Below are 57,671 nucleotides of genomic sequence, written 5' to 3' on the forward strand. Positions count from 1 at the left end.
CCGGGTTGGTGGCGGCCCCCCGCGGGCCCGGGGGGGGCGGGCCGGGCGGGCGGCGCCGCGCGGCGCGCGGGCGGGGGGCCCCCCCGGGCTATCCCGCGGGGGCCCCCCCACGGTGTCTGTACGGACCCGCGTGTGCCGGGGGACCCGTGTGCGCGTTCCTACGCGTCGTAGACGTCCGCCTTCTTCGGCGACGGGTCCTGCACCATGCCGCTCAGCACCATCGAGCGGTTGTCGAAGCGCTCGGTGTCGACGCCGTGCTCCGCGAGGACCCGCATCGCCGCCGAGTGCACGACGCGCAGCACGGGGGTCGCGGCGCGCATCGCGTCGTCCGCCATGAAGCGGTGGTTCCACGGCTTGGCGGCCCAGGCGTGGCGCAGGCCGAAGGGTTCCGGGAGGACTATCTTGCCGCCGAGGTAGTCCAGGAGCGGCGGGTACCAGGTCAGCGGGGCGCGCAGCGCGAGCCGGACCACCTCGGTCGCGTCGACCAGCGGCAGCTGGATCTTGCGGGTCTCCCAGAACCTGACGGTCTTGTTGACCGTCCTGGACTTCTCCTCCGGCTTGGACAGGAAGAGTCCGTGGACCGGGCCCAGCGCGTGCCCGGTCACCTCGATGCGCAGGGTCTCGTGGAGCACGGTGACAGTGATCATCATCGTGATCACGAGCTGTCCGTCCCAGAGCGTGAACTGGACGCCGAGGTAGTGACGGTCACCGCTGCCGAACTGCTGGTGGTTGCAGATCCGCTGTATCTCGTGCGGCTTGACCTGGAAGGTGGCGACGTCCTCGCCGTCGGGGCGGGAGACCGACCCCGCGTTCTCGCCCACGGGCGAGACGATCCAGTGCTTGACGGACGGGGTGGGGAAGCCGCCGGTGTTCAGCGGTCCGCGCTCCAGCATCTTCAGCTGGTCGTGGATGATCCTGATCAGGTCCCAGCTGCGGAACTGGTGGATCTCCTTGGCCGGGTCCTTGGCGACCAGTTCCTCCGCGAGCTGCCAGCTGCCCCAGCGGGTGCCCATCCCGAGGACACCCTTGGGGCCGGCGTAGAAGACCGAATTGGACTGCTGCTCGGCGGAGAGCTTCTCCAGGCCCTGGCGCAGCGCCTCACGGGCCGTCTCGTTGGGGTTCTTCGGCACGGCCTCGGGGATCTTGGCCACGACGCCGCCCCCGGACAGAAGCCCCTCCCAGCGGGCCCGCATGTCCTTGGCGGACGCCTCCGCGATCCGCTTCGCGAGGAGCCAGCCGATCACCGGGGCGATGATCGTGCCGCGCAGGTAGAACGCCAGGATTCCGTCCAGGGGCAGCTTGATCAGGAGGATCAGGGCGCCGATGCCGAAGGCGAACAGAAGGCCGGTGCCCACCGACCGGAAGACCTTGTCCTTGGACTTGTTGAGGGCGTCGCGCCCCCGGAAGACCAGGACCCACGCCAGCAGTCCGGGCAGGAACAGGATGCCGAACACCCCGGTGATCAGGGTCAGCCGGGTGTCCCGGGCCTTGCGCAGCCTGCTCGCCGAGAGACAGTGCTCGACCACGGTCTGAGGGTCGGTGCCGAACGACTGGATGAGGGCGCCGCGGGCGCCGCCCAGCATCCTCTCCTGGACGGCGCGGGCGAACGCCTCGCCAAGATTCGGCTTGAAATAGTCGGACTTGAAAAGCTTGGAGGAGCCCGGCTTCACTTCGGACTTGTGCCACTCGCTGTTGGCTTCGAGGATCTTCTCCACCGGGCTGTCGCGGTACGCGGCGGAGGCCAGGGCGTTGGTCGCCACCGCCTGCCCGCCGGATCCCTGCAGCGGAATCTGCGCTCCGGGTGAAAAGTCGAATCCGTCGTTGGCCACTGTCGCCCCCACTCGCCGCATGGTCTGCTCCTGCGGGTGTGCCCAACTACCGTACGCGGCATACCTTCTGAGCTGCGACCACAGCGTAGCGTCCGGATAGCGACACCGCCCGGTCCCCGGTCGGGGGCCGGCAGTGATTGCGACACTCCGTCAGGCATGCGCCGCACACGGCGGCGCGTGCGCCCCGTGTGCGCCGCGCGCCGTCGTGCGAGTGCTGAGCCTTCCCCGCTCCCCGCTCGCCCGTCCACCGCTCCCGCTTGCGGTTCCCCGTTCCCTATTTCCCCGCTCGCCCGTCCGTACCGCTCACCCGCCGTCCTTCGTCTCCTCGCGGACACGGTCGGCGAGCTGATGCGGCATCGCTTCGTGCCGGGCGTACGAGCGGTCGAAGCGGCCGGTGCCGTGCGACAGGGACCGCAGGTCGACGGCGTACCGGCCGATCTCGATCTCCGGCACCTCGGCCCGTACGAGGGTGCGTCCGCCGCTGGCCTGCTCGGTGCCGACGACCCGGCCGCGGCGTCCCGAGAGGTCGCTCATCACGGGGCCCACGTAGTCGTCGGGAACCAGGACCCGGACCTCGGCCACCGGCTCCAGGAGCTGGATACGGGTTTCCGCGGCGGCCTCGCGCAGGGCCAGGGCCCCGGCGGTCTGGAAGGCGGCGTCGGAGGAGTCCACCGAGTGCGCCTTGCCGTTCAGCAGGGTGACGCGCAGATCGACCAGTGGGTGCCCGGCGACGAGTCCGCGGGAGGCCTGGGCCCGGACGCCCTTCTCGACGGAGGAGACGAACTGGCGGGGTACCGCCCCGCCGACCACCTTGTCGACGAACTCGATACCGGTGCCGGAGGGCAGCGGCTCGACCTCGATCTCGCAGACGGCGAACTGGCCGTGGCCGCCTGACTGCTTGACGTGCCGGCCGCGGCCGGACGCGGGACCGGCGAACGTCTCCCGCAGCGGGACCAGGTGCGGAACGGCGTCGACGTTGACGCCGTACCGGCTGCGCAGGCGTTCCAGCGCGACGTCCTGATGCGCCTCGCCCAGGCACCACAGGACGACCTGGTGGGTGTCGGGGTTCTGCTCCAGGCGCATCGTGGGATCCTCGGCGACCAGCCGGGCCAGGCCCTGGGAGAGCTTGTCCTCGTCGGCCTTGCTGTGCGCCCGGACGGCCAGCGGGAGCAGCGGATCGGGCATGCTCCAGGGCTCCATCAGGACCGGATCGTCCACGGGGGACAGGGTGTCGCCGGTCTCGGCGCCGCCCAGCCCGGTGACACAGGCGAGGTCACCGGCGACGCACCGCTCCAGGGTGCGTTGCTGCTTGCCGAACGGGGCGGAGAGCGCGCCGATCCGCACCTCCGCGTCGTGGCAGGGGCGTGGCTCAAGGCCGCCGCCGGTGAGTCCTCGGCCGCGGACATGCACGGTGTCGTAGGGGCGCAGCGTGCCCGAGAAGACGCGGACGAGCGAGATCCGGCCCACGTACGGGTCGGAGGACGTCTTGACGACCTCGGCCAGCAGGGGACCCTCCGGATCGCACACCGGGGCCGGGCGGGGTTCGCCCCCGGGGGTGGTCACGGTGGGCAGCACGCGTTCGGGCGGGGCGGGGAAGCCGCGGGTGATCAGTTCCAGGAGTTCGACGGTGCCGATGCCCTGGCGGGCGCCCTCCGGTGCGGGGGCGGCGGTGAGGACGGGGTGGAAGGTGCCGCGTGCGACGGCGCGTTCGAGGTCGTCGATGAGTGTCCGGGTGCTGATGTCGCCGCCGTCGAGATAGCGGTCCATCAGGGTCTCGTCCTCGCTCTCGGCGATGATCCCCTCGATCAGCCGGTCGCGGGCCTCCCGCAGCTGTTCGCGCCGGCCGTCGGCGGGCGCGCGCTCCTTCCGTTCGCCGCCGGAGTAGTCGAGGACCCGCTCGGTGAGCAGTCCGGTGAGTCCGGTGAGCGGGGCGTGCCCGTCCGGGCCCTCGGGGCCCTGGACGGGCAGATACAGCGGGAGCACGGCGTCGGGGTCGCCGCCGCCGAAGATCTCCGCGCAGATCCGGGTCATGTCGTCGAAGGAGGTGCGCGCGGTGTCGAGGTGGGTGACGACAATCGCCCGGGGCATCCCGACCAGCGCGCACTCCTCCCACACGGCGCGGGTGGTACCGGCCACGGCGTCCGCCTCCTGGGCGGCCGAGACGATGAAGAGGGCCGCGTCCGCCGCGCGCAGACCGGCCCTGAGTTCCCCGACGAAGTCCGCGTAGCCGGGGGTGTCCAGCAGATTGATCCTGTGGCCGCCCCATTCGACGGGGACCAGGGAGAGCTGTACGGACCGGTGCCTGCGGTGCTCCATCTCGTCGTAGTCGGAGACCGTCGCGCCGTCCTCGACCCGGCCGGCCCGGTTGACGGCTCCCGCCGCCAGGGCCAGGGCCTCGACCAGGGTGGTCTTTCCCGATCCACTGTGGCCGACCAGCACCACGTTGCGCAGGGAGGAGGGGTGGTCGGCCGCCGGTGCCCTTCCGGCGGCTCCGGGGTGTGCGTGCGATGTGGCGCCCATGAGGTGTGCCTCCCGGCTGAGTGCGCGGTGCGGGAGAGAGATCCGCCCGCGAGGTGGGGGAGATCGGTCACGGGCACGGGGGAGCCGCCGCGGCGGCTCCGGCGACGCCCGCGGTGTCTGCGGCCCGCCCCGCGACGGAGAGCGGGCTCCCCGCCGTGGGGTGGGCCGTATTCCGAGCTTTCCACTCCGGCCGTGCCGCGTCCATACGTCGCGCCCCGGCGCGGGCCGCACGCGAGGCGCCGGCGCGGCCGCAGACCGTGCGCCGTCGCGCCGGGAGGCCGTGCGTGAGTGCGCCGGTGCCCCGGGCGCGAGCCACGGTGAGGGCGAAGACACCGCCGGGGGGACGGGTGCCCGTCCGGTGGAGCGCACGGGTCGTGACTACGATGGGCCAGCCGGTGGCCGAAAGGGCCGCTCGGCCAACCGAACCCTCGGGAAGGCCATGCTGAACAAGTACGCGCGTGCATTTTTTACGCGTGTCCTCACACCGTTCGCCGCTCTGCTGCTCCGTCTCGGGGTCAGCCCCGACGCGGTCACTCTCATCGGCACGGCCGGAGTGATGGCAGGCGCGCTGGTCTTCTTCCCGATGGGGGAGTTCTTCTGGGGCACGATCGTCATCACGGTCTTCGTGTTCTCCGACCTCGTCGACGGCAATATGGCGCGGCAGGCCGGGATCTCCAGCCGGTGGGGCGCGTTCCTCGACTCGACGCTCGACCGGGTCGCCGACGGGGCGATCTTCGGCGGGTTCGCCCTGTGGTACGCGGGCGGCGGCGACGACAACGTGCTGTGCGCCGTCTCGATCTTCTGCCTGGCCAGCGGCCAGGTGGTCTCGTACACGAAGGCGCGAGGCGAGTCGATCGGTCTGCCGGTCGCGGTGAACGGTCTGGTGGAGCGCGCCGAGCGGCTGGTGATCTCGCTGGTCGCCGCGGGCCTGGCCGGTCTGCACACGTTCGGTGTGCCGGGGATCGACATCCTGCTGCCGATCGCGCTGTGGATCGTCGCCGCGGGCAGCCTCGTGACGCTGATCCAGCGCGTGGTGACCGTACGCCGTGAGTCCGCCGAGGCGGACGCCGCCGCGGCCGCCGGTGGTACGGCGGAGCAGGGGAGCGAGGCCGCGCAGTGAGCGGCACCGTGTCCCGGCTGAGGGGACGGCTGACCGACGGGCTGTACGGGCTCGGCTGGGGCGCGGTGAAGAAACTGCCCGAGCCCGCTGCCCAGGCCCTCTTCCGTACGATCGCCGACCGGGTGTGGAAGCGGCGGGGCAAGAGCGTCCTGCGGCTGGAGTCGAACCTGGCGCGCGTGGTGCCGGACGCGAGTCCGGCCCGGCTCGCCGCCCTGTCCAAGGCCGGGATGCGCTCGTACATGCGCTACTGGATGGAGTCGTTCCGGCTGCCGACCTGGAGTCCGCAGCGGATCAAGGACAGCATCGACGTCACGGACGCCCACCGGCTGACCGAGGGCCTGGACGCGGGGCGCGGCGTGATTCTGGCGCTGCCGCACCTGGGTAACTGGGACCTCGCGGGTGCCTGGGTCACCACCGATCTGAAGGTGCCGTTCACGACGGTCGCCGAGCGGCTCAAGCCGGAAACGCTGTACGACCGCTTCGTGGCCTACCGCGAGGGCCTGGGCATGGAGGTCCTGCCGCACAACGGCGGGGCGGCCTTCGGCACCCTGGCCCGGCGGCTGCGCGCGGGCGGTCTGGTCTGCCTGGTCGCCGACCGTGACCTGTCGGCCTCCGGGGTCGAGGTGACCTTCTTCGGCGCGGCGGCCCGGATGCCCGCGGGACCGGCGCTGCTGGCCCAGCAGACCGGCGCGCTGCTGCTGCCGGTCACGCTCTCGTACGACGGGACGCCCGTGATGAAGGCCACGATCCACCCGCCGGTCGAGGTGCCGGACGCCGGCAGCCGCGGCGAGAGGACATCCCGGATGACACAGGCGCTGGCCGACGCCTTCGCCATCGGCATCGCCGAGCACCCGCAGGACTGGCACATGCTGCAGCGGCTCTGGCTCGACGACCTGGACCCCCGGGGGGAACAGCCGTGAAGATCGGCATCGTCTGTCCGTACTCCTGGGACGTACCCGGTGGGGTGCAGTTCCACATCCGGGACCTGGCCGAGCATCTGATCCGCCTCGGCCACCAGGTCTCCGTGCTGGCGCCCGCGGACGACGAGACCCCGCTGCCGCCGTACGTGGTGTCGGCGGGGCGGGCCGTTCCCGTGCCGTACAACGGCTCGGTCGCCCGGCTGAACTTCGGCTTCCTGTCGGCGGCACGGGTGCGCCGCTGGCTGCACGACGGCACCTTCGACGTGATCCACATCCATGAGCCGACCTCGCCGTCGCTGGGCCTGCTGGCCTGCTGGGCCGCGCAGGGGCCCATCGTCGCCACGTTCCACACGTCCAACCCGCGCTCCCGGGCGATGATCGCCGCGTATCCGATCCTCCAGCCCGCGCTGGAGAAGATCAGCGCGCGGATCGCGGTGAGCGAGTACGCGCGGCGGACCCTGGTGGAGCACCTCGGCGGCGACGCCGTCGTCATCCCCAACGGTGTCGATGTCGGATTCTTCGCGAAGGCCGGACCCAGGGCCGAGTGGCAGGGCGGGACGATCGGCTTCATCGGCCGGATCGACGAGCCCCGCAAGGGCCTGCCGGTCCTGATGAAGGCGCTGCCCGCGATCCTGGCCGCACGTCCGGGGACCAGGCTGCTGGTCGCGGGGCGCGGCGACGAGGAGGAGGCGGTGGCCTCGCTGCCCGCGGAGATGCGCGCGCGTGTCGAGTTCCTCGGCATGGTGAGCGACGAGGACAAGGCGCGGCTGCTGCGCAGCGTCGATGTGTACGTCGCGCCGAACACCGGCGGCGAGAGCTTCGGGATCATCCTGGTGGAGGCCCTGTCGGCGGGCGCACCTGTCCTGGCGAGCGATCTGGACGCCTTCGCCCAGGTGCTGGACCAGGGCGCGGCGGGCGAGCTGTTCGCCAACGAGGACGCCGACGCGCTGGCCGGTGCGGCGATCCGGCTGCTGGGCGACCCCGAGCGGCGTGCGGAGCTTGGTGAGCGGGGCAGCGAGCATGTGCGGCGCTTCGACTGGGCGACGGTGGGGGCGGACATCCTCGCGGTGTACGAGACGGTGACGGACGGTGCGGCGTCGGTGGCGGCCGACGAGCGGACGGGCCTGCGGGCGCGGTTCGGGTCGGCCCGGGACTGACGGCCGGGCGCGGAACCCGGCCGGGGCGGCACGCCTCCCGGCCGGGCCCGGGAGGCATGGACTCCTTGGGCGTGGGCATGACAAGTCTCACATCCGAGAAGTCCCTCCCGAAGGAGAACCCCCATGACCGGGCCACTGGGCGGCCATGACCGCCGCCCCACCAGGAGGACGCTGCTGCGCGGGACGGCGGCGGCCATCGGCATCACGGCGGGCGCGGGCCTGTTCGGCACCCGTGCCGCGTACGCCGTCTCCTTCCACAATCCGTTCGGCGGCTACCCGGTCACCGGCACCTGGCAGGACCACCTCAACGACGGTTCGCTGGGCGGCATCGACTTCGGCATGGGCGTCGGCACGCCACTGCCCGCCTCGGGCGGCGGCACCGTCCGCAACATCCCGGACAACGGCACCGGCGGCCACACCGTCACCATCCACCACGACAACGGGTACCGCACGCAGTACATGCACCTGTCGCGGTTCCTGCTGGCCGACGGCGCCACCGTGGGGACCGGGGGCATCGTCGGACTCTCCGGCGGGCAGCCCGGCGCACCCGGCTCGGGCTCGTCCACCGGACCCCACCTGCACTGGCACATGATCGATCCCCACGGGGTCCGGATCGACCCGCTGCTCTTCCTCGGCGGCGGCTCCGGCGGCGGCCTGCCCAAGACGAGCACCGAACAGGACGGCGAACCCGGCACCGTCTTCTGGCAGCGGGCCCAGCGCTGGCTCTCCATCGAGTCCGGTTACACCGGTCCCGTCGACGGCGACCCCGGCGCGAACACGTACGCGGCCCTCCAGCGCAACCTCCGTGACCACTACGGCTACGCGGGCCCCATCGACGGCGAACCCGGCCCCCGCACCTGGGCCGCCCTCCAGCGCCTCGCCGCCGCACACGGCTACACCGGGCCCGTCGACGGCGAGATGGGCCCCGACTCCTGGCGCGGAGTGGCCCGTTTCCTCAACCAGGACCGCTGGGACTGACGGGCCGGAGGGCAGGGCGGGGCCCGCCCGGCGGTAGCCTTTGCGCCCGTGACCGAAACCCTCATCTGGATCGCCGTCGCGCTCTTCGCGATCGGCCTGTACCTCAGCTGGACGGCCGGCAGGCTCGACCGGCTGCACACGCGCATCGACGCGGCGCGGGCCGCGCTCGACGCCCAACTGCTGCGCCGCGCCTCGGTCACCCAGGAACTGGCCACCTCGGGCGTCCTCGACCCCGCCGCGTCGATCGTCCTCTACGAGGCCGCACACGCCGCCCGGCAGGCCGAGGAGGACCAGCGGGAGGTCGCCGAGAGCGAGCTGAGCACGGCGCTGCGGGCCGTCTTCGGCGAACCGGCCCAGGTCGAGACGGTGAAGGAGATCCCCGGCGGCGAGGAGGCCGCCACCGAACTGGCCGCCGCCGTGCGCCGGGTGCCGATGGCAAGGCGCTTCCACAACGACGCCGTGCGGGCGGCCCGCGCCCTGCGCAGGCACCGTACGGTACGGCTCTTCCGGCTGGCCGGGCACGCGCCGTTCCCGCTCGCCTTCGAGATGGACGACGCGCCGCCGGTGGCCCTCGCGGACCGCCCGGGGACCTGAACGGCGACGCCACCGGCACCGCGCCGTCAGGACCGCCGTCAAGGCCGGGCCCCGCGCGGAAGGGTGACTGTACGCGGCGGGAAAACGGGCCACGGGCTGTTCATTGGCCCTTGCTGTGGACTGGTCCCGGAGCGTTTGCTCGGTGCTGTAGAAACCAGCGTCTTTTCACCGAGTGAGGTTCCGTGTCCACGCTTCCCAGTACCCCGCAGTCCGCCGAGTCCCCCGCCACCGGCACCGCCCGCGTCAAGCGCGGCATGGCCGAGCAGCTCAAGGGCGGCGTGATCATGGACGTCGTCGACGCCGAGCAGGCGAAGATCGCCGAGGACGCGGGCGCCGTGGCCGTCATGGCCCTGGAGCGGGTGCCCGCCGACATCCGCAAGGACGGCGGAGTGGCCCGGATGTCCGACCCCAACATGATCGAGGAGATCATCGCGGCCGTCTCCATCCCCGTCATGGCCAAGTCCCGCATCGGCCACTTCGTCGAGGCCCAGGTCCTCCAGTCCCTGGGTGTCGACTACATCGACGAGTCCGAGGTCCTCACCCCGGCCGACGAGGTCAACCACAGCGACAAGTTCGCCTTCACCACCCCCTTCGTCTGCGGCGCCACCAACCTCGGCGAGGCTCTGCGCCGGATCGCCGAGGGCGCGGCGATGATCCGCTCCAAGGGCGAGGCCGGCACCGGCAACGTCGTCGAGGCCGTCCGCCACCTGCGCCAGATCAAGAACGAGATCGCCCGGCTGCGCGGCTACGACAACAACGAGCTGTACGCCGCCGCGAAGGAGCTGCGCGCCCCGTACGAGCTGGTCAAGGAGGTCGCCGAGCTCGGCAAGCTGCCCGTCGTCCTGTTCTCCGCCGGTGGCGTGGCCACCCCCGCCGACGCCGCTCTGATGCGTCAGCTCGGTGCCGAGGGCGTCTTCGTCGGCTCCGGCATCTTCAAGTCCGGCGACCCCGCCAAGCGCGCGGCCGCCATCGTCAAGGCCACCACCTTCTACGACGACCCGAAGGTCATCGCGGACGCCTCCCGCAACCTGGGCGAGGCCATGGTCGGCATCAACTGCGACACGCTGCCCGAGGCCGAGCGCTACGCGAACCGTGGCTGGTAACCACCGATGAGCGACACCCCTGTGATCGGAGTCCTGGCTCTCCAGGGCGACGTACGGGAGCACCTGATCGCCCTGGCCTCGGCCGATGCCCTGGCCAGGCCGGTCCGGCGCCCCGAAGAGCTCGCCGAGGTCGACGGCCTCGTCATACCCGGCGGCGAATCCACCACCATGTCCAAGCTCGCCGTCCTGTTCGGCATGCTGGAACCCCTGCGTGAGCGGGTACGGGCCGGGATGCCGGTCTACGGCACCTGCGCCGGAATGATCCTGCTCGCCGACAAGATCCTCGACCCCCGGTCGGGCCAGGAGACCGTCGGCGGCATCGACATGATCGTGCGCCGCAACGCCTTCGGGCGGCAGAACGAGTCCTTCGAGGCCGCCGTCGAGGTCGACGGAATAGCGGGCGGCCCGGTCGAGGGTGTTTTCATCCGGGCACCCTGGGTCGAATCCATCGGGCCCGCGGCCGATGTCCTCGCCGTGCACGGTGGCCATATTGTCGCCGTACGGCAGGGAAACGCCCTTGCCACGTCGTTCCACCCGGAACTGACCGGAGATCACCGCGTTCACGCGCTCTTCGTCGACATGGTGCGCGCAGTCGGCTGACCGGATCCCGGTAGGATCTCTCGGGTTCGGATCGATTTTGGTGACGCGAAGGAGAAGGCAGATGTCCGGCCACTCTAAATGGGCTACGACGAAGCACAAGAAGGCCGTGATTGACGCCAAGCGCGGCAAGCTCTTCGCGAAGCTGATCAAGAACATCGAGGTCGCGGCGCGTTCCGGCGGCGTGGATCCCGAGGGCAACCCGACGCTCGTCGACGCCATCCAGAAGGCGAAGAAGAGCTCCGTCCCGAACAAGAACATCGACTCCGCGGTCAAGCGCGGAGGCGGTCTCGAAGCGGGCGGCGCCGACTACGAGACGATCATGTACGAAGGCTACGGCCCCAACGGTGTCGCGGTGCTCATCGAGTGCCTCACCGACAACCGCAACCGTGCCGCCTCCGACGTACGTGTCGCGATGACCCGCAACGGCGGCTCGATGGCCGACCCGGGCTCCGTCTCGTACCTCTTCAACCGCAAGGGCGTCGTCATCGTCCCCAAGGGCGAGCTGTCCGAGGACGACGTCCTCGGAGCGGTGCTCGACGCGGGCGCCGAGGAGGTCAACGACCTCGGTGAGACCTTCGAGGTCGTCAGCGAGGCCACCGACATGGTCGCGGTCCGTACCGCGCTCCAGGAGGCCGGCATCGACTACGACTCCGCCGAGGCCAACTTCCTGCCCACCATGCAGGTCGACCTCGACGAAGAGGGCGCGCGCAAGATCTTCAAGCTCATCGACGCGCTGGAGGACAGCGACGACGTGCAGAACGTCTTCGCGAACTTCGACGTGTCCGACGAGGTCATGGAGAAGGTCGACGCCTGAGGCGCGATCGGCGAACGGCTTCCGCGCACGGGCCGACGGGGACACACCCCGTCGGCCCGTCGCATTGTCGGTGCGAGCCGATAGCCTGCCAGAACAGTTGACCGAGTGGTGAGGACAGGGGGGCTCCATGCGGGTACTCGGCGTGGACCCGGGGCTGACCCGGTGCGGTGTCGGTGTCGTCGAAGGCGTCGCGGGCCGCCCGCTGACCATGATCGGCGTCGGCGTCGTCCGCACCGCCTCCGACGCCGAACTGGGGCACCGGCTGGTCGACATCGAGCGGGGCATCGAGCAGTGGCTCGACGAACACCGCCCCCAGTTCGTCGCCGTGGAGCGGGTGTTCTCCCAGCACAACGTCCGTACGGTGATGGGCACCGCCCAGGCCAGCGCGGTCGCCATGCTCTGCGCCTCCCGGCGCGGCATCCCCGTCGCCCTGCACACCCCCAGCGAGGTCAAGGCAGCCGTCACCGGTTCGGGCCGCGCGGACAAGGCACAGGTCGGCGCCATGGTGACCCGGCTGCTCCGGCTGGACGCGCCGCCCAAGCCCGCCGACGCCGCCGACGCCCTCGCGCTCGCCATCTGCCACATCTGGCGCGCACCCGCCCAGAACCGACTCCAGCAGGCAGTCGCCGCCCATCGCACGCTGAAAGGCCGTACCGCATGATCGCCTTCGTCTCCGGCCCGGTGGCCGCCGTCACCCCGACCACGGCCGTGATCGAGGTCGGCGGGATCGGCATGGCCGTCCAGTGCGCCCCGGGCACCCTCACGGATCTGCGCATCGGCAAGGAGGCCAGGCTCGCCACCTCCCTCGTCGTACGGGAGGACTCGCTCACGCTCTACGGCTTCGCCGACGACGACGAGCGCCGGGTCTTCGAGCTGCTCCAGACCGCCAGCGGCGTCGGCCCCCGGCTGGCCCAGGCCATGCTCGCCACCCACAGCCCGGACGCGCTGCGCCTGGCGGTCTCCACCGGCGACGAGAAGGCGCTCACCGCCGTCTCGGGCATCGGCAAGAAGGGGGCCCAGAAGCTCCTGCTGGAGCTGAAGGACCGGCTCGGCGAGCCCGTCGGCGCCCACATCGGCCAGCAGGGCATCGGCACCCCCGTCACCCCGGCCTGGCGCGACCAGCTGCAGGCCGCGCTGATCGGGCTCGGCTACGCGACCCGCGAGGCGGACGAGGCGGTCTCCGCCGTGGCCCCGCAGGCCGAGGCCGCCGTCGCCGAAGGCGTTCAGCCCCCCGTGCCGCAGCTGCTGCGCGCCGCCCTGCAGACTCTCAACCGCGCACGCTGACCGGCACCGAAACACCCGAGGCGGGACTGACCGAATGAACTGGGACGAGACCGGACCCGACACCGACGAGCGGCCGGTGCCGCAGTTCGACGACCGGCTGGTCGACGCCGGCGCGGACGGCGAGGACACCGCGGTCGAAGCGGCCCTGCGCCCGAAGGACCTGGAGGAGTTCGTCGGCCAGGAGAAGGTCCGCGAACAGCTCGACCTGGTCCTCAAGGCGGCCCGCGCCCGCGGCGCCACCGCCGACCACGTCCTGCTCTCCGGTGCCCCCGGGCTCGGCAAGACCACTCTGTCCATGATCATCGCGGCCGAGATGAACGCCCCGATCAGGATCACCTCGGGACCCGCCATCCAGCACGCGGGCGACCTCGCGGCGATCCTCTCCTCCCTCCAGGAGGGCGAGGTCCTCTTCCTCGACGAGATCCACCGGATGTCGCGGCCCGCCGAGGAGATGCTCTACATGGCGATGGAGGACTTCCGGGTCGACGTCATCGTCGGCAAGGGCCCCGGCGCCACCGCGATCCCGCTCGAACTTCCGCCGTTCACTCTCGTCGGCGCCACCACCCGGGCCGGTCTGCTGCCGCCCCCGCTGCGCGACCGCTTCGGCTTCACCGGGCACATGGAGTTCTACGCCCCCGCCGAACTGGAACGAGTGATCCACCGCTCGGCCCGGCTGCTGGATGTCGGTATCGACGCGGACGGCGCCGCCGAGATCGCCGGACGCTCCCGGGGCACCCCCCGTATCGCCAACCGGCTGCTGCGCCGTGTCCGGGACTACGCCCAGGTCAAGGCCGACGGCACGGTCGACCGGGAGATCGCCGCCGCGGCGCTCAAGGTGTACGAGGTTGACGCCCGCGGCCTCGACCGGCTGGACCGGGCGGTCCTCGGCGCCCTGCTGAAACTCTTCGGCGGCGGACCGGTCGGCCTGTCCACCCTCGCGGTCGCCGTGGGGGAGGAGCGCGAGACGGTCGAGGAGGTCGCCGAGCCCTTCCTCGTACGGGAAGGACTGCTGGCCAGGACGCCGCGCGGGCGGGTCGCCACCCCCGCGGCCTGGGCCCACCTCGGCCTCGTACCTCCGCAGCACGGCGGAAAGGGACAACAGGGTCTGTTCGGGGCGTGATGCGTCACAGGTTGACCCGTAGCGGAACCACGGTGCGATGCTGGGCGTTGTTCCATCGATGCGGACTCGCTTAGACTCCGCCGATGCCGCCCTTAAAGGTCGGTGTACCCACCCCCGTATATACAGGCCGCATTCCAGCGCGGTCGTGCGAAGGAATTTCCGTCCCGTGAATATCGTGACTCTCCTCCCCTTCATCGTGCTCATCGGGGCCATGTTCCTGATGACCCGGTCCGCCAAGAAGAAGCAGGCGGCGGCTGCGCAGATGCGCAACGACATGCAGCCCGGCACCGGCGTCCGGACGATCGGAGGCATGTACGCCACCGTCAAGGAGGTGCACGACGACACGGTTCTCCTTGAGGTCGCCCCCGGCGTCCACGCCGTCTACGCCAAGAACTCGATCGGTGCCGTCCTCGACGACGAGGAGTACAACCGCATCGTCCACGGCGACGACGACCTCAAGGTCGACGGCGCGGTCGTGCCCGACGACGCCTCCTCGCTCACCGGCGACGACGACGCGAAGATCGACCTGGTCAAGAAGGACGAGGACGAGGACGCCGAGCCGGCGGACACCGAGGACGTCGCGGCCAAGGACGCCAAGGACTCCAAGGGCGGCAAGGCCGACGGCGAGGCCGACGCGAAGTAGTTCACGATTCGGGGACGCCACGCCCATCGGTGCGCGGCGTCCCCCGGGCCGTGCGGTTTTCTGCGGGGGCGGGTCCCCACAACACTTCGTGGCCGCTCGGGCGTGTACCCGGCGCGGGGCGGTTGGACAGGGAGAAACGAGAAGGTGGCAGCACCGAAGAAGGGCCGCGGGCCGGCCGGTGGTCAGAGCAGGCCGGGGCGTGCCCTGGTTCTGATCCTGATCGCCATGGTCGCGCTCACCGGCGGGATGTTCCTGTCCGGTCACACCACGCCCCGGCTGGGTATCGACCTGGCGGGCGGGACCTCGATCACGCTTGAGGCGAAGAGCCAGCCCGGCAAACCCGACGCGATCAATCCGACCAATATGAACACCGCGGTCGGCATCATCGAGCGACGGGTCAACGGTCTGGGTGTCTCCGAGGCCGAGGTTCAGACCCAGGGCGAGAAGAACATCATCGTCAACATCCCCAAGGGGACGGACTCCGAGCAGGCCCGGGAGCAGGTCGGTACCACCGCCCAGCTCTACTTCCGGCCCGTTCTGACCGTCCAGGCCGGCGGCCCCGGGCAGCCGGAGCCCACGGGCAGCCCGAAGCCCACGGGCAGTGCCACGCCGAGCGCGGAGGAGTCCGCCAAGGCCGGGGACAAGGCCAAGGGTGACGAGGCCACCTCCTCCGGCTCGCCGTCGGCGAGCGCCACCACCCAGGGACGCGCGGTCACCGGAGCCCTGAAGAAGGACCCCACCCCGAGCGCCACCGACTCCTCGAAGCCGAAGTCCTCGAAGAAGTCGCCCGACGCGTCCGCGACGCCGTCCGTCGACCCCGCGGCGGCCAAGCTCCAGGAAGAGTTCGTCAAGCTCGACTGCAGCGACCCGAAGCAGCGCTCGGAAGCCGGCAAGGACGCCAAGCCCACCGACTCCATCGTCGCCTGCGGCTCGAACACCCCCGGTCAGTACGAGAAGTACGTGCTCGGCCCGGCCGAGGTCTCCGGCAGCGACGTCGACGACGCCCAGGGCGCCATCGACCAGACCACCGGCGAGTGGATCGTGTCGATGGAGTTCACCTCCGGCGGCGCCAAGAAGTTCCAGAAGATCACCTCGCGGCTCTCGCAGCAGCAGCCGCCGATGAACCAGTTCGCGATCGTCCTCGACGGAGAGGTCGTCTCCGCGCCCTCCGTGCGGACGGCGCTCAGCGCGAACGCCCAGATCTCCGGCAGCTTCGACCAGCAGTCCGCCGAGGACCTCGGCAACATCCTGTCGTACGGCGCGCTCCCCCTCACCTTCGACGAGGCGAGCGTCACCACGGTGACCGCCGCGCTCGGTGGCGAGCAGCTCCAGGCCGGTCTGATCGCCGGTGCCATCGGTCTGGCGCTCGTCGTCATCTACCTGGTGGCCTACTACCGCGGGCTCGCGTTCATCGCGCTCCTCAGCCTCCTGGTCTCCGGCATCCTGACGTACACGATCATGGCTCTGCTCGGCCCGGCCATCGGCTTCGCGCTGAACCTGCCGGCCGTCTGTGGTGCGATCGTCGCGATCGGTATCACGGCGGACTCGTTCATCGTGTACTTCGAACGTGTACGTGACGAGATCCGCGAGGGCCGGACGCTCCGCCCGGCCATCGAGCGGGCCTGGCCGCGCGCCCGGCGCACCATCCTGGTCTCCGACTTCGTGTCGTTCCTGGCCGCGGCGGTGCTCTTCCTCGTCACCGTCGGCAAGGTCCAGGGCTTCGCGTTCACGCTCGGCCTGACCACCCTGCTCGACGTCGTCGTGGTGTTCCTGTTCACCAAGCCCGTCATGACGCTGATGGGCCGGACGAAGTTCTTCTCCAGCGGCCACTCCTGGTCCGGGCTGGACCCGAAGCGGCTCGGCGCGAAGCCGCCGCTCCGCCGCTCGCGCCGTGCCAACGCTTCCACCGACCCGAAGGAGGCGTGAGATGTCGCGACTCGGCAATCTGGGCGCCCGGCTCTACCGCGGCGAGGTCGGTTACGACTTCATCGGCAACCGCAAGATCTGGTACGGCGTCTCGATACTGATCACCATCACGGCCATCCTCGGCCTGGCGGTCAGCGGCCTCAACATGGGCATCGAGTTCAAGGGCGGCGCGGTCTTCACGACCGACGTCAAGGCCAAGATCTCGTCCTCCCAGGCCCACGAGGCCGCGGTGGAGGCCTCCGGCCACGAGGCGATCGTCCAGGAGCTGGGCAACGGCGGTCTGCGCATCCAGATCACCGAGGTCGACACGGCCAGGGCCGACGCGATCAAGACGCAGCTCTCCCAGGACCTCGGGGTCCCGGCGGAGAAGATCAACGCGGACCTGGTCGGCCCCAGCTGGGGTGAGCAGATCGCCAACAAGGCCTGGATGGGCCTCGGGATCTTCATGGTCCTCGTGGTGGTCTACCTGGCCATCGCCTTCGAGTGGCGGATGGCCATCGCGGCCCTCGTCGCCCTGATCCACGACATCACCATCACGGTCGGTGTCTACGCGCTGGTCGGCTTCGAGGTCACCCCGGGCACCGTGATCGGTCTGCTGACCATCCTCGGTTACTCCCTCTACGACACGGTCGTCGTCTTCGACAGCCTCAAGGAGGGCCAGAAGGGGATCACCAAGCAGACCCGCTTCACCTACAGCGAGATCGCCAACCGGTCGATCAACAGCACGCTGGTCCGTTCCATCAACACCACCGTGGTGGCGCTGCTGCCGGTCGCCGGTCTGCTGTTCATCGGCGGCGGTGTCCTCGGTGCGGGCATGCTGAACGACATCTCGCTGTCGCTGTTCGTCGGTCTCGCCGCCGGTGCGTACTCCTCGATCTTCATCGCCACTCCGCTCGTCGCCGACCTCAAGGAACGCGATCCGCAGATGAAGGCGCTCAAGAAGCGGATCCTCGCCAAGCGCGCGGCGGCCGCCGCCAGGGGCGAGTCCGCCTACGACGACGAGCGCGACGACGAGCCGCAGGACTCCTTCCCCGAGGACGCCGAGACCGCCGGTGCCACCGTGGGCCGGCCCCGGCAGCCCAGGGGCCACGGCCGGACTCCGGGGAAGCGATGATGACCAGCACCACCGCATCGACCCGGGAACTGCTGCTCAGCCGCATCCGTGACGTGGCGGACTATCCGAAGCCCGGTGTGGTCTTCAAGGACATCACCCCGCTGCTCGCGGACCCGGTCGCCTTCACGGCGCTGACCGACGCCCTCGCGGAGCTGTGCGTCCGGCACGGCGCCACGAAGATCGTCGGGCTGGAGGCGCGCGGCTTCATCCTGGCCGCCCCCGTCGCGGTCCGGGCCGGGCTCGGCTTCGTACCCGTCCGCAAGGCCGGGAAGCTGCCCGGAGCCACGCTCCGGCAGTCCTACGAGCTGGAGTACGGCAGCGCGGAGATCGAGATCCACGCCGAGGACCTCACCGCGGACGACCGGATCATGGTCATCGACGATGTCCTCGCCACCGGCGGCACCGCCGAGGCCTCCCTGGAGCTGATCCGGCGGGCCGGCGCCCAGGTCGTGGGTGTCTCGGTCCTCATGGAGCTCGGTTTCCTCTCCGGCCGGACCCGCCTGGAGCCCGCGCTGCGGGGCGCGCCGATAGAGGCACTGATCACCGTCTGAACCCCGCGCAGCGGCGCTCGCACGCCCCACGCGCGAAGGGAACGGGCACCCGGGAACACCGGGTGCCCGTTCCGCGTTGACAGGGGCTCCCGCGGTCCCCGGGCGAGGTCCGGCCGGGGGGTCGATACCATGGGTTTCCGGGTACCCCGGATCCGCACGAGGAGCACTCTTGCCAGACGAGGCCCAGCCAGCCGCCGCCCCGCAGCCCGAAAAGCCCGCGGCGGCCCCCGCAACGCCCGAGAAGGCCAAGCCCTCGGGTGCGCCGGAGCCCGCGCCGCGCGAGCCGTCCGGCAGCTCCCCGCAGGCCCCCGCTCCCGCCTCCGCCGCTCCCGCGAAGCCCGCCGGGCCCGCACGCCCGGCGAGCCCGGCCCAGGCGTCCGCGAGGCCCGCTGCCGCCCCCGCCGCCCCGGCACCCGCCGAGCCCGCGTCCAAGGCCCCGGCCAGGTCCGCCGCGAAGCCCCCGGCCCCGGCCGGTTCGGCGTCCCGCTCGGGCGGGTCCTCCAACCGCGTCCGGGCCCGCCTCGCCCGACTGGGCGTGCAGCGCTCCAGCCCGTACAACCCGGTCCTCGAACCGCTGCTGCGCACCGTCCGCGGCAATGACCCCAAGATCGAGACCGCCACGCTGCGCCAGATCGAGCGGGCCTACCAGGTCGCCGAACGCTGGCACCGCGGCCAGAAGCGCAAGAGCGGCGACCCGTACATCACGCATCCGCTGGCCGTGACGACGATCCTGGCCGAGCTGGGCATGGATCCGGCCACCCTGATGGCGGGCCTGCTGCACGACACCGTCGAGGACACCGAGTACGGCCTGGACACCCTGCGCCTCGACTTCGGCGACCAGGTCGCTCTGCTCGTCGACGGCGTCACCAAGCTGGACAAGGTCAAGTTCGGCGAGGCCGCGCAGGCCGAGACCGTACGCAAGATGGTCGTGGCCATGGCGAAGGACCCCAGGGTCCTCGTCATCAAGCTGGCCGACCGGCTGCACAACATGCGCACCATGCGCTATCTCAAGCGGGAGAAGCAGGAGAAGAAGGCCCGCGAGACGCTGGAGATCTACGCGCCGCTCGCCCACCGCCTGGGCATGAACACCATCAAGTGGGAGCTGGAGGACCTCGCCTTCGCGATCCTCTACCCCAAGATGTACGACGAGATCGTCCGCCTCGTCGCCGAGCGGGCGCCCAAGCGCGACGAATACCTCGCCATAGTGACCGACGAGGTCCAGTCCGACCTGCGCGCCGCCCGGATCAAGGCCACCGTCACCGGGCGGCCGAAGCATTACTACAGCGTCTACCAGAAGATGATCGTGCGGGGCCGGGACTTCGCCGAGATCTACGACCTGGTGGGCATCAGGGTCCTCGTCGACACGGTCCGCGACTGCTACGCGGCGCTCGGCACCGTCCACGCCCGGTGGAATCCGGTACCGGGACGGTTCAAGGACTACATCGCGATGCCCAAGTTCAACATGTACCAGTCACTGCACACCACGGTGATCGGTCCCAGCGGCAAGCCCGTCGAGCTCCAGATCCGTACGTTCGACATGCACCGCCGCGCCGAGTACGGCATCGCCGCGCACTGGAAGTACAAGCAGGAGGCCGTCGCCGGCGCCTCCAAGGTGCGCACCGACGTCCCCAAGAACACCGGACGCGGCCAGGACACCGTCAACGACATGGCGTGGCTGCGCCAGCTCCTGGACTGGCAGAAGGAGACCGAGGACCCCAGCGAGTTCCTGGAGTCGCTGCGCTTCGACCTCTCCCGCAACGAGGTCTTCGTCTTCACACCCAAGGGCGATGTCATAGCGCTTCCCGCGGGTGCGACACCGGTCGACTTCGCGTACGCCGTCCATACGGAGGTCGGCCACCGGACCATAGGGGCACGGGTCAACGGGCGGCTCGTACCGCTCGAATCCACCCTGGACAACGGTGACCTGGTGGAGGTCTTCACCTCCAAGGCGGCCGGTGCCGGGCCCTCGCGGGACTGGCTGGGCTTCGTCAAGTCGCCCCGCGCCCGCAACAAGATCCGCGCCTGGTTCTCCAAGGAGCGCCGCGACGAGGCGATCGAGCAGGGCAAGGACTCCATCGCCCGTGCGATGCGCAAGCAGAACCTGCCGATCCAGCGCATCCTCACCGGCGACTCCCTGGTCACCCTCGCGCACGAGATGCGCTACCCCGACATCTCGTCGCTGTACGCGGCGATCGGCGAGGGCCATGTCGCCGCCGCGGGCGTCGTGCAGAAGCTCGTGCAGGCACTCGGCGGGGAGGACGCCGCCAACGAGGACCTCGTCGAGAGCGCACCGCCCTCCCGCGGCCGCAGCAAGCGCCGCGCCAACGCCGACCCCGGTGTCGTGGTCAAGGGCGTCGAGGACGTCTGGGTCAAACTGGCCCGCTGCTGCACACCCGTCCCCGGCGACCCGATCATCGGCTTCGTCACCCGCGGCAGCGGCGTCTCCGTGCACCGCGCCGACTGCGTCAACGTCGACTCGCTGTCGCAGCAGCCGGAGCGCATCCTCGAAGTCGAGTGGGCCCCCACCCAGTCCTCGGTCTTCCTGGTCGCCATCCAGGTCGAGGCCCTGGACCGGTCCCGGCTGCTCTCCGACGTCACCCGGGTCCTGTCCGACCAGCACGTCAACATCCTGTCGGCGGCCGTGCAGACCTCCCGCGACCGGGTGGCCACCTCCCGGTTCACCTTCGAGATGGGCGACCCCAAGCACCTGGGACACGTCTTGAAGGCCGTGCGCGGCGTGGAGGGCGTCTACGACGTGTACCGGGTCACCTCCGCCCGCAGGCCGTAGCCCCCCGTCCGGGCCCGGTCCGGTACATCCGGGCCGGCCCGGCACACGGAGAGGGGCTGCTGTACGTGATACGTACAGCAGCCCCTCTCCGTGTGCCGGAGCAACGGTCGGGTCCGGCCTAGCCGCCGAACTCCTCCAGCCCCTTCAGCGCCTGGTCCAGCAGCGCCTGGCGGCCTTCGAGCTCCTTGGACAGCTTGTCCGCACGGGCGTTGTTGCCCGCCGCACGCGCGGTGTCGATCTGCGTGCGGAGCTTGTCCACGGCGTCCTGGAGCTGGCCGGTGAGACCGGCGGCGCGGGCCCGCGCCTCCGGGTTCGTCCGGCGCCACTCGGACTCCTCCGCCTCCTGGAGCGCCCGCTCCACCGCGTGCATCCGGCCCTCGACCTTCGGGCGGGCGTCACGCGGTACGTGGCCGATGGCCTCCCAGCGCTCGTTGACGGCACGGAAAGCGGCCCTGGCCGCCTTCAGGTCCTTCACCGGCACCAGCTTCTCGGCCTCGGCCGCGAGCTCCTCCTTGAGCTTGAGGTTCTCGCCCTGCTCCGCGTCCCGCTCGGCGAACACCTCGCTGCGGGCGGCGAAGAAGACGTCCTGCGCGCCCCGGAAACGGTTCCACAGATCGTCCTCGGACTCGCGCTGCGCACGGCCCGCGGCCTTCCACTCCGTCATCAGGTCGCGGTAACGGGCCGCCGTGGTCACCCAGTCCTGGGAACCCGAGAGCGACTCGGCCTCGGTGACGAGCTTCTCCTTGGCCTTGCGGGCCTCCTCGCGCTGGGCGTCCAGCGAGGCGAAGTGGGCCTTGCGGCGCTTGGAGAAGGCCGAGCGGGCATGCGAGAAGCGGTGCCACAGCTCGTCGTCCGACTTGCGGTCCAGCCGGGGCAGCCCCTTCCAGGTGTCCACCAGCGCCCGCAGCCGCTCGCCGGCGGAGCGCCACTGCTCGCTCTGCGCCAGCTCCTCGGCCTCGGCGACGAGCGCCTCCTTGGCGTGCTTGGCCTCGTCGGTCTGCTTCGCCTTCTGGACCTTGCGCTCCTCGCGCCGCGAGTCGACCGTCGCCACGAGTGCGTCCAGCCGCTTGCGGAGCGCGTCGAGATCGCCGACGGCGTGGTGCTCGTCGACCTGTTGCCGCAAATGCTCGATCGCGGTCGTCGCGTCCTTGGCCGAAAGGTCGGTGGTCTTCACCCGCCGTTCGAGGAGGCCGATCTCGACCACAATGCCGTCGTACTTGCGCTCGAAGTAGGCCAGAGCCTCCTCGGGGGAACCGGCCTGCCACGATCCGACGACCTGCTCGCCATCGGCTGTACGCACGTACACGGTGCCGGTCTCATCGACGCGGCCCCACGGGTCGCTGCTCACAGCGCCTCCTCCACCTGATGCCTGCGAGGGGGTTCGCCCCCCGGGCATCGTCCACAGTTTCCTGGGGCGGGCATCGCCCGCCCTGCACAACGCCAATCTAGGCGACCGGCCGCCCGGCTGTCCGCACTCAGCGCGGCCGAAATTCTCCGGTGCCCCGGGGCCGCCCCGGGGGCGGCCGGGAGAGCCCGGCCGCCCCGCCGGTCAGTCCTTGGCGACGGACGCCTTCTCGATGCTCACGGCCTTCTTCGGCGCACCGTCACCCGCACCGCCCTCGACACCGGCCTCGCCGACCTTCTGGACGGCCTTCAGACCGGCACCGTCGATGGTCCCGAACGGGGTGTAGGTGGGCGGCAGTCTGGTCTCCTTGTAGACCAGGAAGAACTGGCTGCCGCCGGTGTGCGGCTGGCCCGTGTTGGCCATCGCCACCGTGCCCGCGGGGAACGTCACCGTGCCGTCCGCACCGGCCTTGCCGAGCGCGGTCAGGTTCTCGTCCGGAAGCGTGTAGCCGGGGCCGCCGGTGCCGTCGCCCTTGGGGTCGCCGCACTGGAGGACGTAAATGCCCTGTGTGGTCAGCCGGTGACACTTCGTACCGTCGAAGTAGCCCTTGTCGGCGAGCGACTTGAACGAGTTCGCGGTGTGCGGGGTCTTCGCCGCGTCCATCGTGAACGCGATGTCGCCCTGGCTCGTACTGAGCGACATCGTGTACTTCGCCTTTTTGTCGATCTTCATCGCGGGCTCGGGGGCCTCGCTCTCGCTCGCGGAGGGCGAGGCGGACGGGCTCTGGCTCGCGGCGGTGTCGCTCTTGCCGTCCTTGCCGTCACCACTGTCCGCCGCGACGTACGCGCCCACGCCGACCACCGCGGCCACGGCCACCGCGGACGCGGTGATCACGGTGACACGCCTGGTCCTGCGGCGGGCTTCCTCCCGGCGCTGCTGCTGCCGCTCGTACTTCTCCCGGGCGAGCTGCCGCCGCCGCTGATCGCTGCTGACCACCGGTTGATCTCCTTGTACGTCGTGTCATCGGGCCTGGGCTGCCCCGTACGGTATATGGGTTAGCTGTGTAATGAGGAGCGCCGGTAGGCTCTGATCTGCTGCATCCTTCGCTGCGGCCGCTTCCGCCGGACGAACATTAAGGACGATCGTGCTCATTGCCGGGTTCCCCGCCGGGGCCTGGGGGACCAATTGCTACCTGGTCGCCCCCGCCGCAGGCGAGGAGTGCGTGATCATCGACCCGGGCCACCAGGCCGCCCAGGGCGTCGAGGACGCGCTCAAGAAGCATCGGCTCAAGCCCGTCGCCGTCGTGCTCACCCATGGGCACATCGACCATGTCGCCTCGGTCGTCCCGGTGTGCGGCGCCCACGACGTCCCCGCCTGGATCCACCCGGAGGACCGGTACATGATGAGCGACCCGGAGAAGGCCCTCGGCCGCTCCATCGGGATGCCTCTCATGGGCGAGCTGACCGTGGGGGAGCCGGACGACGTCAAGGAGCTCACCGACGGTGCGCTGCTGAAGCTGGCCGGTCTGGAGCTCGGCGTCTCGCACGCGCCCGGCCATACGAAGGGGTCGGTGACGTTCAGGATGCCCGAGGCCGCGGACGTACCGCCGGTCCTCTTCTCGGGCGACCTGCTCTTCGCCGGCTCCGTCGGACGCACCGACCTGCCCGGCGGCGACCACGCCGAGCTGCTCGAATCGCTGGCCCGCGTGTGCCTGCCGCTCGACGACTCGACCGTGGTGCTGTCCGGCCACGGCCCCCAGACGACCATCGGCCGCGAGCGCGCCTCCAATCCGTATCTGCACGGTATGGACGCGCCGCGACGAGGAATGTGACGAGAGACTTTCCGTGAGCACCTTTCAGGCCCCCAAGGGCACGTACGACCTGACCCCGCCGGACTCCGCGAAGTACCTCGCGGTGCGCGAGGCCATCTCCGCGCCCCTGCGCAACTCCGGCTACGGCTACATCGAGACGCCCGGCTTCGAGGACGTGAATCTCTTCGCCCGCGGCGTCGGTGAGTCCACCGACATCGTCACCAAGGAGATGTACACCTTCACCACCAAGGGCGGCTCCGAGCTGGCGCTGCGCCCGGAGGGCACCGCCTCGGTGCTCCGCGCGGCGCTGGAGGCCAACCTCCACAAGGCCGGCAACCTCCCGGTCAAGCTCTGGTACTCCGGCTCGTACTACCGGTACGAGCGCCCCCAGAAGGGCCGCTACCGCCACTTCTCGCAGGTCGGTGCCGAGGCCATCGGCGCCGAGGACCCGGTCCTGGACGCCGAGCTGATCATCCTCGCCGACCAGGCCTACCGCTCGCTGGGCCTGCGTGAGTTCCGCATCCTGCTGAACTCGCTCGGCGACAAGGAGTGCCGCCCCGTCTACCGCGAGGCGCTCCAGGGCTTCCTGCGCGACCTCGACCTCGACGAGGAGACCCGCCGCCGCATCGAGATCAACCCGCTGCGCGTCCTGGACGACAAGCGGGCCGAGGTGCAGAAGCAGCTCGTGGGCGCCCCGAAGCTGCGCGACCACCTGTGCGACGCCTGCAAGGCGTACCACGAGGAGGTGCGCGAACTGCTGAACGCCGCCTCGGTCGTGTACGAGGACGACGAGAAGCTCGTCCGCGGTCTCGACTACTACACCCGCACCACCTTCGAGTTCGTCCACGACGGTCTGGGCTCGCAGTCCGCGGTCGGCGGCGGTGGCCGCTACGACGGCCTGTCCGAGATGATCGGCGGCCCCGCGCTCCCGTCCGTCGGCTGGGCGCTCGGCGTGGACCGTACGGTGCTGGCGCTGGAGGCGGAGGGAATCGAGCTGGACATCCCCGCCACCACCAGCGTGTACGCCGTCCCGCTCGGCGAGGAGGCCCGCCGGACCCTGTTCGGCGTCGTCACCGGACTGCGCAGGGCAGGCATCGCCGCCGACTTCGCGTTCGGCGGCCGGGGTCTGAAGGGCGCGATGAAGAGCGCGAACCGCTCGGGGGCGCGCTTCACGATGGTCGCGGGCGAACGTGACCTGGCGGAGGGCGTCGTGCAGCTCAAGGACATGGAGTCCGGGGAGCAGACCGCCGTACCGCTGGCCGAGGTCGTCGAGGCGGTCCGCGAGCGGCTCGCCCAGTAGCCGAACGCCGTGTGCCCCGGGGGCTGTTGACCCGGGGCGCACGGCGTCCGTGCCCGGTGGCCGCGCGGCGCCGCCTGTCGCGGAGCACGTCAGCGCCCCTCTGTCGTCAACTCGGTGCGCGCGAATTCATACGGTGGGGTGGCGTCGATTTCGCGACGCCACCGGTGATCCGCGTCCGCCGCGTCCGCCGCGAGCCCGCCGGACCGACGGGCGTCCGGCGGAGGCGGGGACCTCCGGCGGTCCGGCGCCTCCTCCCCGAACACCTTTATGTTCATCGAACGGTTGACCTGTGCGGTGGTGCGGCACAATGACCTTGCCCGGCTGGTTACCCATTGATGGAACGGCGATATGACGACTGCAGCGGTAGATCATCCCTCCTCGCACCAGGAAGAGGACGGCGGGAAGAGGACCATCGGCGGCACGCGCGCGTTCGCACTGCTGCTGGTGATCACCGGAGCGGCCGGACTGCTCGCCGCGTGGATCATCACGATCGACAAGTTCAAGCTGCTCGAGGACCCGGGCTTCACGCCCGGCTGCAGCCTCAACCCGGTGGTCGCGTGCGGCAACATCATGAAGAGCGAGCAGGCGGCCGCCTTCGGCTTCCCCAACCCGATGCTCGGGCTCGTCACCTACGCCATGGTGATCTGCATCGGCATGGGACTGCTCGCCGGAGCACGCTTCCGCGGCTGGTTCTGGCTGGGCCTCAACGCCGGCACGCTGTTCGGTGTCGGCTTCTGCACCTGGCTCCAGTACCAGTCGCTCTACAACATCAACTCGCTCTGCCTGTGGTGCTGCCTGGCCTGGGTCGCCACGATCTTCATGTTCTGCTACGTCACCACGCACAACATCAAGAACCGTGTCCTGCCCGCCCCCGCCTGGCTGCGGAACGGGCTGACGGAATTCCACTGGGTGCCGCCGGTGCTCTGGATCGGCATCATCGGCATGCTGATCCTGACCCGCTGGTGGGACTTCTGGACCAGCTGACCGGACACCGCCGGCGCACCGGCAGCGCGGGCCGGACGGGCGGGAGCCCCGGCGGCGCTGTCAGTGCGGTGGCATAGGCTTCGAAACGTGGAGCCCGACCTCTTTACCGCAGCAGCCGAAGACCGCCAGGAGAAGGACCCGTCCAGCAGCCCCCTCGCTGTCCGGATGCGTCCCCGTGTCCTCGACGAGGTCGTCGGCCAGCAGCATCTGCTCAGACCGGGCTCCCCGCTGCGCCGCCTCGTCGGCGAGGGGAGCGGCGGACCCGCCGGCCCGTCCTCGGTGATCCTCTGGGGCCCGCCCGGCACCGGCAAGACGACACTGGCGTACGTGGTCAGCAAGGCCACCAACAAGCGCTTCGTCGAACTCTCCGCGATCACCGCCGGGGTCAAGGAGGTCCGGGCCGTCATCGACGGCGCGCGCCGCGCCACCGGCGGCTTCGGCAAGGAGACCGTCCTCTTCCTCGACGAGATCCACCGCTTCTCCAAGGCCCAGCAGGACTCCCTGCTCCCGGCCGTGGAGAACCGCTGGGTGACCCTCATCGCCGCCACCACCGAGAATCCGTATTTCTCGATCATCTCCCCGCTGCTCTCGCGCTCCCTGCTGCTCACCCTGGAGCCGCTGACCGACGAGGATCTGCGTGCCCTGCTGCGCCGGGCCCTGAGCGACGAGCGCGGGCTCGGCGGCGCGCTGACGCTCCAGGAGGACGCCGAGGCGCATCTGCTGCGCATCGCGGGCGGCGACGCCCGCCGGGCGCTCACCGCGCTGGAGGCCGCCGCCGGTGCGGCGCTCGCCACACACGAACCGGAGATCGGCCTGCGGACGGTCGAGGAGACCGTCGACCGCGCCGCCGTGAAGTACGACCGGGACGGCGACCAGCACTACGACGTGGCCAGTGCCCTCATCAAGTCCATCCGCGGCTCCGACGTGGACGCCGCGCTGCACTATCTGGCGCGGATGATCGAGGCGGGGGAGGACCCCCGGTTCATCGCCCGGCGGCTGATGATCTCGGCCAGCGAGGACATCGGGCTCGCCGACCCGACCGCCCTGCCGACGGCGGTGGCCGCGGCACAGGCCGTGGCGATGATCGGCTTCCCGGAGGCGGCGCTGACCCTCAGCCATGCCACGATCGCGCTGGCCCTGGCCCCCAAGTCCAATGCGGCGACCCTGGCGATCTCCGCCGCCCAGGAGGACGTGCGGAAGGGCCTCGCCGGGCCCGTCCCGGCCCATCTGCGCGACGGCCACTACAAGGGCGCGGCCAAGCTCGGCCACGCCCAGGGGTACATCTACCCGCACGACGTCCCCGGCGGCATCGCCGCCCAGCAGTACGCCCCGGACGCGGTCCGCGACAAGCGGTACTACACGCCCACGCGCTACGGCGCCGAGGCGCGGTACGCGGACGTGGCGGACCGGGTCCGCGAGCGGCTCGGGCGCGGCGGTCCCGAGGCCGGCACGGACGGCCCCCAGGTCACGGCCTAACGGGACGCCGCCTCGAAGAGCGTGTGCATCGCCCGGCGCAGTCCGCCGACGTCCCGCACCGGCTCGGGGAACTCGAAGCGGGCGTCGAAGCACGCGCCCCGGCCCTCGACGAAGCGGATCCGCAGCCCGAAGCGGTCGAGGGCGACCGGTACGGCGGCGGGCCCATGGTCGGAGCAGGTGCGGGCGGTGGGCCCGCCGAGCAGTCCGCACAGTGTCCGCAGCTGTTCGCCGTGGGCCGCGTGCAGGTGCTGGAGCAGTTCCGCCTCGTGGATGGCGAGCGGGTCGGGCGCCGCGTCCCGGAAGTCCTCCTGCCCGACGTCCTCGGCCCCCCAGAGGTCGTCGACGTACGCCTCCCCGAACTCCAGCCGCAGCATCATCCGCCCGGCGTCGGCGAGACCGGGTACGCAGGAGAGCCGGCCGGACACCTGGGCGCGGCCGCGGATGCGGTGCGGGACGGAGACCGGGGCGACATCCGTGATCTCCAGCCGCGCGGTCAGCTCGTCGCCCCGGGCGTGGGTCGCGGCCCGTACGGCGGGGGAATCCGCGGGGAATTCGAGGAACAGATCGCCCTCGGGTCCTACGCTCCGGGTGCCGGGGACGAGCTGCTCGGGGCGGGCCACATCGAGCCCGGGTACGACCAGTACGGCGGAGCAGGTACTCTGTACGAGAGTTCGTGTGCGCTCGGCTGCTGACGGCATCCGAGTGTTTTCAAGCCCGCTGGGACGCGGCTGACCACGATCAGATCGGCCTTCCGTCGTAGCAGCGCCTTCGTGTGCGCTGCCGCTGTCTGTGCTGTCCGTGACGTGAGTGGTGTTCCCAGGGCGAGACATGCGATCTCCTTGAGTAAGGTAAGCCTAACCTAACCTACAACGGAGGTCTGGAGAACGTGCCTAACCAGTCGCGTCCCAAGGTCAAGAAGTCGCGTGCCCTCGGCATCGCCCTGACGCCCAAGGCTGTCAAGTACTTCGAAGCGCGTCCGTACCCGCCGGGCGAGCACGGCCGTGGCCGCAAGCAGAACTCGGACTACAAGGTCCGTCTGCTGGAGAAGCAGCGCCTGCGCGCGCAGTACGACATCAGCGAGCGCCAGATGGCGCGCGCCTACGACCGTGCCAAGAAGGCCGAAGGCAAGACGGGCGAGGCGCTGGTCGTCGAGCTCGAGCGCCGCCTCGACGCCCTGGTCCTGCGTTCGGGCATCGCCCGTACCATCTACCAGGCCCGTCAGATGGTCGTCCACGGTCACATCGAGGTCAACGGTGGCAAGGTCGACAAGCCGTCGTTCCGCGTCCGCCCCGACGACATCGTCCAGGTCCGCGAGCGCAGCCGCTCCAAGGTCCCCTTCCAGGTGGCCCGCGAGGGTGGTTACGACACCGACGGTGAGACCCCGCGCTACCTCCAGGTGAACCTGAAGGCCCTGGCCTTCCGCCTGGACCGGGACCCGAACCGCAAGGAGATCCCGGTGATCTGCGACGAGCAGCTCGTCGTCGAGTACTACGCCCGCTGATCCAGGCGTAGCCGCTCTCACCAGCGCTCCGGCCCGCCCCTCCCTGTTGTACGGGAGGCGGCGGGCCTTCGCGTTTCCCCGGGCACCGGTACGGCGCTCAGCCCGTGCGCGCCCGCCTCCTCCGGGGGCCCGCCGGTCAGCGCCCGGGCCACCGCCGCGTCCGGATCCAGCCGGCGCCCGGTGCACAGCCCCGCCGTGTAGGCGGCGTCCCCGAGTTCCCGGCGCGCGAGCTCCTCGCACTCCGCCTGCGGCCGGCCGTAGTGGACCGAGCCGAACAGGGGCAGTCCCACCGACGGCCAGATCCGCTCCGTCGCCCCCTGCAGCACGGCGGCCTCCGCGGGGTTGCCCTCGACCGCGTTGACCAGGGCCAGCAGCTCCAGGGAGAGGACGGTGCCCAGCAGGTCGTTGAAGGTGTGGCCGATGGACAGGGACTCCCCGAGCATCCGCCGGGCCGGGCCCGTCTCGCCCCGCCGCAGCGCCGCGTAGGCCAGGACGTACAGCGCGTAGGCCAGGGCCCACCGCTCCCCGTGGTCCTCGCAGATCTCCCTGACCTCGTCGCAGAGCGCGGCCGCGCTGTCCAGATCGCCGCGGAAGGCCACCGCCATGGCCAGTTCGACCTGGGCCATCAGCACATTGCTGTTCAGCTCACCGATCTCCCGGTACCGGCCGAGCGCGTCGCGCAGCAGTTCCTCGGCGCGCGGCATGTCGTCCGTGACGATCGCCAGACAGCCGGTCCGGTGCACCGCGTAGGCCATGGCCGTGGCGTCGTCGCTCCGTTCGGCCTCCTCCCGGCACTCGTGCAGCGCCGAGACCGCGCCGATCGCGTCCCCCTGGAGAACCGCCACGTGGCCCAGGACCCACAGCGCCTTGAGCCGGGAGGGATCATGTGCCGCCTCGCCCTCCAGCACATGATCCAGCCAGTGCCTGCCCTCCGAGAGGCGGCCGCAGCCCACCCAGTAGAACCAGAGCGTGCCCACCAGGTACTGGGCCAGATGGACCTCCTCCGGGCTCTCCATCGAATACTCCATGGCCCGGCGGAGGTTGGGCAGCTCACTGTCGATACGGACCGCCACCTCGGCCTGCCGGGGGCTGAACCAGTCCAGCTCGCACCAGGTCACCAGGCCCAGGAACCAGTCCCGGTGCCTGCGCCGCAGCCGCCGGGTGTCACCGGTGGCCGCCAGCCACTCGGCGCCGTACTCGCGCACCGTGTCCAGCAGCCGGTAGCGGGTGCCCGCCGGGGAGTCCTCCCGCAGGACCACCGACTGCGCGAGCAGCTCGTCCAGGACGTCCAGCACCGAGTCGGCGGGCAGGTCGGGGCCGGCGCAGATGTACTCGGCGGCCTCCAGGTCGAACTGCCCGGCGAACACCGAGAGCCGGGCCCACAGCAGCCGCTGTTCGGGGGCGCACAGCTCGTGGCTCCAGCCGATGGCCGTACGCAGCGTCTGATGGCGGGCCGGCGCGCAGCGGCTGCCGCCGGTCAGCAGCCGGAACCGGTCGTCCAGGCGCACCAGCACCTGATCGACGGAGAGCGCCCGCAGCCGCCCGGCGGCCAGCTCCAGGGCGAGCGGAATCCCGTCGAGCCGGCGGCAGAGCTCCCGTGCGGCCGCCGCCTCCCCGTCCGTCGGCCGGAACCCGGGCCGTACGGCACGGGCCCGTTCCGTGAACAGCTCCACCGCGTCCTCGTCGTTCATCGGCGCGAGCGGGAACGTCAGTTCACCGTCCAGCTGGAGCGGGCGGCGGCCGGCCGCGAGCACCTGGAGCCCCGGGGCCCGGCGGAGCAGTTCCCGTACGAGTGAGGCACAGGCGTCGATGAGGTGCTCGAAGCCGTCGATCACCAGAAGCGTCCGGCGGGGGGCCAGATGCTCGACGAGGGTGGCCCGGGGCGGTCTGCCGGTGTGATCGGTGAGGCCCAGCGCGTCGATGAGGGCGTGTTCCAGCAGCCCGGGGTCATGGATGGCGGACAGCTCGGCGATCCAGACACCGTCGCAGTACCGTTTCTTCAGCAGGGCGGCGACCCGGGTGGCACACCGGGTCTTCCCGGCCCCGGCCACCCCCGCGATGGTGACGAGCCTGGACTCCTCCAGGAGCCGGCACAGTTCGGCGACCTCGGCGTCGCGGCCCACGAATCTGTTCAGATCCGCCGGCAGGTTCCCGCGTGCGTCGGGGTGGGGCCCGGGTTCGTCGGAGGTGGCGAAGTGGCGCTGGAGGCGTCGCATAAGACACGCAGAGTACTGGCTTGAAAGCTCTCCGTACAATCTCTCCAGGCCAACTCCCCGCCCCGCACAGTTATGCGGTACGGGTGGTGACGCCCGGCGCGATAGGGTCGTGGGACGACGATTGGCCGCGCTGACAGCGGCCGGGCGTCGGATGCGGAGACAAGTCCCGACAGGGGCGAGCGACAAGCAGAGAGCGGTGCACTGTGTCCGGTGGAGAGGTGGCCGGGATCCTGGTGGCCGTCTTCTGGGCGATCCTGGTTTCGTTCCTCGCCGTGGTGCTGGTGAGGCTGGCCCAGACGCTCAGGGCGACCACGAGACTCGTGGCGGACGTGACCGAACAGGCCGTCCCGCTGCTCGCCGACGCCTCCGCGACCGTGCGCTCCGCGCAGACCCAGCTCGACAAGGTCGACGCCATCGCGACGGACGTCCAGGAGGTCACCTCCAACGCCTCCGCGCTCTCCACCACCGTCGCGTCGACCTTCGGCGGACCGCTCGTGAAGGTCGCCGCGTTCGGCTACGGCGTACGGCAGGCGATCGGCCGCAGGACGGCCGGCGAGCCGGAGCCGGAGCGGGAGCGCGGGCGCTCCCGTCGCACGGTGATCGTCGGCCGCACCGTGCCGTCCGCGCGGGCCAGGAAGCGGAACGGCCGAAGCTCCCGCGGACAGAAGGACTGACGCTGCGATGTTCCGCCGTACGTTCTGGTTCACCGCCGGCGCAGCCGCCGGTGTCTGGGCCACCACCAAGGTCAACCGGAAGCTCAAGCAGCTGACACCCGAGAGCCTCGCGGCGCAGGCCGCCGACAAGGCGATCGAGACCGGCCACAAGCTCAAGGACTTCGCCCTCGACGTGCGCGACGGCATGGTCCGCCGCGAAGCCGAACTGGGCGGCGCCCTGGGCCTGGACGCGCCGGTCGACCCCGAACTCCCCGTCCGGCGGCACTACGCGGTCGAGTCCGCCGAACCCGTTTACCGCAAGCTCCCCTACAACTCGTACAACCGGAATGAGGACCACTGATGGAGTCGGCTGAAATTCGCCGCCGCTGGCTGAGCTTCTTCGAGGAGCGCGGTCACGCCGTTGTCCCTTCGGCGTCGCTCATCGCGGACGACCCGACTCTGCTGCTCGTCCCCGCGGGCATGGTCCCCTTCAAGCCGTACTTCCTCGGCGAGGTCAAGCCGCCCGCCCCGCGCGTGACCAGCGTGCAGAAGTGTGTCCGTACCCCGGACATCGAAGAGGTCGGCAAGACCACCCGGCACGGCACGTTCTTCCAGATGTGCGGCAACTTCTCCTTCGGGGACTACTTCAAGGAAGGCGCCATCAGCTACGCCTGGGAGGCTCTGACGAGCCCCGTGGCGGAGGGCGGCTTCGGTCTCGACCCCGAGCGGCTGTGGATCACGGTCTATCTGGACGACGACGAGGCCGAGCAGATCTGGCGCGACAAGATCGGCGTGCCGGCCGAGCGCATCCAGCGCCTCGGCAAGAAGGACAACTTCTGGTCGATGGGCGTCCCGGGCCCCTGCGGCCCCTGCTCCGAGATCAACTACGACCGCGGCCCCGAGTTCGGCGTCGAGGGCGGCCCGGCCGTCAACGACGAGCGGTACGTGGAGATCTGGAACCTGGTCTTCATGCAGTACGAGCGGGGCGCCGGTGACGGCAAGGAGGACTTCCCGATCCTCGGCGACCTGCCGTCGAAGAACATCGACACGGGTCTCGGCCTCGAACGCCTCGCCATGATCCTTCAGGGCGTACAGAACATGTACGAGACCGACACCCTGCGCGTGGTCATGGACAGGGCCACCGAGCTGACCGGCGTGCGCTACGGGGCCGAGCCGGGCACCGACGTCTCGCTGCGCGTGGTCGCCGACCACATCCGTACCTCCGTGATGCTCATCGGCGACGGTGTCACCCCCGGCAACGAGGGCCGCGGCTATGTGCTGCGCCGCATCATGCGCCGCGCCATCCGCAACATGAGGCTGATGGGCGCCTCCGGCTCGGTCGCGGGCGAGCTGGTCGACGTCGTGATCAACACCATGGGGCTCCAGTACCCGGAGCTGATCACCGACCGCAAGCGCATCGAGACGGTCGCCCTCGCCGAGGAGGCCGCCTTCCTCAAGGCCCTCAAGGGCGGCACCAACATCCTTGAGACCGCCGTCACCGAGACCAGGGCCGCCGGTGGCCGGGTGCTGGCCGGCGACAAGGCGTTCCTGCTCCACGACACCTGGGGCTTCCCGATCGACCTCACCCTGGAGATGGCCGCCGAGCAGGGGCTCTCCGTGGACGAGGACGGCTTCCGCCGCCTCATGCAGGAGCAGCGGGACAAGGCCAAGGCCGACGCCCGCGCCAAGAAGACCGGTCACGCCGACCTGTCCGCCTACCGCGAGGTGGCCGACAGCTCCGGCGCCACCGATTTCACCGGCTACGTCAGCACCGAGGGGGAGTCGACCATCGTCGGCCTCCTCGTCGACGGTGTGCCCTCGCCCGCGGCCACCGAGGGCGACGAGGTCGAGGTCGTCCTCGACCGCACCCCCTTCTACGCCGAGGGCGGCGGCCAGCTCGCCGACCAGGGCCGGATCCGGCTGGACACGGGCGCCGTCATCAAGGTCCGCGACGTCCAGAAGCCGGTCCCCGGCGTGCATGTGCACAAGGGAGTCGTCCAGGTCGGCGAGGTGACCGTGGGGGCCTCCGCCTACGCCGCCATCGACAACACCCGCCGCCGCGCCATCGCCCGCGCCCACAGCGCCACGCACCTCACGCACCAGGCGCTGCGCGACGCCCTGGGCCCGACGGCCGCCCAGGCCGGTTCGGAGAACTCGCCGGGCCGCTTCCGCTTCGACTTCGGTTCGCCCGCCGCCGTACCCGGCACGGTCCTGACCGATGTCGAGCAGCGGATCAACGAGGTGCTCTCCCGCGAACTGGACGTCCAGGCCGAGGTCATGTCCATCGACGAGGCCAAGAAGCAGGGTGCCATCGCCGAGTTCGGCGAGAAGTACGGCGAGCGCGTCCGGGTCGTCACCATCGGGGACTTCTCCAAGGAGCTGTGCGGCGGTACGCACGTCCACAACACCGCCCAGCTGGGCCTGGTGAAGCTGCTCGGCGAGTCGTCCATCGGCTCCGGCGTGCGCCGTATCGAGGCCCTCGTCGGCGTCGACGCGTACAACTTCCTCGCCAGGGAGCACACGGTCGTCGCCCAGCTCCAGGAGCTGGTCAAGGGCCGCGCCGAGGAGCTGCCCGAGAAGATCTCCTCGATGCTCGGCAAGCTGAAGGACGCCGAGAAGGAGATCGAGAGGTTCCGCGCGGAGAAGGTCCTCCAGGCCGCCGCCGGACTCGTCGAGTCCGCCCAGGACGTACGTGGCGTCGCCCTGGTCACCGGCCAGGTGCCGGACGGGACGTCGGCCGACGATCTGCGCAAGCTCGTCCTGGACGTCCGGGGCCGCATCCAGGGCGGCCGTCCGGCCGTCGTGGCCCTGTTCACCACCGCCAACGGCCGCCCGCTGACGGTCATCGCCACCAACGAGGCCGCCCGCGAGCGCGGTCTCAAGGCCGGCGACCTCGTCCGTACGGCCGCCAAGACCCTCGGTGGCGGTGGCGGCGGCAAGCCGGACGTCGCCCAGGGCGGCGGTACGAACCCGGACGCCATCGGTGACGCCGTCGCCGCTGTCGAACGCCTCGTCACAGAAACGGCGTGACGCCCGAAATGACGCAGATGCGCCGTGGACGCCGGCTCGCCGTCGACGTCGGGGACGCCCGGATCGGGGTCGCCTCGTGCGACCCCGACGGGATTCTCGCCACGCCGGTGGAGACCGTGCCGGGACGTGATGTCCCGGCCGCCCACCGGCGGCTCGGGCAGATCGTCGAGGAGTACGAGCCGATCGAGGTCATCATCGGTCTGCCGCGCTCCCTCGGCGGTGGCGAGGGCCCCGCGGCAGCCAAGGTCCGGGCCTTCGCCCAGGTGTTCGCCCGCGCGGTCGCACCCGTTCCGGTGCGCCTCGTGGACGAGAGGATGACCACAGTGACGGCGAGTCAGGGACTGCGCGCCTCGGGCGTGAAGTCCAAGAAGGGCCGGTCTGTCATCGACCAGGCTGCCGCTGTGGTGATCCTTCAGAACGCTCTGGAGTCCGAACGGGCGTCAGGCAATCCTCCTGGCGAGGGCGTCGAAGTGGTTGTCTGATCGCGATACGGTAACGTTCCGCGCGATGCGGCGGTGTTCGAACAAACCGCACAGCGAAGCGAAGAGACGGAGCGTCGTCTCGCGGCTCTAGGGGATCGATGACTGAGTATGGCCGGGGCCCCGGCTCCGAACCGTGGCATCCCGAGGACCCGTTGTACGGGGGCCAGGGATGGGGAGGCCAGGAGGCCGCCCACGGCCAGAGCCAGTACGGCGGCCAGCAGCAGCCCTATCCGCAGGACCCGTACGCCCAGCAGCAGCCGCACCAGCCGTACCAGCAGCAGCAGCCGTACCAGCAGCATCCGGAACAGCAGCAGCAGCCGTACCAGCAGCATCCGGAACAGCAGCAGCCGCAGCAGCACCAGCAGTACGCCGCGCAGCAGGATCCGTACGCGCAGCAGCCGCACCAGCCCCAGGCGCCCCAGCAGCCGCAGCACCAGCAGCAGCCGCAGTACAACGGCGGCTGGGACACCGGCCAGCAGGCCGCGATGCCGTACGGGGCCCAGCCCCAGGACCCGTACCAGCAGCAGCCCGGCGGCTACGGCGAGTCCCAGGACTACTACGGCACCCCCGAGGCGTATCCGCCGCCGCAGCCCCCGGGCCGGCGCGAGGCCGTGCCCGAGCAGCAGCAGTCGCCCGACTGGGACCCGGACGCCCCGCAGGAGGAGACGCATCCGTTCTTCACCGGCGAGGACGAGCCCGGCGCCCGTGACGGCCGGGAAGCGTCCGACGACCGGGGCTCGCGTGATGGCCGGGGCTCCGGCGACGACGATGACGAGTACGAGGACGACCCCCGCGAGTCGCGGCGCGCCGGAGGCCGGGGCGGCCGCGGCGGGAGCGAACGCCGCGGCAAGGGCAAGAAGAAGAACCGCAGCGGCTGTGCCTGTCTGGTCGTCTCCGCCGTTCTGATCGGCGGCCTCGGGGGCGTGGGCTACGTCGGCTACTCCTTCTGGCAGAAGCAGTTCGGCGAGGCACCGGACTTCGCGGGCAGCGGCAGCGGTTCGGTCGAGGTGGAGATCCCCAAGGGAGCCCTCGGCTACGACATCGCGAACATCCTGAAGAAGAAGGGCGTCATCAAGTCCGTCGACGCCTTCGTCTCGGCCCAGAACGGAAACCCCAAGGGGAAGTCCATCCAGGCGGGCGTCTATCTCCTGAAGAACGAGATGTCGGCCAGCAGCGCGCTGGAACTGATGCTGGACCCGAAGAGCCAGAACGCTCTGGTCATCCCCGAGGGCACCCGCAACGCCAGGGTCTACGAGATGATCGACGAGCGGCTCGGCCTGAAGGAGGGCTCGACCGCCGATGTCGCGAAGACGAAGGCGGAGAGTCTCGGGCTGCCGGACTGGGTCGATGACGACCCGGACATCAAGGATCCGCTGGAGGGCTTCCTCTTCCCGGCCGCCTACCCGGTCGCCAAGGGGACGAAGCCCGAGGACGCGCTGAAGAGGATGGTCAAGCGGGCCAACGAGGAGTATGAAGAGCTCGACCTCGAAGGCGCCGCGAAGAAGTACAAGCTGGACGACCCGTGGCAGGTGCTCACCGTCGCCAGCATGGTCCAGGCGGAGGGCCTCACGCACGAGGACTTCCGCAAGATGGCCGAAGTCGTCTACAACCGCCTGGAGCCGGGCAATGTGGTGTCGAACGGAAAGATCGAGTTCGATTCCGCGTTCAATTACCTCAAGAAGCAGAGCAAGATCAAGATTACGTCGAAGGAGATCCGGACCAATCCGGATCCCTACAACACCTACTACCACGCGGGTCTGCCGCCCGGCCCCATCAGCAACCCCGGGGACGAAGCCCTGCGCGCGACGCTGAGTCCCACTTCCAACGGGTGGATGTTCTTCATCTCGCTCGACGGCAAGAAGACCCAGTTCACCAAGACGGCCGCGGAGCACGAGAAGCTCAACGACAAGTTCAAGGAACTGCATGGCCTCGGCTGACGGGCGCCACCGGGCCGCCGTACTCGGCTCACCGATCGCCCACTCGCTCTCTCCCGCCCTGCACCGGGCGGCGTACACGGAACTCGGCCTGGAGAACTGGTCCTACGACCGCTTCGAGGTCGACGAGGCGGGGCTGCCCGGGTTCATCGAGGGGCTGGACTCCTCCTGGGCCGGGCTCTCGCTGACCATGCCGCTCAAGCGGGCGGTCATCCCCCTGCTGGACTCCGTCAGTGACACGGCGTCCTCGGTCGAGGCGGTCAACACGGTCGTGTTCACCCAGGACGGCCGCCGCGTCGGCGACAACACCGACATCCCTGGCATGATCGCGGCGCTGCGTGAGCGCGGTGTCGAGAAGGTCGGGTCGGCGGCCGTCCTGGGCGCCGGAGCCACCGCCTCCTCGGCCCTCGCCGCGCTCGCCGTGATCTGCGCCGGGCCGGTCACCGCCTTCGTGCGCAGCCGCGAGCGCGGAGCCGAGATGCGCGCCTGGGGCGAGCGCCTCGGCGTCGACGTCAGGATCGCCGACTGGGCGGAAGGCGCGCGGGCGCTGCGCGAGCCGCTGGTCATCGCCACCACCCCGACGGGCACCACGGACGGCCTCGCCACCGCCGTACCGGAGGCGCCGGGCACCCTGTTCGATGTGCTGTACGAGCCCTGGCCGACCGCTCTCGCCTCCGCGTGGACCGCCCGTGCGGGCGCGGTCATCGGAGGTCTGGATCTCCTGGTGCACCAGGCGGTGCTCCAGGTCGAGCAGATGACCGGCCACGCTCCGGGGCCTCTCGCCGCCATGCGGAGCGCCGGGGAAGCGGCGCTCGCGGCCCGCTGACCGAGCCGTGCGGGGAGTCCGCCCGGCTTCCGGCAGGCTCCCCGCGGGGCGGCCGGAACGTCCGTCTGCTGGACCGGCGGCCGGTTCGCCGCCCCGGTCGTGGGAGGATCGGGGGCGGCGGGCCAGGGCCGCGCACCCGGTCGCGCCGCCGCAGTTTCAGGGCGCGAGCATGAGGAGCACCGTTGAGCAGGTTGCGCTGGCTGACCGCAGGGGAGTCGCACGGCCCCGCACTGGTGGCGACGCTGGAGGGTCTTCCCGCCGGTGTGCCGATCACCACGGAGATGGTGGCGGACGCGCTCGCCCGCAGACGCCTGGGCTACGGCCGCGGCGCGCGGATGAAGTTCGAGAAGGACGAGGTCACCTTCCTCGGCGGGGTCCGGCACGGGCTCACGATGGGGTCCCCGGTCGCCGTGATGGTCGGCAACACCGAGTGGCCCAAGTGGGAGCAGGTCATGTCGGCCGACCCGGTCGACCCCGACGAGCTGGCCGCGCTGGCCCGCAACGCCCCGCTGACCCGTCCCCGCCCCGGCCACGCGGACCTCGCCGGGATGCAGAAGTACGGCTTCGACGAGGCCCGGCCGGTCCTCGAGCGCGCCAGTGCCCGGGAGACCGCGGCCCGGGTCGCGCTCGGCGCGGTCGCCCGGTCGTACCTCAAGGAGACCGCGGGCATCGAGATCGTCAGCCATGTGGTCGAGCTGGCCGCGGCCAAGGCGCCCTACGGGCTCTACCCGCGCCCCTCCGACGTGGACAAGCTCGACGCCGACCCCGTGCGCTGCCTGGACGCCGACGCGTCCAAGGCGATGGTCGCCGAGATCGACCAGGCCCACAAGGACGGCGACACGCTGGGCGGCGTCGTCGAGGTGCTCGCGTACGGGGTCCCCGTCGGCCTCGGCTCGCACGTGCACTGGGACCGCCGGCTCGACGCCCGGCTCGCCGCGGCGCTCATGGGCATCCAGGCCATCAAGGGCGTCGAGGTCGGCGACGGCTTCGACCTCGCGCGGGTGCCCGGCTCCCGGGCGCACGACGAGATCCTGGCCACCGCGGACGGCATCAAGCGCGCCTCCGGCCGCTCCGGTGGCACCGAGGGCGGTCTGACCACCGGCGAGCTGCTGCGGGTCCGCGCCGCGATGAAGCCCATCGCGACCGTCCCCCGCGCGCTCGCCACGGTCGATGTGGTCACCGGCGAGGCGGCCAAGGCGCACCACCAGCGCTCCGATGTCTGTGCCGTCCCGGCCGCCGGGATCGTCGCCGAGGCGATGGTCGCGCTGGTCCTGGCCGACGCGGTCGCGGAGAAGTTCGGCGGCGACAGCGTCCCCGAGACCCACCGCAATGTGCAGTCGTACCTCGACCACCTGCAGATCCGATGAGCGGCCCACTGGTCGTCCTCGTCGGCCCGATGGGCGTCGGCAAGTCCACGGTCGGTGAACTGCTCGCCGAACGGCTCGGCACCGCCTACCGGGACACCGACGCGGACATCGTGGCGGGAGCGGGCAAGCCGATCTCCGAGATCTTCTACGACGAGGGCGAGGAGCACTTCCGCGCGCTGGAGCGGGAGGCCGTGCACACGGCACTCGCCGGGCACGCCGGTGTCCTCTCCCTCGGCGGCGGCGCCGTCCTCGACGCGACGACCCGCGAACTGCTCGCGGACCACACCGTCGTCTATCTCTCGATGGACGTGGACGAGGCGGTCAGGCGCGTCGGGCTGAACACCGCGCGCCCGCTGCTGGCGGTCAACCCGCGCCGCCAGTGGCGCGAGCTGATGGACGCCCGCCGCCACCTGTACGAAGAGGTCGCGAGCACCGTCGTCGCCACCGACGAACGCACGCCCGAAGAGGTCGCCCTGGCGATCATCGACGCCCTGGAACTGCCGGAGCGCGCGGGCGAGGAGTCCGCACCCTCCGGAGTGGAGAACACACGCATGACGCAGCAGAGCCCCACCCGCATCCAGGTCGCCGGTACGGCGGGCTCCGACCCGTACGAGGTACTGGTCGGCCGGCAGCTTCTGGGTGAACTGCCCCAGCTCATCGGCGACCGCGCCAAGCGCGTCGCGGTCCTGCACCCCGAGGCGCTCGCCGAGACGGGTGAGGCGGTCCGGCAGGACCTCGCGGGCCAGGGCTACGAGGCCATCGCGATCCAGCTGCCGAACGCCGAGGAGGCCAAGACCGTCGAGGTCGCCGCCTACTGCTGGAAGGCGCTCGGCCAGACCGGCTTCACCCGCACCGACGTCATCGTCGGCGTCGGCGGCGGCGCGACCACCGATGTGGCCGGTTTCGTCGCCGCCAGCTGGCTGCGCGGAGTGCGCTGGATCGCCGTGCCCACCACCGTGCTCGGCATGGTCGACGCGGCCGTCGGCGGCAAGACCGGCATCAACACCGCCGAGGGCAAGAACCTCGTCGGCGCGTTCCACCCGCCGGCCGGCGTCCTGTGCGACCTCGCCGCGCTCGACTCGCTGCCGGTCAACGACTACGTCTCCGGCATGGCCGAGATCATCAAGGCCGGGTTCATCGCCGACCCGGCCATCCTCGACCTCGTCGAGGCCGACCCCGAGGGCGCCCGTACACCGTCGGGCCCGCACACCGCCGAGCTGATCGAGCGCTCCATCCGGGTCAAGGCCGAGGTCGTCTCCAGCGACCTCAAGGAGTCCGGACTCCGCGAGATCCTCAACTACGGCCACACCCTGGCCCACGCGATCGAGAAGAACGAGCGCTACAAGTGGCGCCACGGCGCGGCCGTCTCGGTCGGTCTGGTCTTCGCCGCCGAGCTGGGCCGCCTCGCCGGCCGTCTCGACGACGCCACGGCCGACCGGCACCGCACCGTGCTGGAGTCGGTCGGACTGCCGCTCACCTACCGAGGTGACCAGTGGCCCCGGCTGCTGGAGAACATGAAGGTCGACAAGAAGTCGCGCGGCGACCTGCTGCGCTTCATCGTCCTGGACGGCCTGGGCAAGCCCACCGTCATGGAGGGCCCGGACCCGGCCGTTCTCCTCGCCGCCTACGGGGAGGTCTCCGCGTGACCCGCAGGGTCTTCGTGCTCAACGGCCCCAACCTCGGCCGGCTCGGCTCCCGCGAACCCGACGTGTACGGCGCCACCTCCTACGCCGGACTCGTCGACACCTGCCGGAAACTCGGCGAGGAGCTCGGCTTCGACGTCGACGTCCGGGAGACGAATGACGAGGGCGAGCTGATCCGCTGGCTCCACGAGGCTGCGGACGGTTCGGTTCCGGTCGTTCTCAACCCGGGTGCCTTCACCCATTACTCGTACGGAATGCGGGACGCGGCGGCCCAGCGCACCGCCCCGCTGATCGAGGTGCACATCTCGAATCCGTACGCGCGGGAGGAGTTCCGCCACACCTCGGTGGTCGCGCCCGTGGCCACCGGGACCGTGGCCGGTTTCGGCATCGGTTCCTACCGGCTCGCCCTGCGGGCCCTGGCCGACGAACTGACGGACTGACACCCGTCTCATCCGGGCGTCGCCGACGGGCACTTCGGACGTTCCCGGGCCGTTCACCCAGTGACGGCCCGGGAAGGTACGGTGGCCGTCCGATCAGCGCCAGTTGCCTGTACGAGACGGAGTGGCACCGGATGCAGCACGCAGTGGGGGCCCCGCTGCCGCCGCCCCAAGGATCCGGAAACGGACCTGCCGGCTGGACGCACCAGGCCCAGCACCCCGGCCACCCCGGCCGGCCCGTTCCACCGGGACCGCCGCCGATACCCCCGCCGCCCGGCCACGGCCCGGGGCAGGGTGTGCCGGGCCCGGCCCCGCAGCACCACGCCCCCGCCCCACCGCATGCCCCGGCCCCGCCGCACGCTCCCGCGCCGCAGCACGCGCCGTCCCCCGTTCCCCGGGAGACCACCGGTCACATCCAGCTGCCCCCCGGCGGCCCCGTGGCGCTGCCCACGCCCCCCGCCGGGCCCGGCACCGGCGCGGCGACGCTCGCCGTGCTGCTGATCGGCCCCGCGGGCGCCGGAAAGACCACCGTCGCCAAGCTCTGGGCCGCCCGCCGCCGCGTCCCCACGGCGCATGTCTCGCTCGACGACGTACGGGAATGGGTCTGCTCCGGCTTCGCCGATCCGCAGGCCGGCTGGAACGACCACTCCGAGGCGCAGTACCGCCTCGCCCGCCGTACCTGTGGGTTCGCCGCCCGCAATTTCCTCGCCAACGGCATCTCCTGCATCCTCGACGACGCGGTCTTCCCCGACCGGCCGGTCGTCGGTCTCGGCGGCTGGAAGCGCCATGTCGGCCCCGGGCTGCTCCCCGTCGTCCTGCTCCCCGGGCTGGAGATCGTCCTGGAGCGCAACGCCGCCCGCAGTGGCAACCGGCGCCTGTCCGACGAGGAGGTCGCCCGGATCCACGGCCGGATGGCCGGATGGTACGGCTCGGGCCTGCCGATCATCGACAACTCCACGTACGACGTGGAGACCACTGCCCGGGTCCTGGACGACGTGCTGGCCCGTTCCCTCGCCAGCCCGCCCGCCTGGTAGGGCGCCGGTGATCCGCCCCCCGGTCGGATGCGCTGACCGGGCGAAGCTCCGCCCCCGCTCGTACGCTCGGGGCATGTCAGAGGTGTACGCCGTCCGACGCGGGCTGCTCCGCGACCGGTGCGCCGCCGTCGGATCCGCGGCAGCCCTGGTCTCCCGCCCCGCCAATGTCCGCTACCTCGCGGGCGGAGCCCCTCCCGGCGCCGTGCTGCTGCTCGGCCCCGGCGAGGACGTACTGCTCTGCCCCCGCGCCCCGGCGAACGACCCCTCCCACGGGCGGCCCGACGAAGAGCTCCGGCTGTCCGTGCTGCCCACGCCCGACGGCGACCCGGTCGTCGCCGCCGCCGACCTGGCCGTGTCCACGGGCGCGGAGTCCCTCGCTGTGGAGGAGCACGACCTGACGGTCTCCCGGCACCGGGCCATGGGCTCGGTCGCCCCGAGGCTGCACCTGGCCGATCTGGGTTTCACGGTGGAGCAGCTGCGCGTCGTCAAGGACGAGGAGGAGATCGCCTGCCTGCGGATCGCCGCCGAGATCACCGACCAGGCCCTGGGCGAACTCCTCGAATCGATCCTGGTGGGCCGCACCGAGCGTCACCTCGCCCTGGAGCTGGAGCGGCGGCTGGTCGATCACGGCGCGGACGGCGCGGCCTTCGAGACCTCCGTCGCCACCGGCCCGAACTCCGGCCAGGGGCGTCACCGGCCCTCGGACCGCCGGGTCGAGGAAGGCGATTTCCTCTCCGTCTGCCTGGGCGCGAGCTATCGCGGCTACCGGTGCGAGATCGGCCGCACCTTCGTCATCGGCACCAGTCCGGCGGACTGGCAGATCGAGCTGTACGACCTTGTTTTCGCCGCTCAGCGGGCCGGAAGGGAAGCCCTGGTCCCGGGAGCCGCCTACCGCGACGTGGACCACGCGTCGCGTCATCTGCTGGACCGCGCGGGCCATGGAGAGGGCCTCGTGCCATGGACCGGGCACGGGGTGGGGCTCGAAATCGACGAGGACCCGCAATTGGCACCGACGGCCATGGGTAAACTGGACGCTTGTGTGCCGGTCACCGTCGAACCGGGGGTCCACCTCCCGGGCCGGGGCGGTGTCCGGATCGATGACACGCTCGTCGTGCGCCCCGAGGCGGACGGCGGACCCGAGCTACTCACCATTACGACCAAGGAGCTGCTCGCGCTCTAGCGCGCATCCTTGGCCGTTCCACCAGCTTCAGTCCAGGAGATTCCGCAACCGTGGCTTCCACGAACGACCTCAAGAACGGCCTGGTGCTCAAGCTCGACGGAGGCCAGCTCTGGTCCGTCGTCGAGTTCCAGCACGTCAAGCCCGGCAAGGGCCCCGCCTTCGTGCGCACCAAGCTCAAGAACGTGCTCTCCGGCAAGGTCGTCGACAAGACGTTCAACGCCGGTGTGAAGGTCGAGACGGCCACCATTGACCGCCGAGACATGCAGTTCTCGTACATGGACGGCGAGTACTTCGTCTTCATGGACATGAACACCTACGACCAGCTGATGGTCGACCGCAAGGCTGTCGGCGACGCCGCCAACTTCCTGATCGAGGGCTTCACCGCCTCCGTCGCCCAGCACGAGGGCGAGGTGCTGTACGTCGAGCTGCCGGCCGCGGTCGAGCTGACCATCCAGCACACCGACCCGGGCGTCCAGGGCGACCGTTCCACCGGTGGCAGCAAGCCCGCCACCCTGGAGACCGGTTACGAGATCGGCGTGCCGCTCTTCATCAGCACCGGCGAGAAGATCAAGGTCGACACCCGCACCGGCGACTACCTCGGCCGGGTGAACAGCTAACCGTGGCTGCCCGGAACAAGGCCCGCAAGCGCGCCTTCCAGATCCTCTTCGAGGCCGACCAGCGCGGTGAGTCCGTGCAGACGGTCCTCGCGGACTGGGTTCGGCACTCGCGGACCGACGACCGTCAGCCGCCGGTCGGCGAATTCACGATGGAGCTCGTCGAGGGCTACGCGCAGTACGCGGAGCGGATCGACGACCTCATCGTCACCTACGCCGTGGACTGGGAGCTCGACCGGATGCCGGTCGTCGACCGGAACATCCTGCGGCTCGGTGCGTACGAGCTGATCTGGCTGGACGAGACCCCGGACGCCGTGGTGATCGACGAGGCGGTCCAGCTCGCCAAGGAGTTCTCCACCGATGACTCCCCGTCCTTCGTGAACGGTCTGCTGGCCCGTTTCAAGGACCTCAAGCCGAATCTCCGCCGGGAGTAGTAGCCCCGGCGGCGTTCTGCCGACGAAGGGCCCGCGGTCTGCCGACCGCGGGCCCTTCGTCATGTCCCGGCCCGTCCCGGTGGGAGGGCGGGGGAGCCTCGGCGCCCCGGCCTGGGGGAAGTCTCTGCCGCCCACGCCGCAGCAGGCCGGACGGGCAAATGAGAACGCCGGGCGGGCGGGGCTCCCGTAAGGGCCCCGCCGACCCGACGATACGTTTCTGCAATGCGGCCGCTCCCTGGGGGAGGGCCTTTGGGCCGAGAGAGTGTCTCAGCCCTCCTCGTGCGCGACCGCGCGGCGTGCGTCGGCGTCCAGCACACCCCAGCTGATCAGCTGCTCCGTGAGCACGGACGGCGACTGGTCGTAGATCACGGCCAGCGTGCGCAGGTCGTCCTGGCGGATCGACAGCACCTTGCCGTTGTAGTCACCGCGCTGGCTCTGGATCGTCGCGGCGTAGCGCTGCAGCGGTCCGGCCTTCTCCGGCGGGACATGGGCGAGGCGCTCCAGGTCCAGGACGAGCTTCGGCGGCGGCTCGGCGGCCCCGCCCGGAGTCGTACCGGGCAGCAGCTCCTGCACCGGGACCCCGTAGAAATCCGCCAGCTCGGCGAGGCGCTGCACGGTGACGGCACGGTCGCCGCGCTCGTACGAACCGACCACGACGGCCTTCCAACGGCCCTGCGACTTCTCCTCCACGCCGTGGAGGGAGAGGCCCTGCTGGGTGCGGATGGCGCGGAGCTTGGCCCCGAGCTGTTTTGCGTATTCGCTGGACATAAGGCTCCCCGGACGCTGGAACATTCTGCGGCTCCGCCGCGTGGCTGGTAACTCACTGTGAGGTTACGCAGCGTTACTTGGCTGCGTCAAGCCGAAGGGGTTCGGACCGGTACCTCCCGGGGGTGCCGCCAGGGCCCGGTGCAAGCCCTGGTAACGTGGATGACGCAATTTCGACGTCCTTTAAGATCCGTCCGGTGAGGCGGAGAAGGAGGTCCGTTTCTTATGGACGCACAGCACGACGACACCGGCAATCCGGCACGCCCCGTTCTCGAGGCTCCCGACATGGCCCGTGTCCTGACCCGTATCGCCCACGAGATCGTCGAACGCGCCAAGGGCGCCGACGATGTGGTGCTGCTCGGCATTCCGACGCGAGGCGTGTTCCTCGCCCGCCGGCTGGCCGACAAACTCGAAGAGATCACCGGCCGGAAGATGCCGGTGGGATCGCTCGACATCACCATGTACCGCGACGACCTGCGGATGCGCCCGGCGCGTGCGCTGGCGCGTACCGAGATCCCCGGTGAGGGCATCGAGGGCAGCCTCGTCGTCCTGGTCGACGACGTGCTCTTCTCCGGCCGCACGATCCGCGCCGCCCTCGACGCGCTCGGCGACATCGGCCGCCCCCGCGCCGTGCAGCTCGCGGTGCTCGTCGACCGCGGTCACCGCGAACTCCCCATCCGTGCCGACTACGTCGGCAAGAACCTCCCGACGTCGCTGCGGGAGACGGTCAAGGTCCAGCTCGCCGAGGAGGACGGCCGCGACGCCGTGCTGCTCGGTGTCCAGCAGGCCGTCCCGGCGGGCGAGCAGTAGCCCACCCCCCTCCCGTGCGGCCCGTGGGGCCGTACGGCAGCTTCCGCACGCCCGCATGCCGGGAAACCCCCTCCAGCCACCCGGAGAACCCCCAGATGAAGCGTCACCTCATCTCGGCCGCCGACCTCACCCGCGACGACGCCGTCCTGATCCTCGACACCGCCGAGGAAATGGCCCGTGTCGCGGACCGGCCGATCAAGAAGCTCCCGACCCTGCGCGGCCGTACGGTCGTCAACCTCTTCTTCGAGGACTCGACCCGTACCCGCATCTCCTTCGAGGCCGCCGCCAAGCGCCTCTCCGCCGATGTCATCAACTTCTCCGCGAAGGGTTCGTCCGTCTCCAAGGGCGAGTCGCTCAAGGACACCGCCCTGACCCTGGAGGCGATGGGCGCGGACGCCGTCGTCATCCGGCACGGCGCCTCGGGCGCCCCGTACCGGCTGGCCACCTCCGGCTGGATCGACGGCGCCGTGGTCAACGCCGGCGACGGCACCCACGAGCACCCCACCCAGGCGCTCCTGGACGCGTTCACCATGCGCCGCCGGCTGGTCGGCGCCGACAGCGGACTGGGCCGGGACCTCGAAGGCCGCCGGATCACCGTCGTCGGCGACATCCTGCACAGCCGGGTCGCCCGCTCCAACGTCCATCTGCTCACCACGCTCGGCGCGCACGTCACCCTGGTGGCCCCGCCGACCCTGGTGCCGGTCGGCGTCGAACAGTGGCCCTGTGACGTCAGCTACAGCCTGGACGAGGTGCTGCCCGACTCCGACGCGGTGATGATGCTGCGTGTGCAGCGTGAACGGATGAACGCCGCGTACTTCCCGACCGAGCGCGAGTACTCCCGCCGCTACGGCCTGGACGGCGAGCGGATGGCGAAGATGCCCGGCCACGCCATCGTCATGCACCCCGGCCCGATGGTCCGCGGCATGGAGATCACCGCCGAGGTCGCCGACTCCGACCGCTGCACGGTCGTCGAGCAGGTCGCCAACGGCGTCTCGATCCGCATGGCCGTGCTGTACCTGCTGCTCGGCGGCTCCGCCGCCCCCGCCACTTCCGCCCGTACCGAGGAGACCAAGTAACCATGAGCAAGATCCTTATCCGCGGTGCGAAGATCCTCGGCGGCGAGCCGGGCGACGTCCTCATCGACGGCGAGACCATCGAGCGGGTCGGCACCGGCATCGAGGCCGGGGACGCCACCGTCGTCGAGGCGGCGGGCCAGGTCCTGCTGCCGGGCCTGGTCGACCTGCACACCCATCTGCGCGAGCCCGGCCGAGAGGACTCCGAGACCGTCCTCACCGGCACCAAGGCCGCGGCGGTCGGCGGCTTCACCGCCGTCCACGCCATGGCCAACACCTTCCCGGTCGCCGACACCGCGGGAGTCGTCGAGCAGGTCTGGCGCCTGGGCAAGGAGTCCGGCTACTGCGACGTGCAGCCCATCGGGGCCGTCACCGTCGGCCTGGAGGGCAAGCAGCTCGCCGAGCTCGGCGCGATGCACGACTCGGCCGCCGGAGTGCGGGTCTTCTCCGACGACGGCAAGTGCGTCGACGACGCGGTGATCATGCGCCGGGCCCTGGAGTACGTGAAGGCGTTCGACGGCGTCGTCGCCCAGCACGCCCAGGAGCCCCGCCTCACCGAGGGCGCCCAGATGAACGAGGGCATCGTCTCCGCCGAACTCGGGCTCGGCGGCTGGCCCGCCGTCGCCGAGGAGTCGATCATCGCCCGCGATGTCCTCCTCGCCGCCCACGTCGGCTCCCGGGTGCACATCTGCCACCTCTCGACCGCCGGATCCGTGGAGATCGTGCGCTGGGCCAAGTCCAAGGGCTGGAACGTCACGGCCGAGGTCACCCCGCACCACCTGCTCCTCACAGACGAGCTCGTCCGGTCCTACAACCCGGTCTACAAGGTGAACCCGCCGCTGCGCACCGAGGCCGATGTGATGGCCCTGCGCGAGGCCCTCGCCGACGGCACCATCGACTGCGTCGCCACCGACCACGCCCCGCACCCGCACGAGGACAAGGACTGCGAGTGGGCCGCGGCCGCCATGGGCATGGTGGGCCTGGAGACCGCGCTCTCCGTCGTTCAGCAGACGATGGTGGACACCGGCCTGATCGACTGGGCGGGCGTCGCCGACCGGATGTCGCTGCGCCCCGCGGCCATCGGCCGTCTCGAAGGACACGGCCGGCCCATCTCGGCGGGTGAGCCCGCCAACCTCACTCTGGTCGATCCGGCATACCGTGGGGTCGTGGACCCCGCGGGCTTCGCGTCCCGCAGCCGCAACACTCCGTACGAGGGTCGTGAGCTGCCGGGCCGAGTGACCCACACCTTCCTGCGGGGCCGTGCCACGGTCGTCGACGGGAAGCTCGCGTGACAACACTGACCCCCCTGTACCAGCTGGCCGCCGAGCAGAAGTCGGCCGAAGTGACCGACTGGTCCGCCCGCATCAGCTGGGTGATCGCACTGGCCGTCCTCGTCGCCTTCGTCTACTGGCTGATGCGCCAGGGCTGGAAGTGGCGCGCAAGCCTCCAGTCCGGCCTGCCGGAACTGGCGAGCACCCCGGAAGGGTTCGCCGACGACGAGCCGCTGCTGACCCTCACCGGGCGGTACCACGCCTCGACGACCGCCGGGCAGTGGCTCGACCGGATCGTCGCGCACGGCCTGGGCACCCGCAGCCGGGTCGAGCTCACGCTCACCGCGCAGGGCCTGGACGTCGTACGCCCCGGCGCGGCCGGATTCTTCGTCCCGGCCGGAGCCCTGCGCGAGGCCCGCCTCGACAAGGCGCTCGCGGGCAAGGTCCTCCCCGAGGGCGGCCTGCTGATCATCACCTGGGCGCACGGCGACAAGCTGATCGACTCCGGGTTCCGCTCCGACCACGCCGCCGAGCACCAGACCTGGGCCGACGCCGTCAACCACCTCACCAGCACTACGGAAGGCACCGCACGATGACGATCTCCACCCGGGGAGCCGCCAAAGCTCCCGCCGTACTCGTCCTGGAGGACGGCCGCTCCTTCCGCGGCCGCGCCTACGGGGCCGTGGGGGAGACCTTCGGCGAGGCGGTGTTCTCCACCGGCATGACCGGATACCAGGAGACGCTGACCGACCCCTCGTACCACCGCCAGGTCGTCGTGATGACCGCCCCGCACGTCGGCAACACCGGTGTGAACGACGAGGACCCCGAGTCGCAGCGGATCTGGGTCTCCGGATACGTCGTCCGCGACCCCGCCCGGGTCCCGTCCAACTGGCGCTCGCGGCGCTCGCTCGACGAGGAGCTGGAGACCCAGGGTGTCGTCGGCATCAGCGGTGTCGACACCCGCGCCCTCACCCGCCACCTGCGCGAGCGCGGCGCCATGCGCGTCGGCATCTTCTCCGGGAACGCGATCGCCGACGAGGGCATGCTGCTCGCCAAGGTGCGCCAGGCCCCCGAGATGGACGGCGCGGACCTCTCCGCCGAGGTCGCGACCAAGGAGGCCTACGTCGTCCCCGCGATCGGCACGAAGAAGTTCACCGTCGCCGCGGTCGACCTCGGCATCAAGGGCATGACCCCGCACCGGATGGCCGAGCGCGGCATCGAGGTGCACGTGCTGCCCGCCACCGCCACCCTGGAGGAGGTGTACGCGGTGAAGCCCGACGGAGTCTTCTTCTCCAACGGCCCCGGCGACCCGTCCACCGCCGACCACCCCGTCTCCGTCATGCGGGGCGTCCTGGAGCGCGGTACCCCGCTCTTCGGTATCTGCTTCGGCAACCAGATCCTCGGCCGCGCCCTCGGCTTCGGCACCTACAAGCTGAAGTACGGCCACCGCGGGATCAACCAGCCCGTGCAGGACCGCACGACCGGCAAGGTCGAGGTCACCGCGCACAACCACGGCTTCGCCGTCGACGCTCCGCTCGACAAGGTGTCGGACACGGAGTTCGGCCGCGCCGAGGTCTCCCACGTCTGCCTGAACGACCAGGTCGTCGAGGGGCTCCGGCTCCTGGACCGGCCGGCCTTCAGCGTCCAGTACCACCCCGAAGCCGCCGCGGGCCCGCACGACGCCGCGTACCTCTTCGACCGTTTCGTCTCCCTGATGGAGGGCCAGCGTGCCTAAGCGCTCCGATATCCAGTCCGTCCTGGTCATCGGCTCCGGCCCGATCGTCATCGGCCAGGCCGCCGAGTTCGACTACTCCGGCACCCAGGCGTGCCGCGTCCTCAAGGCCGAGGGCCTGCGCGTCATCCTGGTGAACTCCAACCCGGCGACGATCATGACCGACCCGGAGATCGCCGACGCCACGTACGTCGAGCCGATCACCCCCGAGTTCGTCGAGAAGATCATCGCCAAGGAGCGCCCCGACGCGCTGCTCCCCACCCTGGGCGGCCAGACCGCGCTCAACACCGCGATCTCCATGCACGAGAACGGTGTCCTGGAGAAGTACGGCGTCGAGCTCATCGGTGCCAACGTCGAGGCCATCAACAAGGGCGAGGACCGCGACCTCTTCAAGGGCGTCGTGGAGGCCGTCAAGGCGAAGATCGGCTACGGCGAGTCCGCCCGCTCCGTCATCTGCCACACCATGGACGACGTCATCAAGGGCGTCGACACGCTCGGCGGCTACCCCGTCGTCGTCCGCCCCTCCTTCACCATGGGCGGCGCCGGCTCCGGCTTCGCCCACGACGAGGAGGAGCTGCGCCGCATCGCCGGACAGGGCCTCACGCTCTCCCCGACCACCGAGGTGCTCCTGGAGGAGTCCATCCTCGGCTGGAAGGAGTACGAGCTGGAGCTGATGCGCGACAAGAACGACAACGTCGTGGTCGTCTGCTCCATCGAGAACTTCGACCCGATGGGCGTCCACACGGGTGACTCGATCACCGTCGCCCCGGCGATGACGCTCACCGACCGCGAGTACCAGCGGCTGCGCGACATCGGCATCGCGATCATCCGCGAGGTCGGCGTCGACACCGGCGGCTGCAACATCCAGTTCGCCATCGACCCGTCCGACGGCCGGGTCATCGTGATCGAGATGAACCCGCGCGTCTCCCGCTCCTCGGCGCTCGCCTCGAAGGCCACCGGCTTCCCGATCGCCAAGATCGCCGCCAAGCTGGCCGTCGGCTACACGCTCGACGAGATCCCGAACGACATCACCGAGAAGACCCCGGCCTCCTTCGAGCCGACCCTCGACTACGTCGTGGTCAAGGCCCCGCGCTTCGCCTTCGAGAAGTTCCCCTCCGCCGACTCCACCCTCACCACCACCATGAAGTCGGTGGGCGAGGCCATGGCGATCGGCCGGAACTTCACCGAGGCGCTGCAGAAGGCCCTGCGCTCCCTGGAGAAGAAGGGCTCGCAGTTCGCCTTCACCGGTGAGCCCGGCGACAAGGCCGAACTGCTGGCCGAGGCCGTCCGCCCGACCGACGGCCGGATCAACACCGTCATGCAGGCGATCCGGGCCGGCGCCACCCAGGAAGAGGTCTTCGACGCCACGAAGATCGACCCCTGGTTCGTGGACCAGCTCTTCCTGATCAAGGAGATCGCCGACGAGCTCGCCTCCGCCGAGCGGCTGGACGCCGATCTGATCGCCGGGGCCAAGCGGCACGGCTTCTCCGACGCCCAGATCGCCGGGATCCGCGGCCTGCGCGAGGACGTCGTCCGCGAGGTCCGGCACGCGCTGGGCATCCGCCCCGTCTACAAGACCGTTGACACGTGCGCCGCCGAGTTCGCCGCGAACACGCCGTACTTCTACTCCTCCTACGACGAGGAGAGCGAGGTCGCCTCCCGCACCAAGCCCGCGGTGATCATCCTCGGCTCGGGACCCAACCGCATCGGCCAGGGCATCGAGTTCGACTACTCCTGCGTCCACGCCTCCTTCGCGCTGAGCGACGCCGGCTACGAGACCGTGATGGTCAACTGCAACCCGGAGACCGTCTCCACCGACTACGACACCTCCGACCGGCTGTACTTCGAGCCGCTGACGCTGGAGGACGTGCTGGAGATCGTGCACGCCGAGTCGCTGGCGGGCCCGATCGCCGGTGTCATCGTCCAGCTCGGCGGCCAGACCCCGCTGGGCCTGTCGCAGGCGCTCAAGGACAACGGCGTGCCCGTCGTCGGTACGTCCCCGGAGGCGATCCACGCCGCCGAGGACCGCGGCGCCTTCGGCCGGGTCCTCGCCGAGGCCGGACTCCCCGCGCCGAAGCACGGCACCGCCACCACGTTCGGCGAGGCCAAGGCCATCGCCGACGAGATCGGCTACCCCGTCCTCGTACGCCCCTCGTACGTGCTCGGCGGCCGCGGCATGGAGATCGTCTACGACGAGGCCCGCCTCTCCTCGTACATCTCGGAGTCCACCGAGATCAGCCCCACCCGGCCGGTCCTGGTCGACCGCTTCCTCGACGACGCGATCGAGATCGACGTCGACGCGCTCTACGACGGCACCGAGCTCTACCTCGGCGGCGTCATGGAGCACATCGAGGAGGCCGGCATCCACTCCGGCGACTCGGCCTGCTCGCTGCCCCCGATCACACTCGGCGGCTACGACATCAAGCGGCTGCGCACCTCCACCGAGGGCATCGCCAAGGGCGTCGGCGTACGCGGGCTGATCAACATCCAGTTCGCCCTCTCCGGCGACATCCTGTACGTCCTGGAAGCCAACCCCCGCGCCTCCCGCACCGTCCCCTTCACCTCGAAGGCGACCGCGGTCCCGCTGGCGAAGGCCGCCGCCCGCATCTCGCTGGGCGCGACCATCGCCGAGCTGCGCGAGGAGGGCCTGCTCCCGCGCAACGGCGACGGCGGCACCCTGCCGCTGGACGCGCCGATCTCCGTCAAGGAGGCGGTCATGCCGTGGTCGCGCTTCCGCGACATCCACGGCCGCGGCGTCGACACCGTCCTCGGCCCGGAGATGCGCTCCACCGGCGAGGTCATGGGCATCGACTCGGTCTTCGGCACGGCGTACGCCAAGTCGCAGGCCGGCGCGTACGGCCCGCTGCCCACCCGGGGCCGCGCGTTCATCTCCGTCGCCAACCGCGACAAGCGCTCGATGGTCTTCCCGGCCCGCGAACTGGTCGCGCACGGCTTCGAGCTGCTCGCCACCTCAGGCACCGCCGAGGTCCTCAAGCGCAACGGCATCAACGCCACGGTCGTGCGCAAGCAGTCCGAGGGCGAGGGCCCCAACGGCGAGAAGACCATCGTCCAGCTCATCCACGCGGGTGACGTCGACCTCATCGTCAACACGCCGTACGGAACGGGCGGCCGCCTCGACGGCTACGAGATCCGGACCGCGGCCGTCGCCCGGTCCGTGCCCTGCCTGACCACGGTCCAGGCGCTCGCCGCCGCCGTCCAGGGCATCGACGCGCTCAGCCGCGGAGAGGTGGGCGTACGTTCCCTCCAGGAGCACGCGGAACATCTGACCGCGGCCCGCGACTAGCAGCCAGCAGGGGGACACCGGAAACGGTGTCCCCCTCTTCATGAGGACACTCCCGATGTACAAGTTCTTCTTCCAGCTGGTCTTCAAGCGGATGGACCCGGAGCAGGCGCACCACCTGGCCTTCCGCTGGATCCGCCTCGCCGCCCGCGTCCCCGTGCTGCGCACCTTCGTCGCCGCCGTGCTCGCCCCCCGCCACCAGGAGCTGCGCACCGAGGCGCTCGGCCTGCGGATGCACGGCCCCTTCGGGCTCGCCGCGGGCTTCGACAAGAACGCCGTGGCCATCGACGGCATGGCGATGCTCGGCTTCGACCACGTCGAGATCGGTACGGTCACCGGCGAACCGCAGCCCGGCAACCCCAGGAAGCGCCTGTTCCGCCTCGTCGCGGACCGCGCGCTGATCAACCGCATGGGCTTCAACAACGAGGGCTCGGCCGCCGTCGCCGCCCGCCTGGCCGCCCGCAACCCGGTCTTCCGGACCACCGTGGGCGTCAACATCGGCAAGACCAAGGTCGTGCCGGAGGACGAGGCGGCCGCCGACTACGTGAAGTCCACCGAGCGCCTCGCCGCGCACGCCGACTACCTCGTGGTGAACGTCTCCTCGCCCAACACGCCGGGCCTGCGCAACCTCCAGGCCACCGAGGCGCTGCGCCCGCTGCTCACCGCGGTGCGCGAGGCCGCCGACCGCACGGTCACCGGCCGCCGGGTCCCGCTGCTCGTCAAGATCGCGCCGGACCTCGCCGACGAGGACGTCGACGCGGTCGCCGACCTCGCCGTAGAGCTGGGCCTGGACGGCATCATCGCCACCAACACCACCATCGCCCGCGACGGCCTCGGCCTGAAGTCCTCGCCCTCCCTGTACGGGGAGGCCGGCGGGCTCTCCGGAGCGCCCCTCAAGGAGCGCTCCCTGGAGGTCCTGAGCCGTCTGTACGCCCGGGTGGGCGACGGGATCACCCTCGTCGGGGTCGGGGGCATCGAGAACGCCGAGGACGCCTGGCAGCGCATCCTGGCCGGTGCCACGCTCGTCCAGGGGTACAGCGCCTTCATCTACGAGGGCCCGTTCTACGCCCGCGCGATCCACAAGGGCCTGGCCGCGCGTCTGGCGGCCTCCCCGTACGCCACGCTCGCCGACGCCGTCGGCGCCGAGACCCGGAAGGCGTCCCAGTGACCCCCGAACCCTTCGGCGCACGGCTGCGCCACGCCATGGACACCCGCGGGCCGCTCTGCGTCGGCATCGACCCGCACGCCTCGCTGCTCACCTCCTGGGGCCTGAACGACGACATCGCGGGCCTGGAGCGCTTCACCCGCACGGTCGTGGAGGCCCTGGCCGACCGGGTCGCCGTGCTCAAGCCGCAGTCCGCGTTCTTCGAGCGCTTCGGCTCGCGCGGCATCGCCGTACTGGAGAAGGCCGTCGCCGAGGCGCGGGCGGCCGGCGCGCTCGTGCTGATGGACGCCAAGCGCGGTGACATCGGCTCGACCATGGGCGCCTACGCGGCGGCCTACCTGGACCAGGACTCGCCACTGTTCTCGGACGCGGTCACGCTCTCGCCGTACCTCGGCTTCGGCTCGCTGCGTCCCGCGCTGGACGCGGCTGCCGCCTCCGGTGCCGGGGTCTTCGTGCTCGCCCTCACCTCCAACCCGGAGGGGGCCCAGGTGCAGCGGGCCACGGCGGCCGACGGCCGCCCGCTGGCCCAGGTGATGCTGGACAGCATGGCCGCGGAGAACGAGGGCGCGAGCCCGCTCGGCTCGGTCGGCGCGGTGGTCGGCGCCACGCTCGGCGACGCGGGGGTGGATCTGGCCATCAACGGCCCGCTGCTCGCCCCCGGCATCGGCGCGCAGGGCGCGACCCCCGCCGATCTGCCCGGCGTGTTCGGCGACGCGGTGGGCAATGTGGTGCCCAGCGTGAGCCGGGGCGTGCTGCGCCACGGACCCGACGTTTCAGGGCTGCGCGAAGCCGCCGGACGGTTCGCGGACGAGGTCCGTGCGGCCGTGGCCGACAGCTGACCCTGACACGTTTGCCGTGTGTTGACGAATTCCTGACCCGAAATCCCTGCTGTTTCGCCTGAAATGTCCTGGTCGGCTGAGGCTGACCAGGACTTTTCGTCCGTTCTCGCTGACTAGCGCGGCCTTGGCCGCTAGTCTCCGTCGAGAGCCAACAAGCACATGGTGTTCGTTGCTCAGGTGTGGGGCGACCAGCTTCCTCACCGGTCCGTATCCGACAGATCGACATCCGAGGTGACGTAGGCGTGGCTCTTCCGCCCCTTACCCCTGAACAGCGCGCAGCCGCGCTCGAAAAGGCCGCCGCGGCTCGCCGGGAGCGGGCCGAGGTCAAGAATCGACTCAAGCACTCCGGTGCCTCGCTCCAAGAGGTCATCAAGCAGGGTCAGGAGAACGACGTCATCGGCAAGATGAAGGTCTCCGCGCTCCTGGAGTCCCTGCCGGGCGTGGGCAAGGTCCGCGCCAAGCAGATCATGGAGCGTCTCGGTATCTCCGAGAGCCGCCGGGTCCGGGGTCTCGGCTCCAATCAGATCGCATCCCTGGAGCGTGAGTTCGGCGGCACCGCCGCCTGACGTTCTCAGGCACTCCTGAGAACCTGGATAATCGCTCCATGGCTGCAACATCCCGGGGGACGTCCCCCGTACCCCCGGACGTACGTCCGCGGCTGACCGTGCTCTCCGGCCCCTCGGGGGTCGGCAAGAGCACGGTCGTCGCTCATATGCGCAAGGTTCACCCCGAGGTCTGGCTCTCGGTGTCGGCGACGACCCGCAGGCCGCGCCCCGGGGAGAGTAACGGCGTCCACTACTTCTTCGTGGACGACGAGGAGTTCGACAAGCTCGTCGCCAACGGTGAACTGCTGGAGTGGGCCGAGTTCGCGGGCAACCGGTACGGCACGCCGCGCCGGGCCGTGCTCGACCGCCTGGAGGCCGGCGAGCCGGTCCTGCTGGAGATCGATCTCCAGGGGGCCCGGCTCGTCCGGCAGTCCATGCCCGAGGCGCGCTTGGTCTTCCTCGCCCCGCCGAGCTGGGACGAACTGGTACGCCGGCTCACCGGCCGCGGCACCGAACCCCCCGAGGTCATCGAGCGCAGGCTCGCCGCCGCCAAGGTCGAACTGGCCGCCGAGGCGGAGTTCGATACGACGCTGGTCAACACCTCCGTCGAGGATGTGGCCCGTGAGCTGCTAGCCTTGATGTTGCAGGCTTCCGCCCACCGTGACAGCAGCGACTGAATCACACGGAGCAGCACCCCGGCGGAATCCGCACTGTCAAAGATCTCTTTGATATTTACCCCCTTCGGAAGGCAGAGAGTGTCCTCTTCCATCACCACGCCCGAGGGCATCATCAACCCGCCGATTGATGAGCTCCTCGAAGCCACCGACTCGAAGTACAGCCTCG

At 70.8% G+C, this 57,671-nt stretch carries 52 protein-coding genes (1 of these 52 only partly in view); 45 read left to right on the plus strand and 7 right to left on the minus strand.

The annotated features are described in order from the left end of the window. Positions 1 to 158 precede the first annotated feature (158 nt). A complete protein-coding gene (locus tag ACIGJO_RS22480; RefSeq protein WP_399960832.1) occupies positions 159 to 1,829 on the minus strand; it encodes a hypothetical protein in 1,671 nt (556 codons plus the stop codon). Between the two features lie 303 nt (positions 1,830 to 2,132). Continuing rightward, positions 2,133 to 4,349: an elongation factor G-like protein EF-G2 gene (locus ACIGJO_RS22485; protein ID WP_399960679.1), complete on the minus strand. Its 2,217-nt coding sequence runs from the start codon at positions 4,347 to 4,349 to the stop codon at positions 2,133 to 2,135. Between the two features lie 439 nt (positions 4,350 to 4,788). Here ACIGJO_RS22485 and pgsA point away from each other — a divergent pair, with 439 nt between their 5' ends. From pgsA to ACIGJO_RS22565, 16 genes are all read left to right on the plus strand, one after another. Further along, positions 4,789 to 5,469, plus strand: a complete 681-nt coding sequence (gene pgsA, locus ACIGJO_RS22490) for a phosphatidylinositol phosphate synthase (protein ID WP_399960681.1) — start codon at positions 4,789 to 4,791, stop codon at positions 5,467 to 5,469. 8 nt (positions 5,470 to 5,477) lie between these two features. Beyond that, entirely contained in the window at positions 5,478 to 6,389 is a 912-nt protein-coding gene (locus ACIGJO_RS22495; protein WP_399960834.1) for a phosphatidylinositol mannoside acyltransferase, read from the plus strand. Beyond that, positions 6,386 to 7,546 carry a glycosyltransferase family 4 protein gene (locus ACIGJO_RS22500; protein ID WP_399960683.1) on the plus strand — a complete coding sequence of 387 codons (1,161 nt, stop codon included), beginning with the start codon at positions 6,386 to 6,388 and terminating at the stop codon, positions 7,544 to 7,546. The genes ACIGJO_RS22495 and ACIGJO_RS22500 overlap by 4 nt, the downstream gene beginning before the upstream one ends. 123 nt (positions 7,547 to 7,669) lie before the next feature. Continuing rightward, positions 7,670 to 8,524 carry a peptidoglycan DD-metalloendopeptidase family protein gene (locus ACIGJO_RS22505; RefSeq protein ID WP_399960685.1) on the plus strand — a complete coding sequence of 285 codons (855 nt, stop codon included), beginning with the start codon at positions 7,670 to 7,672 and terminating at the stop codon, positions 8,522 to 8,524. A gap of 48 nt (positions 8,525 to 8,572) precedes the next feature. After that, complete coding sequence (locus tag ACIGJO_RS22510) at positions 8,573 to 9,118, plus strand: hypothetical protein (RefSeq protein ID WP_266929234.1); 546 nt, start codon at positions 8,573 to 8,575, stop codon at positions 9,116 to 9,118. Between the two features lie 182 nt (positions 9,119 to 9,300). Continuing rightward, positions 9,301 to 10,221, plus strand: a complete 921-nt coding sequence (gene pdxS / locus ACIGJO_RS22515) for a pyridoxal 5'-phosphate synthase lyase subunit PdxS (protein ID WP_399960687.1) — start codon at positions 9,301 to 9,303, stop codon at positions 10,219 to 10,221. Between the two features lie 6 nt (positions 10,222 to 10,227). Beyond that, positions 10,228 to 10,821: a pyridoxal 5'-phosphate synthase glutaminase subunit PdxT gene (gene pdxT, locus ACIGJO_RS22520; protein WP_399960690.1), complete on the plus strand. Its 594-nt coding sequence runs from the start codon at positions 10,228 to 10,230 to the stop codon at positions 10,819 to 10,821. 61 nt (positions 10,822 to 10,882) lie between these two features. Next, entirely contained in the window at positions 10,883 to 11,635 is a 753-nt protein-coding gene (locus ACIGJO_RS22525; protein ID WP_266929230.1) for a YebC/PmpR family DNA-binding transcriptional regulator, read from the plus strand. A 127-nt stretch (positions 11,636 to 11,762) separates the two neighbouring features. Further along, positions 11,763 to 12,296 (plus strand): crossover junction endodeoxyribonuclease RuvC, encoded by a 534-nt coding sequence (gene ruvC / locus ACIGJO_RS22530; protein WP_399960693.1) that lies wholly within the window; start codon positions 11,763 to 11,765, stop codon positions 12,294 to 12,296. After that, the gene (ruvA, locus tag ACIGJO_RS22535) at positions 12,293 to 12,919 is read left to right on the plus strand and encodes a Holliday junction branch migration protein RuvA (protein WP_399960695.1); all 627 of its coding nucleotides are present in this window, start codon (positions 12,293 to 12,295) and stop codon (positions 12,917 to 12,919) included. Before ruvC ends, ruvA begins: the two co-directional genes overlap by 4 nt. 34 nt (positions 12,920 to 12,953) lie before the next feature. After that, positions 12,954 to 14,039, plus strand: a complete 1,086-nt coding sequence (gene ruvB, locus ACIGJO_RS22540; protein ID WP_399960698.1) for a Holliday junction branch migration DNA helicase RuvB — start codon at positions 12,954 to 12,956, stop codon at positions 14,037 to 14,039. A gap of 166 nt (positions 14,040 to 14,205) precedes the next feature. Beyond that, positions 14,206 to 14,682, plus strand: a complete 477-nt coding sequence (yajC, locus tag ACIGJO_RS22545) for a preprotein translocase subunit YajC (RefSeq protein WP_399960700.1) — start codon at positions 14,206 to 14,208, stop codon at positions 14,680 to 14,682. A gap of 144 nt (positions 14,683 to 14,826) precedes the next feature. Then, the gene (secD, locus tag ACIGJO_RS22550; protein ID WP_399960702.1) at positions 14,827 to 16,608 is read left to right on the plus strand and encodes a protein translocase subunit SecD; all 1,782 of its coding nucleotides are present in this window, start codon (positions 14,827 to 14,829) and stop codon (positions 16,606 to 16,608) included. A 1-nt stretch (position 16,609) separates the two neighbouring features. After that, a complete protein-coding gene (gene secF / locus ACIGJO_RS22555) occupies positions 16,610 to 17,722 on the plus strand; it encodes a protein translocase subunit SecF (RefSeq protein ID WP_399960704.1) in 1,113 nt (370 codons plus the stop codon). After that, positions 17,722 to 18,273 (plus strand): adenine phosphoribosyltransferase, encoded by a 552-nt coding sequence (locus tag ACIGJO_RS22560; protein ID WP_399960706.1) that lies wholly within the window; start codon positions 17,722 to 17,724, stop codon positions 18,271 to 18,273. Before secF ends, ACIGJO_RS22560 begins: the two co-directional genes overlap by 1 nt. A gap of 169 nt (positions 18,274 to 18,442) precedes the next feature. Next, positions 18,443 to 21,061: a RelA/SpoT family protein gene (locus tag ACIGJO_RS22565; protein WP_399960708.1), complete on the plus strand. Its 2,619-nt coding sequence runs from the start codon at positions 18,443 to 18,445 to the stop codon at positions 21,059 to 21,061. Positions 21,062 to 21,179: 118 nt separating this feature from the next. Here the strand turns inward: ACIGJO_RS22565 and ACIGJO_RS22570 are convergent, their stop codons facing one another. Together ACIGJO_RS22570 and ACIGJO_RS22575 are read right to left on the minus strand one after the other, a co-directional pair. After that, a complete protein-coding gene (locus tag ACIGJO_RS22570; protein ID WP_399960710.1) occupies positions 21,180 to 22,409 on the minus strand; it encodes a DUF349 domain-containing protein in 1,230 nt (409 codons plus the stop codon). A 201-nt stretch (positions 22,410 to 22,610) separates the two neighbouring features. Beyond that, a complete protein-coding gene (locus ACIGJO_RS22575) occupies positions 22,611 to 23,402 on the minus strand; it encodes a peptidylprolyl isomerase (protein WP_399960712.1) in 792 nt (263 codons plus the stop codon). A 148-nt stretch (positions 23,403 to 23,550) separates the two neighbouring features. Between ACIGJO_RS22575 and ACIGJO_RS22580 the strand changes: the two genes are divergently transcribed. The 4 genes from ACIGJO_RS22580 to ACIGJO_RS22595 all read left to right on the plus strand — a co-directional run bounded on the left by ACIGJO_RS22580 (position 23,551) and on the right by ACIGJO_RS22595 (position 27,976). Continuing rightward, positions 23,551 to 24,237: an MBL fold metallo-hydrolase gene (locus ACIGJO_RS22580; RefSeq protein ID WP_399960714.1), complete on the plus strand. Its 687-nt coding sequence runs from the start codon at positions 23,551 to 23,553 to the stop codon at positions 24,235 to 24,237. Between the two features lie 13 nt (positions 24,238 to 24,250). Then, positions 24,251 to 25,516: a histidine--tRNA ligase gene (hisS, locus tag ACIGJO_RS22585; RefSeq protein WP_399960716.1), complete on the plus strand. Its 1,266-nt coding sequence runs from the start codon at positions 24,251 to 24,253 to the stop codon at positions 25,514 to 25,516. 348 nt (positions 25,517 to 25,864) lie between these two features. Then, positions 25,865 to 26,500, plus strand: coding sequence for a vitamin K epoxide reductase family protein (locus tag ACIGJO_RS22590; protein WP_399960718.1), 636 nt, complete (start codon positions 25,865 to 25,867; stop codon positions 26,498 to 26,500). A gap of 87 nt (positions 26,501 to 26,587) precedes the next feature. Further along, entirely contained in the window at positions 26,588 to 27,976 is a 1,389-nt protein-coding gene (locus ACIGJO_RS22595) for a replication-associated recombination protein A (protein ID WP_399960720.1), read from the plus strand. Here the strand turns inward: ACIGJO_RS22595 and ACIGJO_RS22600 are convergent. Next, positions 27,973 to 28,674 carry a DUF2470 domain-containing protein gene (locus ACIGJO_RS22600; protein ID WP_399960722.1) on the minus strand — a complete coding sequence of 234 codons (702 nt, stop codon included), beginning with the start codon at positions 28,672 to 28,674 and terminating at the stop codon, positions 27,973 to 27,975. The genes ACIGJO_RS22595 and ACIGJO_RS22600 overlap by 4 nt on opposite strands. A 188-nt stretch (positions 28,675 to 28,862) precedes the next feature. On the opposite strand from ACIGJO_RS22600, the gene rpsD reads away from it, so the two are divergent. Beyond that, complete coding sequence (gene rpsD / locus ACIGJO_RS22605) at positions 28,863 to 29,477, plus strand: 30S ribosomal protein S4 (protein WP_003970343.1); 615 nt, start codon at positions 28,863 to 28,865, stop codon at positions 29,475 to 29,477. Positions 29,478 to 29,494: 17 nt separating this feature from the next. Here rpsD and ACIGJO_RS22610 read toward each other — a convergent pair whose 3' ends face one another. After that, positions 29,495 to 31,693 carry an ATP-binding protein gene (locus ACIGJO_RS22610; RefSeq protein WP_399960725.1) on the minus strand — a complete coding sequence of 733 codons (2,199 nt, stop codon included), beginning with the start codon at positions 31,691 to 31,693 and terminating at the stop codon, positions 29,495 to 29,497. A gap of 218 nt (positions 31,694 to 31,911) precedes the next feature. On the opposite strand from ACIGJO_RS22610, the gene ACIGJO_RS22615 reads away from it, so the two are divergent. From ACIGJO_RS22615 to nusB, 13 genes are all read left to right on the plus strand, one after another. Then, entirely contained in the window at positions 31,912 to 32,367 is a 456-nt protein-coding gene (locus tag ACIGJO_RS22615) for a DUF948 domain-containing protein (protein WP_399960727.1), read from the plus strand. Between the two features lie 7 nt (positions 32,368 to 32,374). Next, positions 32,375 to 32,707, plus strand: a complete 333-nt coding sequence (locus ACIGJO_RS22620) for a DUF6167 family protein (RefSeq protein ID WP_399960729.1) — start codon at positions 32,375 to 32,377, stop codon at positions 32,705 to 32,707. Next, the gene (gene alaS, locus ACIGJO_RS22625; RefSeq protein WP_399960731.1) at positions 32,707 to 35,376 is read left to right on the plus strand and encodes an alanine--tRNA ligase; all 2,670 of its coding nucleotides are present in this window, start codon (positions 32,707 to 32,709) and stop codon (positions 35,374 to 35,376) included. Before ACIGJO_RS22620 ends, alaS begins: the two co-directional genes overlap by 1 nt. 8 nt (positions 35,377 to 35,384) lie before the next feature. Further along, positions 35,385 to 35,858 carry a Holliday junction resolvase RuvX gene (ruvX, locus tag ACIGJO_RS22630; RefSeq protein WP_329941771.1) on the plus strand — a complete coding sequence of 158 codons (474 nt, stop codon included), beginning with the start codon at positions 35,385 to 35,387 and terminating at the stop codon, positions 35,856 to 35,858. Between the two features lie 98 nt (positions 35,859 to 35,956). Continuing rightward, entirely contained in the window at positions 35,957 to 37,795 is a 1,839-nt protein-coding gene (gene mltG, locus ACIGJO_RS22635; RefSeq protein ID WP_399960733.1) for an endolytic transglycosylase MltG, read from the plus strand. Further along, positions 37,782 to 38,618, plus strand: coding sequence for a shikimate dehydrogenase (locus ACIGJO_RS22640; RefSeq protein ID WP_399960735.1), 837 nt, complete (start codon positions 37,782 to 37,784; stop codon positions 38,616 to 38,618). The genes mltG and ACIGJO_RS22640 overlap by 14 nt, the downstream gene beginning before the upstream one ends. A gap of 182 nt (positions 38,619 to 38,800) precedes the next feature. After that, positions 38,801 to 39,985: a chorismate synthase gene (gene aroC, locus ACIGJO_RS22645; RefSeq protein ID WP_399960737.1), complete on the plus strand. Its 1,185-nt coding sequence runs from the start codon at positions 38,801 to 38,803 to the stop codon at positions 39,983 to 39,985. Beyond that, entirely contained in the window at positions 39,982 to 41,631 is a 1,650-nt protein-coding gene (gene aroB, locus ACIGJO_RS22650) for a 3-dehydroquinate synthase (RefSeq protein WP_399960739.1), read from the plus strand. Before aroC ends, aroB begins: the two co-directional genes overlap by 4 nt. After that, the gene (gene aroQ / locus ACIGJO_RS22655; protein ID WP_399960740.1) at positions 41,628 to 42,068 is read left to right on the plus strand and encodes a type II 3-dehydroquinate dehydratase; all 441 of its coding nucleotides are present in this window, start codon (positions 41,628 to 41,630) and stop codon (positions 42,066 to 42,068) included. The genes aroB and aroQ overlap by 4 nt, the downstream gene beginning before the upstream one ends. A gap of 131 nt (positions 42,069 to 42,199) precedes the next feature. After that, positions 42,200 to 43,099, plus strand: coding sequence for a Pro-rich N-terminal domain-containing protein (locus ACIGJO_RS22660; protein ID WP_399960742.1), 900 nt, complete (start codon positions 42,200 to 42,202; stop codon positions 43,097 to 43,099). Between the two features lie 73 nt (positions 43,100 to 43,172). Then, entirely contained in the window at positions 43,173 to 44,279 is a 1,107-nt protein-coding gene (locus tag ACIGJO_RS22665) for a M24 family metallopeptidase (protein WP_399960744.1), read from the plus strand. Positions 44,280 to 44,329: 50 nt separating this feature from the next. Further along, complete coding sequence (gene efp / locus ACIGJO_RS22670; protein ID WP_266808955.1) at positions 44,330 to 44,896, plus strand: elongation factor P; 567 nt, start codon at positions 44,330 to 44,332, stop codon at positions 44,894 to 44,896. A gap of 2 nt (positions 44,897 to 44,898) precedes the next feature. Beyond that, positions 44,899 to 45,327, plus strand: a complete 429-nt coding sequence (gene nusB / locus ACIGJO_RS22675) for a transcription antitermination factor NusB (protein ID WP_399960746.1) — start codon at positions 44,899 to 44,901, stop codon at positions 45,325 to 45,327. Between the two features lie 267 nt (positions 45,328 to 45,594). Here the strand turns inward: nusB and bldD are convergent, their stop codons facing one another. Continuing rightward, positions 45,595 to 46,095: a transcriptional regulator BldD gene (gene bldD, locus ACIGJO_RS22680; protein WP_014044812.1), complete on the minus strand. Its 501-nt coding sequence runs from the start codon at positions 46,093 to 46,095 to the stop codon at positions 45,595 to 45,597. Positions 46,096 to 46,317: 222 nt separating this feature from the next. Between bldD and pyrR the strand changes: the two genes are divergently transcribed. From pyrR to rpoZ, 11 genes are all read left to right on the plus strand, one after another. After that, positions 46,318 to 46,902 carry a bifunctional pyr operon transcriptional regulator/uracil phosphoribosyltransferase PyrR gene (pyrR, locus tag ACIGJO_RS22685; RefSeq protein ID WP_399960748.1) on the plus strand — a complete coding sequence of 195 codons (585 nt, stop codon included), beginning with the start codon at positions 46,318 to 46,320 and terminating at the stop codon, positions 46,900 to 46,902. A 95-nt stretch (positions 46,903 to 46,997) separates the two neighbouring features. Next, positions 46,998 to 47,978, plus strand: coding sequence for an aspartate carbamoyltransferase catalytic subunit (locus ACIGJO_RS22690; protein ID WP_399960750.1), 981 nt, complete (start codon positions 46,998 to 47,000; stop codon positions 47,976 to 47,978). A 2-nt stretch (positions 47,979 to 47,980) separates the two neighbouring features. Beyond that, entirely contained in the window at positions 47,981 to 49,267 is a 1,287-nt protein-coding gene (locus ACIGJO_RS22695; RefSeq protein WP_399960752.1) for a dihydroorotase, read from the plus strand. Next, complete coding sequence (locus ACIGJO_RS22700) at positions 49,264 to 49,842, plus strand: hypothetical protein (RefSeq protein ID WP_399960754.1); 579 nt, start codon at positions 49,264 to 49,266, stop codon at positions 49,840 to 49,842. Before ACIGJO_RS22695 ends, ACIGJO_RS22700 begins: the two co-directional genes overlap by 4 nt. Continuing rightward, entirely contained in the window at positions 49,839 to 50,981 is a 1,143-nt protein-coding gene (carA, locus tag ACIGJO_RS22705; protein ID WP_399960756.1) for a glutamine-hydrolyzing carbamoyl-phosphate synthase small subunit, read from the plus strand. The genes ACIGJO_RS22700 and carA overlap by 4 nt, the downstream gene beginning before the upstream one ends. After that, complete coding sequence (gene carB / locus ACIGJO_RS22710; protein ID WP_399960758.1) at positions 50,974 to 54,282, plus strand: carbamoyl-phosphate synthase large subunit; 3,309 nt, start codon at positions 50,974 to 50,976, stop codon at positions 54,280 to 54,282. Before carA ends, carB begins: the two co-directional genes overlap by 8 nt. Positions 54,283 to 54,337: 55 nt before the next feature. Then, positions 54,338 to 55,447, plus strand: a complete 1,110-nt coding sequence (locus ACIGJO_RS22715) for a quinone-dependent dihydroorotate dehydrogenase (protein ID WP_399960837.1) — start codon at positions 54,338 to 54,340, stop codon at positions 55,445 to 55,447. Continuing rightward, the gene (gene pyrF, locus ACIGJO_RS22720; protein ID WP_399960760.1) at positions 55,444 to 56,283 is read left to right on the plus strand and encodes an orotidine-5'-phosphate decarboxylase; all 840 of its coding nucleotides are present in this window, start codon (positions 55,444 to 55,446) and stop codon (positions 56,281 to 56,283) included. The genes ACIGJO_RS22715 and pyrF overlap by 4 nt, the downstream gene beginning before the upstream one ends. 242 nt (positions 56,284 to 56,525) lie before the next feature. Next, entirely contained in the window at positions 56,526 to 56,849 is a 324-nt protein-coding gene (locus tag ACIGJO_RS22725; protein ID WP_014044803.1) for an integration host factor, read from the plus strand. Between the two features lie 38 nt (positions 56,850 to 56,887). Then, on the plus strand, positions 56,888 to 57,505 hold the full coding sequence (gene gmk, locus ACIGJO_RS22730; RefSeq protein WP_399960762.1) for a guanylate kinase: 618 nt from the start codon (positions 56,888 to 56,890) through the stop codon (positions 57,503 to 57,505). A gap of 78 nt (positions 57,506 to 57,583) precedes the next feature. Further along, positions 57,584 to 57,671, plus strand: partial view of a DNA-directed RNA polymerase subunit omega gene (gene rpoZ / locus ACIGJO_RS22735; protein WP_003970369.1) — the 5' end (the start) only. The gene runs 185 nt beyond the window's last position; only the first 88 of its 273 coding nucleotides appear in the window; it begins with the start codon at positions 57,584 to 57,586; its stop codon lies off the right edge, out of view.

This window comes from Streptomyces sp. NPDC079020 (assembly GCF_044542225.1).
Lineage (GTDB): Bacteria > Actinomycetota > Actinomycetes > Streptomycetales > Streptomycetaceae > Streptomyces.

Coding starts and splice junctions, on each gene's coding strand:
- carA (WP_399960756.1), top strand. CDS start 49,839: ATGACGATCTCCACCCGGGGAGCCGCCAAAGCTCCCGCCGTACTCGTC.
- ACIGJO_RS22610 (WP_399960725.1), bottom strand. CDS start 31,693: ATGCGACGCCTCCAGCGCCACTTCGCCACCTCCGACGAACCCGGGCCC.
- ruvB (WP_399960698.1), top strand. CDS start 12,954: ATGAACTGGGACGAGACCGGACCCGACACCGACGAGCGGCCGGTGCCG.
- ruvC (WP_399960693.1), top strand. CDS start 11,763: ATGCGGGTACTCGGCGTGGACCCGGGGCTGACCCGGTGCGGTGTCGGT.
- gmk (WP_399960762.1), top strand. CDS start 56,888: ATGGCTGCAACATCCCGGGGGACGTCCCCCGTACCCCCGGACGTACGT.
- ACIGJO_RS22660 (WP_399960742.1), top strand. CDS start 42,200: ATGCAGCACGCAGTGGGGGCCCCGCTGCCGCCGCCCCAAGGATCCGGA.
- pyrR (WP_399960748.1), top strand. CDS start 46,318: ATGGACGCACAGCACGACGACACCGGCAATCCGGCACGCCCCGTTCTC.
- ruvX (WP_329941771.1), top strand. CDS start 35,385: ATGACGCAGATGCGCCGTGGACGCCGGCTCGCCGTCGACGTCGGGGAC.
- ACIGJO_RS22640 (WP_399960735.1), top strand. CDS start 37,782: ATGGCCTCGGCTGACGGGCGCCACCGGGCCGCCGTACTCGGCTCACCG.
- ACIGJO_RS22560 (WP_399960706.1), top strand. CDS start 17,722: ATGACCAGCACCACCGCATCGACCCGGGAACTGCTGCTCAGCCGCATC.
- aroB (WP_399960739.1), top strand. CDS start 39,982: ATGAGCGGCCCACTGGTCGTCCTCGTCGGCCCGATGGGCGTCGGCAAG.
- pdxT (WP_399960690.1), top strand. CDS start 10,228: ATGAGCGACACCCCTGTGATCGGAGTCCTGGCTCTCCAGGGCGACGTA.
- alaS (WP_399960731.1), top strand. CDS start 32,707: ATGGAGTCGGCTGAAATTCGCCGCCGCTGGCTGAGCTTCTTCGAGGAG.
- mltG (WP_399960733.1), top strand. CDS start 35,957: ATGACTGAGTATGGCCGGGGCCCCGGCTCCGAACCGTGGCATCCCGAG.
- secF (WP_399960704.1), top strand. CDS start 16,610: ATGTCGCGACTCGGCAATCTGGGCGCCCGGCTCTACCGCGGCGAGGTC.
- ACIGJO_RS22505 (WP_399960685.1), top strand. CDS start 7,670: ATGACCGGGCCACTGGGCGGCCATGACCGCCGCCCCACCAGGAGGACG.
- ACIGJO_RS22715 (WP_399960837.1), top strand. CDS start 54,338: ATGTACAAGTTCTTCTTCCAGCTGGTCTTCAAGCGGATGGACCCGGAG.
- ACIGJO_RS22590 (WP_399960718.1), top strand. CDS start 25,865: ATGACGACTGCAGCGGTAGATCATCCCTCCTCGCACCAGGAAGAGGAC.
- ACIGJO_RS22525 (WP_266929230.1), top strand. CDS start 10,883: ATGTCCGGCCACTCTAAATGGGCTACGACGAAGCACAAGAAGGCCGTG.
- ruvA (WP_399960695.1), top strand. CDS start 12,293: ATGATCGCCTTCGTCTCCGGCCCGGTGGCCGCCGTCACCCCGACCACG.
- ACIGJO_RS22620 (WP_399960729.1), top strand. CDS start 32,375: ATGTTCCGCCGTACGTTCTGGTTCACCGCCGGCGCAGCCGCCGGTGTC.
- pgsA (WP_399960681.1), top strand. CDS start 4,789: ATGCTGAACAAGTACGCGCGTGCATTTTTTACGCGTGTCCTCACACCG.
- ACIGJO_RS22690 (WP_399960750.1), top strand. CDS start 46,998: ATGAAGCGTCACCTCATCTCGGCCGCCGACCTCACCCGCGACGACGCC.
- ACIGJO_RS22485 (WP_399960679.1), bottom strand. CDS start 4,349: ATGGGCGCCACATCGCACGCACACCCCGGAGCCGCCGGAAGGGCACCG.
- bldD (WP_014044812.1), bottom strand. CDS start 46,095: ATGTCCAGCGAATACGCAAAACAGCTCGGGGCCAAGCTCCGCGCCATC.
- ACIGJO_RS22665 (WP_399960744.1), top strand. CDS start 43,173: ATGTCAGAGGTGTACGCCGTCCGACGCGGGCTGCTCCGCGACCGGTGC.
- ACIGJO_RS22695 (WP_399960752.1), top strand. CDS start 47,981: ATGAGCAAGATCCTTATCCGCGGTGCGAAGATCCTCGGCGGCGAGCCG.
- ACIGJO_RS22600 (WP_399960722.1), bottom strand. CDS start 28,674: ATGCCGTCAGCAGCCGAGCGCACACGAACTCTCGTACAGAGTACCTGC.